General features: G+C 51.1%; 57 protein-coding genes (1 of these 57 running past the window's edge). 41 read left to right on the top strand and 16 right to left on the bottom strand.

The window, feature by feature from the left end; translation table 11 throughout:
- The 5 genes from gyrB to dnaA form a co-directional block, all read right to left on the bottom strand.
- A protein-coding gene (gyrB, locus tag KNP92_RS12455; protein WP_214840946.1) for a DNA topoisomerase (ATP-hydrolyzing) subunit B crosses the window boundary here: on the bottom strand, positions 1-1708 show its 5' portion. 221 nt of this gene lie to the left of the window's left edge; only the first 1708 of its 1929 coding nucleotides appear in the window; the start codon lies at positions 1706-1708; its stop codon lies beyond the left edge, outside the window.
- A 50-nt stretch (positions 1709-1758) separates the two neighbouring features.
- Entirely contained in the window at positions 1759-2877 is a 1119-nt protein-coding gene (recF, locus tag KNP92_RS12450) for a DNA replication/repair protein RecF (protein ID WP_211780235.1), read from the bottom strand.
- Between the two features lies 1 nt (position 2878).
- On the bottom strand, positions 2879-3094 hold the full coding sequence (yaaA, locus tag KNP92_RS12445; RefSeq protein ID WP_024371095.1) for a S4 domain-containing protein YaaA: 216 nt from the start codon (positions 3092-3094) through the stop codon (positions 2879-2881).
- 135 nt (positions 3095-3229) lie between these two features.
- The gene (gene dnaN / locus KNP92_RS12440; RefSeq protein ID WP_034806188.1) at positions 3230-4369 is read right to left on the bottom strand and encodes a DNA polymerase III subunit beta; all 1140 of its coding nucleotides are present in this window, start codon (positions 4367-4369) and stop codon (positions 3230-3232) included.
- Between the two features lie 207 nt (positions 4370-4576).
- A complete protein-coding gene (dnaA, locus tag KNP92_RS12435; RefSeq protein ID WP_214840945.1) occupies positions 4577-5953 on the bottom strand; it encodes a chromosomal replication initiator protein DnaA in 1377 nt (458 codons plus the stop codon).
- 793 nt (positions 5954-6746) lie between these two features.
- On the opposite strand from dnaA, the gene rpmH reads away from it, so the two are divergent.
- The 4 genes from rpmH to KNP92_RS12415 all read left to right on the top strand — a co-directional run bounded on the left by rpmH (position 6747) and on the right by KNP92_RS12415 (position 9005).
- A complete protein-coding gene (gene rpmH, locus KNP92_RS12430; protein WP_015880216.1) occupies positions 6747-6881 on the top strand; it encodes a 50S ribosomal protein L34 in 135 nt (44 codons plus the stop codon).
- 152 nt (positions 6882-7033) lie between these two features.
- Positions 7034-7372, top strand: a complete 339-nt coding sequence (gene rnpA, locus KNP92_RS12425; RefSeq protein WP_214840944.1) for a ribonuclease P protein component — start codon at positions 7034-7036, stop codon at positions 7370-7372.
- 119 nt (positions 7373-7491) lie between these two features.
- The gene (gene yidC / locus KNP92_RS12420; RefSeq protein WP_214840943.1) at positions 7492-8352 is read left to right on the top strand and encodes a membrane protein insertase YidC; all 861 of its coding nucleotides are present in this window, start codon (positions 7492-7494) and stop codon (positions 8350-8352) included.
- A gap of 110 nt (positions 8353-8462) precedes the next feature.
- On the top strand, positions 8463-9005 hold the full coding sequence (locus KNP92_RS12415; RefSeq protein WP_214840942.1) for an HdeD family acid-resistance protein: 543 nt from the start codon (positions 8463-8465) through the stop codon (positions 9003-9005).
- A gap of 9 nt (positions 9006-9014) precedes the next feature.
- Here the strand turns inward: KNP92_RS12415 and KNP92_RS12410 are convergent, their stop codons facing one another.
- Positions 9015-9770, bottom strand: a complete 756-nt coding sequence (locus KNP92_RS12410; protein WP_214840941.1) for a nucleotidyltransferase domain-containing protein — start codon at positions 9768-9770, stop codon at positions 9015-9017.
- 170 nt (positions 9771-9940) lie between these two features.
- Here KNP92_RS12410 and mnmE point away from each other — a divergent pair, with 170 nt between their 5' ends.
- From mnmE to KNP92_RS12385, 5 genes are all read left to right on the top strand, one after another.
- Positions 9941-11320: a tRNA uridine-5-carboxymethylaminomethyl(34) synthesis GTPase MnmE gene (mnmE, locus tag KNP92_RS12405; protein ID WP_214840940.1), complete on the top strand. Its 1380-nt coding sequence runs from the start codon at positions 9941-9943 to the stop codon at positions 11318-11320.
- A gap of 15 nt (positions 11321-11335) precedes the next feature.
- Positions 11336-13222, top strand: a complete 1887-nt coding sequence (gene mnmG / locus KNP92_RS12400) for a tRNA uridine-5-carboxymethylaminomethyl(34) synthesis enzyme MnmG (protein ID WP_214840939.1) — start codon at positions 11336-11338, stop codon at positions 13220-13222.
- 4 nt (positions 13223-13226) lie between these two features.
- Positions 13227-13943: a 16S rRNA (guanine(527)-N(7))-methyltransferase RsmG gene (rsmG, locus tag KNP92_RS12395; protein WP_034806205.1), complete on the top strand. Its 717-nt coding sequence runs from the start codon at positions 13227-13229 to the stop codon at positions 13941-13943.
- A gap of 77 nt (positions 13944-14020) precedes the next feature.
- Positions 14021-14899, top strand: a complete 879-nt coding sequence (gene noc, locus KNP92_RS12390) for a nucleoid occlusion protein (RefSeq protein WP_214840938.1) — start codon at positions 14021-14023, stop codon at positions 14897-14899.
- 43 nt (positions 14900-14942) lie between these two features.
- Entirely contained in the window at positions 14943-15725 is a 783-nt protein-coding gene (locus KNP92_RS12385; RefSeq protein WP_214840936.1) for a ParB/RepB/Spo0J family partition protein, read from the top strand.
- On the opposite strand, the gene yyaC is transcribed toward KNP92_RS12385, so the two are convergent.
- Complete coding sequence (gene yyaC / locus KNP92_RS12380) at positions 15698-16324, bottom strand: spore protease YyaC (RefSeq protein WP_214840934.1); 627 nt, start codon at positions 16322-16324, stop codon at positions 15698-15700. The two genes, KNP92_RS12385 and yyaC, sit on opposite strands and share 28 nt — an antisense overlap.
- Before the next feature lie 171 nt (positions 16325-16495).
- Between yyaC and KNP92_RS12375 the strand changes: the two genes are divergently transcribed.
- From KNP92_RS12375 to KNP92_RS12265, 23 genes are all read left to right on the top strand, one after another.
- Positions 16496-17437 (top strand): mechanosensitive ion channel family protein, encoded by a 942-nt coding sequence (locus KNP92_RS12375; RefSeq protein ID WP_214840932.1) that lies wholly within the window; start codon positions 16496-16498, stop codon positions 17435-17437.
- The gene (locus tag KNP92_RS12370) at positions 17427-17630 is read left to right on the top strand and encodes a DUF951 domain-containing protein (RefSeq protein ID WP_214840930.1); all 204 of its coding nucleotides are present in this window, start codon (positions 17427-17429) and stop codon (positions 17628-17630) included. Before KNP92_RS12375 ends, KNP92_RS12370 begins: the two co-directional genes overlap by 11 nt.
- Positions 17631-17782: 152 nt before the next feature.
- Positions 17783-18883, top strand: a complete 1101-nt coding sequence (gene ychF, locus KNP92_RS12365; protein WP_211780229.1) for a redox-regulated ATPase YchF — start codon at positions 17783-17785, stop codon at positions 18881-18883.
- 130 nt (positions 18884-19013) lie between these two features.
- Entirely contained in the window at positions 19014-19301 is a 288-nt protein-coding gene (gene rpsF / locus KNP92_RS12360; protein ID WP_034806218.1) for a 30S ribosomal protein S6, read from the top strand.
- 37 nt (positions 19302-19338) lie between these two features.
- The gene (gene ssb / locus KNP92_RS12355; RefSeq protein ID WP_034806221.1) at positions 19339-19848 is read left to right on the top strand and encodes a single-stranded DNA-binding protein; all 510 of its coding nucleotides are present in this window, start codon (positions 19339-19341) and stop codon (positions 19846-19848) included.
- 41 nt (positions 19849-19889) lie between these two features.
- Positions 19890-20120, top strand: a complete 231-nt coding sequence (gene rpsR / locus KNP92_RS12350) for a 30S ribosomal protein S18 (RefSeq protein WP_015880232.1) — start codon at positions 19890-19892, stop codon at positions 20118-20120.
- A gap of 140 nt (positions 20121-20260) precedes the next feature.
- A complete protein-coding gene (locus tag KNP92_RS12345) occupies positions 20261-22249 on the top strand; it encodes a DHH family phosphoesterase (RefSeq protein WP_214840928.1) in 1989 nt (662 codons plus the stop codon).
- Positions 22246-22689, top strand: a complete 444-nt coding sequence (gene rplI / locus KNP92_RS12340; RefSeq protein WP_214840926.1) for a 50S ribosomal protein L9 — start codon at positions 22246-22248, stop codon at positions 22687-22689. The genes KNP92_RS12345 and rplI overlap by 4 nt, the downstream gene beginning before the upstream one ends.
- A 17-nt stretch (positions 22690-22706) precedes the next feature.
- Positions 22707-24059, top strand: coding sequence for a replicative DNA helicase (dnaB, locus tag KNP92_RS12335; protein ID WP_214840924.1), 1353 nt, complete (start codon positions 22707-22709; stop codon positions 24057-24059).
- Positions 24060-24286: 227 nt separating this feature from the next.
- Positions 24287-25576 (top strand): adenylosuccinate synthase, encoded by a 1290-nt coding sequence (locus KNP92_RS12330; protein ID WP_034817032.1) that lies wholly within the window; start codon positions 24287-24289, stop codon positions 25574-25576.
- 120 nt (positions 25577-25696) lie between these two features.
- Positions 25697-26407, top strand: a complete 711-nt coding sequence (gene yycF / locus KNP92_RS12325) for a response regulator YycF (RefSeq protein WP_034806238.1) — start codon at positions 25697-25699, stop codon at positions 26405-26407.
- Positions 26408-26410: 3 nt separating this feature from the next.
- Positions 26411-28252 (top strand): cell wall metabolism sensor histidine kinase WalK, encoded by a 1842-nt coding sequence (gene walK, locus KNP92_RS12320; protein WP_214840922.1) that lies wholly within the window; start codon positions 26411-26413, stop codon positions 28250-28252.
- The gene (yycH, locus tag KNP92_RS12315; RefSeq protein WP_214840920.1) at positions 28252-29637 is read left to right on the top strand and encodes a two-component system activity regulator YycH; all 1386 of its coding nucleotides are present in this window, start codon (positions 28252-28254) and stop codon (positions 29635-29637) included. The genes walK and yycH overlap by 1 nt, the downstream gene beginning before the upstream one ends.
- On the top strand, positions 29624-30448 hold the full coding sequence (locus tag KNP92_RS12310) for a two-component system regulatory protein YycI (protein WP_214840918.1): 825 nt from the start codon (positions 29624-29626) through the stop codon (positions 30446-30448). The genes yycH and KNP92_RS12310 overlap by 14 nt, the downstream gene beginning before the upstream one ends.
- A 17-nt stretch (positions 30449-30465) precedes the next feature.
- The gene (locus KNP92_RS12305) at positions 30466-31257 is read left to right on the top strand and encodes an MBL fold metallo-hydrolase (protein ID WP_214840916.1); all 792 of its coding nucleotides are present in this window, start codon (positions 30466-30468) and stop codon (positions 31255-31257) included.
- 51 nt (positions 31258-31308) lie between these two features.
- Positions 31309-32574, top strand: a complete 1266-nt coding sequence (locus KNP92_RS12300; RefSeq protein WP_214840914.1) for a S1C family serine protease — start codon at positions 31309-31311, stop codon at positions 32572-32574.
- Positions 32575-32611: 37 nt separating this feature from the next.
- On the top strand, positions 32612-32773 hold the full coding sequence (locus tag KNP92_RS12295) for a CxxH/CxxC protein (RefSeq protein ID WP_214840912.1): 162 nt from the start codon (positions 32612-32614) through the stop codon (positions 32771-32773).
- An 83-nt stretch (positions 32774-32856) separates the two neighbouring features.
- A complete protein-coding gene (rlmH, locus tag KNP92_RS12290; RefSeq protein ID WP_034806255.1) occupies positions 32857-33336 on the top strand; it encodes a 23S rRNA (pseudouridine(1915)-N(3))-methyltransferase RlmH in 480 nt (159 codons plus the stop codon).
- Between the two features lie 178 nt (positions 33337-33514).
- Positions 33515-34300, top strand: a complete 786-nt coding sequence (locus tag KNP92_RS12285) for a nucleotidyltransferase domain-containing protein (RefSeq protein WP_214840911.1) — start codon at positions 33515-33517, stop codon at positions 34298-34300.
- 219 nt (positions 34301-34519) lie between these two features.
- Positions 34520-34765, top strand: coding sequence for an acyl carrier protein (locus KNP92_RS12280; RefSeq protein ID WP_214840910.1), 246 nt, complete (start codon positions 34520-34522; stop codon positions 34763-34765).
- On the top strand, positions 34762-36168 hold the full coding sequence (locus KNP92_RS12275) for an AMP-binding protein (protein ID WP_214840909.1): 1407 nt from the start codon (positions 34762-34764) through the stop codon (positions 36166-36168). Before KNP92_RS12280 ends, KNP92_RS12275 begins: the two co-directional genes overlap by 4 nt.
- A 68-nt stretch (positions 36169-36236) precedes the next feature.
- The gene (locus tag KNP92_RS12270) at positions 36237-37688 is read left to right on the top strand and encodes an MBOAT family O-acyltransferase (protein WP_214840908.1); all 1452 of its coding nucleotides are present in this window, start codon (positions 36237-36239) and stop codon (positions 37686-37688) included.
- 42 nt (positions 37689-37730) lie between these two features.
- Positions 37731-38609 (top strand): hypothetical protein, encoded by an 879-nt coding sequence (locus tag KNP92_RS12265; RefSeq protein WP_353047946.1) that lies wholly within the window; start codon positions 37731-37733, stop codon positions 38607-38609.
- 46 nt (positions 38610-38655) lie between these two features.
- Here KNP92_RS12265 and KNP92_RS12260 read toward each other — a convergent pair whose 3' ends face one another.
- From KNP92_RS12260 to KNP92_RS12250, 3 genes are read right to left on the bottom strand one after another with little or no spacing between them, the layout of a single operon-like run.
- Positions 38656-39051: a VOC family protein gene (locus KNP92_RS12260; RefSeq protein WP_214840905.1), complete on the bottom strand. Its 396-nt coding sequence runs from the start codon at positions 39049-39051 to the stop codon at positions 38656-38658.
- A 42-nt stretch (positions 39052-39093) separates the two neighbouring features.
- The gene (locus KNP92_RS12255; protein WP_214840903.1) at positions 39094-39357 is read right to left on the bottom strand and encodes a hypothetical protein; all 264 of its coding nucleotides are present in this window, start codon (positions 39355-39357) and stop codon (positions 39094-39096) included.
- Between the two features lie 13 nt (positions 39358-39370).
- Positions 39371-39877 (bottom strand): hypothetical protein, encoded by a 507-nt coding sequence (locus tag KNP92_RS12250; RefSeq protein ID WP_251136563.1) that lies wholly within the window; start codon positions 39875-39877, stop codon positions 39371-39373.
- Positions 39878-39973: 96 nt separating this feature from the next.
- On the opposite strand from KNP92_RS12250, the gene KNP92_RS12245 reads away from it, so the two are divergent.
- The gene (locus KNP92_RS12245) at positions 39974-40447 is read left to right on the top strand and encodes a peptide-methionine (S)-S-oxide reductase (RefSeq protein WP_214840901.1); all 474 of its coding nucleotides are present in this window, start codon (positions 39974-39976) and stop codon (positions 40445-40447) included.
- A gap of 254 nt (positions 40448-40701) precedes the next feature.
- On the opposite strand, the gene KNP92_RS12240 is transcribed toward KNP92_RS12245, so the two are convergent.
- Together KNP92_RS12240 and KNP92_RS12235 are read right to left on the bottom strand one after the other, a co-directional pair.
- Positions 40702-40944, bottom strand: a complete 243-nt coding sequence (locus tag KNP92_RS12240) for a hypothetical protein (protein WP_214840899.1) — start codon at positions 40942-40944, stop codon at positions 40702-40704.
- Between the two features lie 18 nt (positions 40945-40962).
- Complete coding sequence (locus KNP92_RS12235) at positions 40963-41595, bottom strand: HNH endonuclease family protein (RefSeq protein WP_034806270.1); 633 nt, start codon at positions 41593-41595, stop codon at positions 40963-40965.
- A gap of 251 nt (positions 41596-41846) precedes the next feature.
- Here KNP92_RS12235 and KNP92_RS12230 point away from each other — a divergent pair, with 251 nt between their 5' ends.
- Positions 41847-43040 carry a DUF4317 domain-containing protein gene (locus KNP92_RS12230; protein WP_214840897.1) on the top strand — a complete coding sequence of 398 codons (1194 nt, stop codon included), beginning with the start codon at positions 41847-41849 and terminating at the stop codon, positions 43038-43040.
- A 237-nt stretch (positions 43041-43277) separates the two neighbouring features.
- On the opposite strand, the gene KNP92_RS12225 is transcribed toward KNP92_RS12230, so the two are convergent.
- Together KNP92_RS12225 and KNP92_RS12220 are read right to left on the bottom strand one after the other, a co-directional pair.
- On the bottom strand, positions 43278-44723 hold the full coding sequence (locus KNP92_RS12225; RefSeq protein ID WP_214840895.1) for a DEAD/DEAH box helicase: 1446 nt from the start codon (positions 44721-44723) through the stop codon (positions 43278-43280).
- 159 nt (positions 44724-44882) lie between these two features.
- Positions 44883-45665: a nucleotidyltransferase domain-containing protein gene (locus KNP92_RS12220; RefSeq protein WP_214840893.1), complete on the bottom strand. Its 783-nt coding sequence runs from the start codon at positions 45663-45665 to the stop codon at positions 44883-44885.
- An 81-nt stretch (positions 45666-45746) separates the two neighbouring features.
- Here KNP92_RS12220 and KNP92_RS12215 point away from each other — a divergent pair, with 81 nt between their 5' ends.
- Positions 45747-46817 (top strand): alpha/beta hydrolase, encoded by a 1071-nt coding sequence (locus tag KNP92_RS12215; protein WP_214840891.1) that lies wholly within the window; start codon positions 45747-45749, stop codon positions 46815-46817.
- A complete protein-coding gene (locus KNP92_RS12210; RefSeq protein ID WP_214840889.1) occupies positions 46814-49588 on the top strand; it encodes a glycoside hydrolase family 3 C-terminal domain-containing protein in 2775 nt (924 codons plus the stop codon). The genes KNP92_RS12215 and KNP92_RS12210 overlap by 4 nt, the downstream gene beginning before the upstream one ends.
- Positions 49589-49625: 37 nt before the next feature.
- On the opposite strand, the gene KNP92_RS12205 is transcribed toward KNP92_RS12210, so the two are convergent.
- Positions 49626-50057, bottom strand: a complete 432-nt coding sequence (locus KNP92_RS12205) for a hypothetical protein (RefSeq protein ID WP_260564183.1) — start codon at positions 50055-50057, stop codon at positions 49626-49628.
- Positions 50058-50173: 116 nt separating this feature from the next.
- On the opposite strand from KNP92_RS12205, the gene KNP92_RS12200 reads away from it, so the two are divergent.
- The 5 genes from KNP92_RS12200 to KNP92_RS12180 all read left to right on the top strand — a co-directional run bounded on the left by KNP92_RS12200 (position 50174) and on the right by KNP92_RS12180 (position 55076).
- On the top strand, positions 50174-50839 hold the full coding sequence (locus tag KNP92_RS12200) for an HAD family hydrolase (protein ID WP_214840885.1): 666 nt from the start codon (positions 50174-50176) through the stop codon (positions 50837-50839).
- 65 nt (positions 50840-50904) lie between these two features.
- A complete protein-coding gene (locus tag KNP92_RS12195; RefSeq protein WP_034806290.1) occupies positions 50905-51399 on the top strand; it encodes an LURP-one-related/scramblase family protein in 495 nt (164 codons plus the stop codon).
- 13 nt (positions 51400-51412) lie between these two features.
- Complete coding sequence (locus tag KNP92_RS12190; protein WP_214840883.1) at positions 51413-51955, top strand: NUDIX hydrolase; 543 nt, start codon at positions 51413-51415, stop codon at positions 51953-51955.
- Positions 51927-52493: a DUF1349 domain-containing protein gene (locus KNP92_RS12185; RefSeq protein ID WP_214840881.1), complete on the top strand. Its 567-nt coding sequence runs from the start codon at positions 51927-51929 to the stop codon at positions 52491-52493. The genes KNP92_RS12190 and KNP92_RS12185 overlap by 29 nt, the downstream gene beginning before the upstream one ends.
- A gap of 192 nt (positions 52494-52685) precedes the next feature.
- Positions 52686-55076: a carbohydrate binding domain-containing protein gene (locus tag KNP92_RS12180; protein ID WP_214840878.1), complete on the top strand. Its 2391-nt coding sequence runs from the start codon at positions 52686-52688 to the stop codon at positions 55074-55076.
- A gap of 42 nt (positions 55077-55118) precedes the next feature.
- On the opposite strand, the gene mprF is transcribed toward KNP92_RS12180, so the two are convergent.
- Entirely contained in the window at positions 55119-57611 is a 2493-nt protein-coding gene (gene mprF / locus KNP92_RS12175; RefSeq protein WP_214840876.1) for a bifunctional lysylphosphatidylglycerol flippase/synthetase MprF, read from the bottom strand.
- Positions 57612-57671 lie beyond the last annotated feature (60 nt).

Here is a 57671-nt window from a genome sequence, read left to right as displayed (position 1 = left end):
CATTCTCAGGAAGGCGTTTAATCGCTTCCTGTAATTCACGGTCGTTTTGGACGTAGACGATCTCTTTCCCATGCTTCACACCATAGAGCGGTGGTTGGGCAATATAGACATAGCCGCTTTCAATAAGCGGACGCATGTACCGGTAGAAGAACGTTAAGAGCAGTGTCCGAATGTGGGCACCATCGACGTCAGCATCGGTCATGATGATGAGTTTGTGGTAACGTGCTTTGCCTAAGTCGAATTCTTCCGCGATTCCAGTACCGAGCGCCGTAATGATTGTCCGGACTTCTTGGTTCGCCAAGATTTTATCGAGTCGTGCTTTCTCAACGTTGATGATTTTACCGCGAATCGGCAAAATTGCTTGGAAGTGACGATCGCGACCAGACTTCGCCGATCCACCGGCCGAATCCCCCTCAACGATGTACAGTTCAGACTTCGACGCATCTTTTGATGAACAGTCGGCCAATTTCCCTGGTAATGAACTGACTTCGAGGATACCTTTACGGCGCGTCATTTCACGGGCGCGTTTCGCAGCGAGACGGGCACGTGCTGCCATCAAACCTTTGTCGACAATCAATCGACCGACCGACGGGTTTTCAAGCAAGAACTGCTCGAACGTATCTGTGAAAAGTGAGTCTGTCGCAGTACGCGCGTCGGCGTTGCCGAGCTTCGTCTTCGTCTGTCCTTCGAACTGCGGCGATGGGTGTTTAACCGACACGATTGCCGTCAACCCTTCACGTACGTCATCCCCTGACAAACTGCCGTCGGCCTCTTTCATCAAGCCAAAGCGTTTCGCATAATCGTTAATCGAACGTGTGAGCGCCGTCTTGAAGCCAGTTTCGTGCGTCCCACCTTCATGTGTCGGGATGTTGTTCGTGAACGAGTAGATGTTGCTGGCGAATCCTTCGTTGTACTGGAGTGCGATTTCGACTTCGATGCCGTCTTTCGTTCCGTGAACGTAGACCGGCTCATCGTGAATCGACGCTTTCGAGCGGTTCAAATGCTCGACGTACGACTTGATTCCACCCTCATAGTGATAGTTCCGCTCAATCGTCTCGTCACCACGGTCATCCTTGGCGATGATGCGCAACCCTTTATTCAAGAAGGCAAGCTCGCGGAGGCGCGTAGCGAGTAAGTCAAAGTCATACTCGAGCGTCTCTTGGAAGATGTCACCGTCTGGGAAGAAGCGGACGGTCGTTCCCGTCGTATCTGTCGTGCCGACGATTTCAAGTTCGCCTTGCGGCACACCGCGTTTGAACGATTGATAGTAGACGTTGCCGTTACGACGGACGAATACTTCGAGTTTCGTTGACAAGGCGTTGACGACAGACGCACCCACACCGTGCAGACCACCGGATACTTTATAGCCTCCACCGCCAAACTTTCCTCCGGCGTGAAGTACCGTGAAGATGACTTCGACGGCCGGACGTCCTGTTTTCTTTTGAATATCGACCGGGATGCCTCGTCCATTGTCTTCGACGACGATCGAGTTTCCTGGTTCGACTGTCACGGTAATCGTGTCACAATGGCCAGCGAGTGCTTCGTCAATCGAGTTATCGACGATTTCCCACACTAAGTGGTGAAGACCGCGCGAACTTGTCGAACCGATATACATCCCTGGGCGTTTACGGACAGCCTCTAAACCTTCAAGTACTTGAATCTGATCGGCACCGTAGTCTTGCATTTGTTTTTCGTTTTCGTTACTCATCGGTTTTGTTCACCTACTATACATGAATTGGTGTTCGTCTTAATTGTGCTTCATACAGAATCCGATTCGACTTCGCCTTGTTTCACGTGAAACACTTTAGCTTGTTGAATCGTCTCATGGGCAATGCCATCGATATTGGTCGTCGTCAGGATGGTTTGAACTTTTTTGCCCATCGTGTCGAGCAGATGGGTTTGGCGATGATCATCGAGTTCTGACAAGACGTCGTCTAACAATAAGAGCGGGTATTCCCCGACCTCTTCGTGAATCAATTCAATCTCCGCTAACTTGAGTGACAAGGCCGCAGTGCGTTGCTGACCTTGTGAACCGAACGTTTGGACGTTTCGATCGTTCACGAACAGTTCGAAATCATCACGATGTGGACCGAATAGCGTCACACCGCGTCTTCGTTCGTTCTCTCTTATTTTATCAAACTTTTGACGATACGTTTCAAACATCTGTTCTTTCGGGTAACGTTCTTTTTGGAACGTGTCGGAGACGTATTGAATCGTCAACGTTTCCATATCTCGCGTGATGCCCGCATGAATTGGGCCAGCCCATTTTTCGAGCTGGTCGATGAAATGATGTCGTCTTGAAACGATTTTCACAGCGACTTCAATCAACTGATCGGTCAGGACTTCAAGTAGCGTCTCGTCCCCGCCTTTTATCGACAGTTGTTTCAACAGGGCGTTCCGTTGCTTCAGCGTCTTTAAGTATTGATTTAAGTCGTGCAAATAAATCGGGCTCACTTGCCCAATCTCCATATCTAAAAATCGTCTCCGCCCTTGAGGGCTCCCTTTGACAATCGCAAGGTCTTCCGGGGCGAATAAGACGACGTTGAACGCACCGACGTAATCACTTAAGCGTCGTTGCTCGAGATGGTTCAGTTTCGCTTTCTTCCCTTTTGAGGAGAACGTGAGCGATTGAACCGTTTCACCCGTCCGCTTATGAATCCGTCCTTCAATGAGCGCAGCGTCGGACTCCCAGCCGATCAACTCGCGATCTTGTGTCGTCCGATGGGATTTAGCCAGCGCAAGTACGTAAATCGATTCGAGCAGATTTGTTTTCCCTTGGGCGTTCTCCCCGATTAGAACGTTCGTCTGTTCTGAAAAGTCGAGCTCAAGGGCTTCGTAGTTGCGGTAGTTTTGCAATCGGATCGACATTAAACGCACGTTAGTTGCCCTCGATTTGGAAATCTCCGAAGCCTTCGACTTCAATCTTGTCCCCATCGCGTAGTTTACGGCCACGACGCTGGTCTACTTCCCCGTTCACTTTGATTTGAACGTCTTCCAAGAAAAACTTCGCTTGGCCACCGCTCGAGATGATATCTGCTAATTTTAAAAATTGTCCGAGTGTCACATACTCGGTTGTAATCGACACTTTATTCATGTCGTCACTCCCTTTCCTTCATACTAATTACAAAAAATCGCCATACTTATTAGTTTATCGAAAAACGTCGAATAAGGCAAAAAACGGGGATGATAAGGCACACGACCTTATCATCCCCTTACCGGTTCGTCACAATTACGATGTACGAACTGGCAAAATCAACTGAAGCACACTATCTTGTTCGACCGGACGTAAAATGAACGGACGCATCGAACCGGTAAATTGAATCTCGATTTCTGAAGCGTCGAGGGCGCGAAGGGCGTCCATAACAAATTTCGAGTTAAACGAAATCTTCAGCTCTTCCCCTTCAAGTGACAAGATGCTGACGCGCTCCGATACTTTTCCGACTTCTGGCGAATGCGAACTTACTTCAACCGTCGTCGCTTCTTCGGCGACGAACTTGATGACGTTATTCCGATCGGCACGGGCCAACAGTGAAGCACGGTCAATCGCTTGAAGGAAGTCTTTTGCATTCATCCGGACCGCTGTCCGGTATTCTTCCGGAATCAAGCGTGACGTGTCCGGATAGGCCCCATCGAGGAGACGTGAGAAGAAGGAGATGTTCTTCATGCGGAACAAGATTTGCTGATCCGTCAAAACGATTTCGATTGGCAACTCTTCACGATCGAGCAGTTTCGCGAGTTCGTTGAGCGAGCGGCCCGGGACGACAACATTTTGGAACGTCAAATCATTGTCTGTCTCGAAGCGAGCGCGGCGAAGCGCCAAACGGTGGCTGTCCGTCGCAACACATGTGAGGAATCCTTTCTCAGCCGAGAAGTTCACACCTGTTAGGACAGGGCGTGTCTCTTGTGACGATACGGCAAAACTCGTCTGCCGAATGATCGTCTTTAAGAGATCCGCTGGGAGATAGAAGCGACGGTCGCTCGCGAGTTCCGGAAGACGTGGATACTCATCTGGGTCAAGACCATTCAAATGGAATTCGGCTTGACCTGATTCGATGCGCGTCATGAAGTTCGGTGACACTTCGAGCGTCACTTCATTCGTTGGCAATTTCTTGACGATCTCACCGAGGAATCGTGCGTTCAAGACGACGCTACCTGCCCGTTTGATTTGAATGAGTTCAATCCCACCCTCTTCTACAGGAATCAATCGCTCAATCGAAATCTCCGTGTCACTTCCAGTCAACGTTAATCCATCTGCATGTGCTTCAAGCTTCAATCCTGTAAGAATCGGAATCGTCGTTCGAGAAGCGACTGCTTTTGATACATCTTGTACGGCTTGCATAAATACATCGCGTTGAATCGTTAAATGCATGTGGATAATTCCTCCTAAGTGAAATGAGTCAAAGTCGTAATTCATAGTAAGTATAATAGTATTAATTAAGTCATAATAGTAATAAGGGCTGTGGATACTGGGGATAAGTGCCTTCAACCACTCGTGTTAAGCCATTTCGCCTGTGAATAACTTGTGGATAACTATCGGTGTTTATCCACAGGATATCCACAAGAAAGAATGGCTCGTTTACGTTAAGGCTTTCTTTAACGCTTGAATCGTCTCTTGCATCTCAGAATCGTTCTTTAACAGCGTGCTAATTTTCTCATGGGCGTGGATGACGGTCGTATGGTCCCGTCCCCCAAACTCTTCCCCAATCTTCGGAAGTGAACTCTCTGTCATCTCCCGTGATAAATACATCGCGATTTGTCTTGGGAAGGCGAGCGTCTTCGTCCGTTTCTTCGCTTTTAACTCGTCGACTTCTATATTAAAGTGACGTCCGACGATTTCTTGAATGTCTCGGATGACGATTTTCTTTGCTTCTTGTACCGGCATAATGTTGTGAAGCGCCTCAGCGGCCACATCCGGATCGATGGGACGGCCGACGAGTTTCGCGTAGGCGACGACTCGAGTCAATGCCCCTTCGAGCTCACGAATGTTCGTGTCAATTTGATTCGCAATGTACAACATGACGTCGTTTGAGATATCGAGCTCTTCTGCCGTTGCTTTTTTACGCAAAATGGCAATTCGCGTCTCTAAGTCAGGTGGCGTAATGTCTGTGATTAACCCCCACTCGAAACGTGAGCGTAAACGATCCTCAAGCGTCGGGATTTCTTTCGGTGGACGGTCACTTGAGATGACGATTTGTTTTTGATCGTTGTGGAGCGCATTGAACGTATGGAAGAACTCTTCCTGTGTTTGTTCTTTGCCGGCCAAGAACTGAATGTCATCGATTAAGAGCACATCGATGTTCCGATAACGGTTGCGGAACTCTTCCGTCTTGTTATCTCGGATAGAGTTGATGAACTCGTTCGTGAACTTCTCAGATGAAACGTAAGCGATTCGGGCCCCAGGCTTTTGCCCTTTCACATAATGACCAATCGCATGCATGAGGTGTGTCTTCCCTAACCCGACACCTCCATAAATGAAGAGCGGATTGTATGCTCGTGCCGGTGCCTCAGCTACGGCGAGCGACGCTGCATGGGCAAAACGATTACCTGAACCGATGACGAACGTTTCAAAGATATACTTGTCGTTCAGTTGACCGAGGCTCGCTTCCTCTTTTGATAGAACTGGAAGCGGTTGTTCCTTTGTTTCGGTGACCGCGATCGTCTCTTTTACTCGTCCGTCCGCAGGGGCATACTTGTGTGCCTGTGACTCTTCAATAAAATGAATCTCAAGCTGACTGTTCGTCACTTCTTCGATCGTATCTTGCAAGAGCGATAAGTATTGACGCTCGAGCCATGTCACGATAAAGCTGGCTGGCGCCGAGACGACGAGCGTCGTCCCCATTAACGAAACACCTTCGGTTGATTTCAACCACATATCGAAACTTGCTTTCGGTGTTCGTTCCTCTTCTTCAATCAACGACAACACGTTTCTCCAAATCTCCTGAGCATTGTTCAATGAAAGACCTCCTTTACCGGTTATGTAGGCGAAACTTATTCACACGATATACACAATCACTATTCTATAGTAGATACTAGGATTATCCACAGAGAACAAAAACTGTGGATAAAGTTATCCACACGATGTTGATTATGGGGATAACAGTTATCCACAGCCTGTGTATATCTTGTTTTGCCTAAAAGTTCATCCACAAGTTTGTGCACATTCAGTTTATCAAAATAAAATAGACGTGGCAACGCTTTTCGGTATTTATCCACAGATAGGGAAAACAATCCACAGGTAGTTATCCACATGCTGTGTATAGTGTGGATAAACTGTGGATATGTTGTGGATAAAGTAGAAGGTAAGACAGGAAAATAAAAAAAGTTATGCACAAAAGAGGAAGCGTGAAAAAGGACGAACGTTTTTGTAAGAGAGGAAAACGAAAAAATGAAATTTTGAAGGTTTCGTTTGTTGAAAAAAGAGGAGTTATTCACATATAAGTGTGGATAACTTACGGATGATGTGGATAAAACGGCTTCGTTGGGCTATTTGTAAAGATGACACCCTCTTTCATGTTAATTGTTCATCAATCTTCTTTTTCCCTGCGGACAGGACGAGTGAAAAAACGTACCTAACTAACTCAATCTTTCGGATCCAGTCGCCCTGCCCCGCTCATTGATGACGGTTCAAGGAAAACCTCGGGAAAATGGATTGACATTCGGGGTGACAGTTTATATAATCTTAAAGACTGCCTTAAATGAAACTATAACTTGCTAATAGAGCGTTAACCTTGAGGAGGTGCTTAACCATGAAACCAACGTTTAACCCGAACAACCGTAAGCGTAAAAAAGTTCACGGATTCCGTGCGCGTATGGCGACGAAAAACGGCCGCAACATTCTTGCAGCTCGCCGTCGTAAAGGCCGCAAAGCCTTGACTGTCTAATTAAACTCACAAGATTGCCTGAGGATCACTCCTCGGGCAATCTTTTTTTTGTCACATTCAAATTGAAAAGTTTGATTCGCCCTCGTTGAATCGAAAGGGATATGGTATGATGTTAGTTGACGATTTTTGAACCGAAGGATGGAGTGAGAATTTTGAAAAAAGAATACCGTTTGCAAAAGAATGAAGAGTTCCAAGCGGTGTTTCGCGAAGGACACTCCGTGGCCAATCGTCAGTTTGTCGTCTACACGCTCAAAGCGGATCAAGCTCATTTTCGGGTTGGACTTTCCGTCAGCAAAAAGTTAGGAAATGCTGTGGAACGGAACCGGATGAAACGGCTCATGCGTGAATCGCTTCGCTTACTTGAACCGAACGTCGCCCCTCATCAATACGTCATCATCGCACGAAAACCGGCAACGGCGCTCACACAAGATGAAGTGACAGAGAGTTTAAAGCACGTCTTTAAACGGGCGAAAGTTTGGAAGTCAAAATAAGCCGACCGCTCATGACAATTCGGACTTGTTCTTTCATATATAACGCGAACGAATCAGGATTGACCGATAGACGTGAGATGAAGCAAAAAAGAATCGATACAGAAAGTGTAGGAGGAACTATGAGCAAACAGCTAAAATTAGGATTGTTAGCCGTTATGACCGGTGTCATTATGTTGATGGCCGGTTGTGTCGACCCTTCGACGATCCAAGGAGAGCCGATTACGGCTGAGACAGAAGGCTTCTGGGCGAAATACTTTGTTTGGCCACTTGCCTGGTTATTGAAAGAAGCAGCTTACTTGATTGGTGGCACATGGCAATACGGTTACTCGATTATCGTTGCGACGATTATCGTCCGTCTGTTGATTTTACCGCTCATGATCAAGCAAACGAAGAGTATGGGTGCGATGCAAGTATTGCAACCGGAAATGTTGAAGCTTCGTGAGAAATACAGCTCGAAAGACCAAGAGACACAACGCAAATTGCAAGAAGAAATGATGAAAATGTATCAAGAGTATCAAATCAACCCGCTTGCTGGTTGTTTGCCAATCTTGATTCAAATGCCGATTCTCTTCGCTTTCTATGATGCGATTCGTCGGACGCCTGAAATCTTTGAAGCACGTTTCCTCTGGTTCGACCTCGGGGCACCAGACCCGACGTTCATCTTGCCAATTCTTGCAGCGATTTTGACGTACGCGCAGCAAAAGATTTCAATGGCTGGTCAAGAACAGAACCCACAATTGAAAATGATGCTCTACATCTTCCCGGTCATGATCTTCGTCATGTCGATCACCCTTCCGGCCGCGCTTTCGATGTACTGGGTTGTCGGTTACATCATCTCGATTATCGTGACGATGGCGATCATGCTCCCAATGCGTGAGAAGATGAAAGTTCAAGCGGAAGCGAAGATTGCGGCGAAAGAAGCAGAACGTGCCGCTCTCGCGGAAGAAGAGAAAAAGAACAAAAAGAAAAAACGTAAATAATGCCAAACAGCTGTGACTTCTTGAGTCGCAGCTGTTTTTGTTTAGGTAGAAGTGGAAGGAAGACGGGAATAGAAGAGTAATACTACTTTAAGAAGAAAGGAGTCTTTCCGATGGAGACGTTAATCAAGCGATTGGAGCGTTCCACGCTCGTCCAAGCAGCGGTATATGTGCTCGTCGGCGTATTGATCTTATGGAATCCGCGTTTCTTCTTTGACGTCATTGTCTATGTTGTAGCTGGCTATTTTGCAATTCTCGGACTTTGGGCCATCGTACAAGGGGTTCGCTACCGTCGTAACGGATTACCACCGTCGTTTTTTATGGGCATCATTTATTTGGTGATTGCACTCATCGTCTTCTTTTTTGCTGAAGTGCTCGCGAGCCTACTTCCAATTTTTATCGGCCTTTTGTTTTTGTTCGGTGGTATCATCCGTCTCGTTCAGGCTTTTGGCTACCGCCGTGTGATGGCGAACCGATGGATGTACTTTCTTGTGACGAGTTTACTTTGGCTCGGCATTGGGCTTCTCCTCGTGACGAACCCGTTCAGTAGCCTGCTCGTCTTGTTTCAATTGTTCGGAGGCTTCTTGATTGCTGTCGGGGTGATGGAACTCATTTTATATATCACGCTGCGCCGATCGAGACGCCAAGTCATATGAAGAGCCGCCTCACACGAGGCGGCTTTTTTCACGATGTAGCAACTGTCGATAAAACGTCTCGATTCGTTCGAAGCCTACGATGGACGTTAAAAACGCCTCCTCTGCCTCAAGGCGACGGACATATTCCGTAGCGGCGGAAGCATGCTGTGACGGGGTGAGTCGCTCGTACCACTCGCTGAGCGGAAGCACCCCCCGTGCCGCCACGTCCTTCAAGCCGAGCGTTGAACGGGCTGAATCATAATGTGCCGCGAGCACATAAGCGAAATGGCTCATCCCTTGGCGAAGCATCTCGGTCGCCCAGATGTCGTTTCCTCGATCGCGCGCCTTCGTGTATTGAAAGAAGAACCAAATCGCGTCGAAGGCATGATTGAAGAGCGCATCATCCGACAATGTCAGCGTCGAACGGTGTGATTTGAGTCGCGCTTTAGGATCATAGAGAACGGTCACCTCGTCCTGATTAGTTAACGTCTCAATCGTGACGGTGAACAAATCGACGTGTAAGAAATCGTCATACACGACGATGAGCTGCGGAGCGATAATATGAATCTCGTCCGTTAATAGAATCGGACGATACGTGGCGAGATGGTCATGTCGTCGCGTCAAAAACGAATCCACATCCCCTTCAGCGACGAGGACGTATAAATCGACATCGGAATGCTCGTCCCCTTCACCGCGTCCGAACGATCCCTTCAAAAAAATCGCTTCGACGGCGTCATCCTCACGCAACGCCTCCGTCAATACTTGGATGGCTACTTGTTGTCGCATCAAACTACACTCCCTCTTTGGAAATATATTACTTTATTGTACGAAAATGAGTCGAGAGAACGCAATAAAATCCTGAGAAGTCCGACCCTTTCGTTCAAGTCAAATATCGTGTATAGTAGGTTCGTTATGCATATGATAGAAGAAGCTTGGGAGTTTGGAGGGAGAGAACGATGCTAGAGTTTGACACGATTACAGCCATCTCGACACCGATGGGTGAAGGGGCAATCGGAATCGTCCGCTTGTCCGGCGACCGGTCCGTCGAGACGGTGGCACGCGTATTTTCTGGAAAAAACTTGACGGAAGTCGAGTCACACACGATTCATTACGGCAAATTGAAGCGTCCAGCGACAGAAGAAGTCGTGGACGAAGTGATGGTCAGCATCATGCGGGCGCCAAAGACGTTCACACGAGAAGACGTCGTCGAAATCAATTGCCACGGTGGGATTGTCGCGGTCAATCGTGTCCTCGAGTTGATCCTTGAACAACCGAACGTCCGCTTAGCAGAACCAGGCGAGTTCACAAAACGCGCCTTTTTGAACGGCCGCATCGACTTGTCACAAGCCGAGGCCGTCATGGATTTGATTCGCGCGAAGACGGACCGGGCCATGAACGTGGCGATGTCTCAGATGGAAGGACGCTTGTCTCGCCTCGTTCGCGAGTTGCGCCAACAGTTGCTCGAGACGATCGCGGCTGTCGAAGTGAATATCGACTACCCGGAGTACGACGCCGAAGAGATGACGCAAGCAATCGTCGAAGAGAAGGCCGGAGAGGTGAAGCGGATTCTCGAGCAACTCCTCGAGACAGCTCGTCAAGGCAAGATTTTACGAGAAGGCCTCGCGACGGCCATTATCGGCCGTCCGAACGTCGGGAAGTCGTCGCTCATGAACACGCTCGTTCAAGAAACGAAAGCGATCGTGACGGACATCGCCGGTACGACGCGCGATACGATTGAAGAATACGTCAACGTCAAAGGGGTACCGCTCAAACTGATTGACACGGCCGGGATTCGGGAAACCGAAGACATCGTCGAACGGATTGGGGTCGAGAAGTCGCGGCAAGCACTTGCCGGCGCAGACTTGATCCTACTCGTCTTGAACGGACACGAAGGACTGACACCGGAAGATGAGGCGTTATTCGAAGCGATTTCAGGCATGAATGCGATCATTATCATCAATAAGACGGACTTGCCACAAAACATGGATTCTTCTAAGCTAGAGAAACTAGCGGCTGGGCGTCCGATTGTCGCCACTTCGCTGTTATTAGAAGAAGGAATTGATGCGCTTGAGAAGGCGATTTCGAACTTGTTCTTCGCTAAAGGAGTCGAGTCACAGGATATGACATATATCTCGAACGCTCGACACATTCAACTCATTAAACAGACGATTGAGCAAATCGATGAGGCGCTCGGTAGCGCCCTCATGAACATGCCAATCGATATGGTGCAAATCGATTTACGACGGGCGTGGGATACACTCGGCGAAATCAATGGCGATACGGTCCAAGAAAGCTTGATTGACCAACTCTTTTCACAGTTTTGTCTTGGTAAATAAGAAGGAGGAAATACTATGGCTTATACGGCAGGCGAGTTTGACGTCATTGTCATCGGGGCCGGGCACGCAGGCATCGAGGCGGCACTTGCGTCGGCGCGCATGGGCGCGAAAACGGCAATGCTGACGATGAACCCAGACATGGTCGGGTTCATGTATTGCAACCCGTCAATCGGCGGACCGGCAAAAGGGATTGTCGTTCGCGAAATCGATGCGCTCGGCGGCGAGATGGCGAAAGCGATTGACGCGACATATATTCAAATGAAGATGCTCAACACATCGAAAGGTCCAGCGGTACGCGCGCTTCGTGCCCAGGCGGACAAATTCCAATATCAAAATCACATGAAAAAAGTGCTAGAAGACGAACCGAACTTGCTTCTTCGTCAAGCGCTCGTCGAGCGTCTCCTCATCGAGGACGGAAAAATCGCGGGTGTCGTGACGAACACGGGATCGGAATATCGCGCCAAAGCAGTCATCGTCACGACGGGGACGTTCATGCGCGGTCAAATTATCATTGGCGAACTGTCGTATGAGAGCGGTCCGAACAACCAGATGCCATCGGTCGAACTGTCGAAGCATCTCGAAGAACTCGGAATCGAGCTCGTCCGTTTCAAAACCGGCACACCACCTCGCATCGACGGGAAGACGATTGACTATTCGAAGACAGAGATTCAGCCAGGTGACGACAATCCGTCCCTGTTCTCGTACACGTCGAAAGACCTCGACCCGATTGAACAAATTCCGTGTTGGCTCACGTACACGAGCGAACGGACCCATCAATTGATTGACGAGAACTTGCATCGTTCACCGATGTATTCAGGCGCAATCAAAGGGACCGGTCCACGCTACTGTCCGTCGATTGAAGACAAAGTCGTTCGTTTCAACGACAAGCCGCGTCACCAAATCTTCCTCGAGCCAGAAGGACGCGACACGGAAGAAATTTACGTGCAAGGTTTCTCGACGAGTATGCCAGAAGATGTGCAACATCAAATGCTCCGGACGATTCCGGGACTTGAGAACTCGGAGATGATGCGTCCAGGCTACGCAATCGAATACGATGCGGTCGTGCCAACTCAGCTTTGGCCGACACTCGAGACGAAAGCGATGGAGGGACTGTTCACGGCCGGACAAATCAACGGGACGAGCGGATACGAGGAAGCGGCTGGACAAGGGGTCATGGCCGGGATTAACGCAGCGTGCAAAGTGCTCGGGAAAGACCCGGTCATTTTGGATCGCTCGCAAGCGTATATCGGCGTCTTGATTGACGACCTCGTCACGAAAGGCACGAACGAACCGTACCGTCTCTTGACGTCACGGGCTGAGTATCGATTGTTGTTGCGTCACGACAATGCCGACCTTCGCTTGAGCGATATCGGTTATGACATCGGCTTGCTTTCAGAAGAACGTCATTCACAATTGAACGAGAAGCGCGAAGCGATCGCGAAAGAAGTGAAACGACTAGAGTCGCTCGTCGTCAAGCCGACAGAAGACATGAACGCAATGCTCGAGTCAGTTGGGGCGAACCCGCTGAAAGAAGCGACACATGCGAACATTTTGTTGAAGCGACCAGAAGTAACGTATGCGGCACTCACGACCGTCGTGTCGGCACCGGTTGAATTGCCGGCTGACGTCGCCGAACAAGTCGAGATTCAAGTGAAGTATGAGGGGTATATCTCAAAACAACTTGAACAAGTCGAGAAGATGCGACGGATGGAAGAGAAGCGAATCCCTGAAAACCTCGACTATGACGCGATTGGCGGCTTAGCGACAGAGGCGAAACAAAAGTTGAAACAAGTGCGTCCGCTCTCGATTGGGCAAGCGTCACGTATTTCCGGGGTAAACCCGGCTGACGTGTCGATCTTACTCGTCTATATCGAGCAAGGACAATACGCGACGGTGGAGTGAGACGATGAACGAATCCCAATTTATTGAGGCGTTACAAGCAGAAGGGTTTGAATTGAGTGAGAAACAACTCGCTCAGTTCAAACGCTATTTCGAGATGCTCGTCGAATGGAACGAGAAGATGAACTTGACGGCCATTACGGATCAAGAAGAAGTTTATTTGAAGCATTTTTATGACTCGCTCAGCGCAGCGTTTCATTTTGACTTCACGACCGTCGAGACGGTATGTGACGTCGGAGCCGGCGCCGGATTCCCGAGCTTGCCGCTCAAAATTTTATACCCGCACCTCCATGTGACGATTATCGATTCCTTGAACAAGCGCATCACATTTTTAAATGAGCTCGCGCTTGCGCTTGAGCTCGAAGGGGTCGCGTTCCATCACGGACGGGCCGAGGAATTTGGAAAAAATAAAAAATTTCGTGAGCAATTTGATGTCGTGACGGCCCGCGCCGTCGCCCGAATGACGGTACTTGCTGAGTACTGTTTACCGCTTGCAAAAGTCGGTGGAACGTTCGTAGCGCTCAAAGCAGCGAAAGTTTCCGATGAACTTGTGGACGCGAAAAACGCCTTGGCGGTACTCGGTGGGAAGGTAAAAGCGACACACCAGTTCCTATTGCCAGGAGAGATGAGTGAGCGTAATATCGTAATTGTAGATAAATTACGAAAAACGCCTGGGAAATATCCGCGTAAAGCGGGGACACCGGCGAAAGAGCCACTAATCTGAGTAATCGTGTTTCACGTGAAACTAAAAGCAGATTCCGGTGGGAGTCTGCTTATTTTTTTACATAAGGGGTGCCGACGTTGAAGAAAACATTTGCCAAGTGGTTTGGAAATCGAGAAGAAGTGGCCGTAACGGAAATGGCGCAAGTCAAACCGCACGACCAAGTAGAAGAGATTCAATTGTCGCTTTTGCTTCCGAACCGCTATCAACCGCGTAAAGTGTTCGAGCCGGCTAAAATTGAAGAACTGGCCGTAACGATTCAAGAGCACGGTCTGCTTCAACCAATCGTTGTCAGACGAGTCGAACTTGACCGCTATGAAATCATCGCCGGGGAGCGACGTTTTCGTGCGGCCAAATCGCTCGGTTGGTCGTCGATTCCAGCCATCGTGCGTGATATGGATGACGATACGACCGCCGCACTCGCATTGATCGAGAACTTGCAACGCGAACAGCTCAGCCCAATCGAGGAAGCGGAGGCGTACGAGCGTCTGTTAGCGATGAACGGCTTGACGCAAGCCGCGCTTGCGAAAAGTCTCGGAAAGAGCCAGTCGACCATCGCCAACAAGTTGCGTCTGTTGAAATTGCCGGAAGACGTCAAACATTGCCTACGCGATCGTCAAATCAACGAGCGGCATGCCCGTGCCTTGTTGCCGTTAAAAGAAGAACGGTTGCAACTAGAAGTGCTACTCGAGATTATCGAGCAAGAGTACAACGTCAAAGAGACGGAGCAACGTGTCGAATTTTTACTCACACCGATTGAGGAAGAGAAGCGCAAACCGAAAAAACGGCCACGTCGAACGAAGAGCTTTGCCCGGGACACACGAATCGCCATCAATACGATTCGCGACTCGGTCGAACTGATCGGAAAGACCGGCATCGAAGTAGAAACAGAAGAAGTCGAAGAAGACGGGTTCGTCGAGATTCGAATTCGAATCCCAAAAGCACGGCCACAACAGTGAGCCCGTGCTTTTTTCAATCATCGGAATGAAAAGGAGGAACAACATGGAACGGTTACCAATTAAATTCATTCGCCCGAACCCGAATCAACCGAGGAAGCAATTCGAACCGCAACAGCTCGACGAGTTGCGTCAGTCGATTGAGCGGTATGGGGTGTTACAACCAATCGTCGTCCGCAAGGCGAACGGATTTTATGAGATTATCGCCGGGGAGCGACGCTATCAAGCAGCGAAGCTTGCCGGCAAGTCAGAAATCCCGGCTTTGATCGTGACGGCGGATTCGGATCGCGTCATGGAACTCGCCCTCATCGAAAACATTCAACGGGCCGACTTGAACGCGATTGAAGAAGCGCTCGCTTACGAACAGCTCATGCAGACGCTCGGATTGACGCAACAGCAACTCGCAGAACGTGTCGGCAAGAGTCGAAGTCACGTGACGAACAGTTTGCGTCTGCTCCGCCTGCCGAGCGCCGTACAGCATGCCGTCATGGTCGGAGAATTGACGATGGGGCATGCGCGTGCCATCACCGGGATGAAGTCCGTACAAGCGATGGAACAAATCGCGCGCCGGGTCATCGCCGAACAATGGACGGTCCGTCGCCTCGAACGGTTCTTACAAAAAGAACGGACAGCAAAAAAGACGCTCAAACGCTCGAGCGCCGACGTCGAAGCTGTCGAAGCGGTTCTAGCGGAACGTCTGCAGATGGATGTATCGATTCGCCCCCGTCGGAAAGGTGGCGTCCTCGAACTGAAATATTTCTCACAAGACGACCTGGAGCATCTGTTGACGCTCTTGTCGCCTCAAGACTTTGATTCGTCACGAGATTGACGGAGACGCGTGATCGCCGCCTCTTCGTGATGGAGCCGACCGATGCGCGCATCGAACTCGGCGAACCCTTCGGTGATGAAACGGGCGAGTTCATAGACGAGGTGAAGGCGTGTGTTTTGTAAAATCATCATTTCCATAAAGCCGCTCACGTTGACGACGGCTTTAATGTTGTATTCACCGACAGCCGGTAACTCTTTTTGGACGCCGGCGCCTGGAGCGAGTGGGCCTTCTGAGAAGAAGATGTAGCCGACGCTCGACAGTCGGCCGAGACAGGCATCGATGGCGATGATGAGCGGCCGATGAAAGCGGGTTTGAATCTCGTGAAGCGTCTCGACGAGATTTAACGCATGGACGGGTTTCGTGAGCGTCCCGTAGACGTATAGGTTGCGGACAATCTTCTCTTCGAGAAACGTACCGACGAGAGGACCGAGGGAGTCACCGGTCGACCGATCGGAGCCGATGCAGACAAGGACGATGGGACGATGCGCCTCGCTCGCCAACTGTTCATGCAACTGGTCAGCGAATAGGCTCGATCCGCTTCGTTCGGTATGTTCGATGAAGAACGAGTAGGGTTTGTGTGGTTTTAAGCGAAACGGCATGAATCTCATCCTCTCTTCTGAGCTGCAAAACGTCTAGTTGCTTTGTCGGAAAGATACCGTACTATCCCTTTCCCAAAACGTTGAAACTTATAACGTCTGGATGTAGTGTTTGAGAAAAGTCGTGAAGTATGTTTTGATGGGTTAGAATATACGATTTTACGAGGTGAAAACATGGCTTCACAAAATACAGATCCAACTGATTTGTCTTCAGTGGCGGATCAAACGATGGAAAACGTCAACCGATTCGTCGCTTATTTCCAAGACACTGAGATGTGGATCGGCTTCGGCTTCAAACTTGCCGGTGTCGCACTCATCATCTTGGCACTCTATATCGCATCACGCATTTTAACGTCGATGGTGCAACGCGTCTTCACATTACGCAAAATCCATGAAGATAACATCGTCGCCCAGCGGCAAAACGAAACGCTCTTGAAACTGGCGCAAAATACGATTCGCTACGTGCTCGGCCTCGTCATGATTTTGACGGTACTCGGCCAGTTCGGTGTCAACATCGCTGGTTTAATTGCGTCGGCCGGTGTCGCCGGTCTTGCGATTTCGTTCGGTGCGCAGAACTTGGTGAAAGATGTCATCACGGGTGCGTTCATCATCTTTGAGAACCAATATAAGAACGGAGACTACGTCAACTTGAACCAACAAGTCGACGGGACGGTCATTGAGGTCGGCATTCGCACGACAAAGCTGAAAGGCTTGAACGGGCAAGTGACGATTATCCCGAACGGACAGATTATGCAGGTGACGAACTATTCGCTTGAGAATAGTGTCGCCGTCGTCGATATCGGTGTCGCGTACGAAGAAGACATGGCTAACGTCGAGAAAGCGTTGAAAGAGATCGCCCAGACAGTCGAGGCGAAATATCACGACTTGTTCATCAAACCGATTACGCTCGCCGGTGTGCAATCGCTAGGAGCGTCTGAAGTCGTTTATCGACTTATGGCGGAAGTGCCACCGACGCAACACTTCGCGGCTGGTCGCATTTTGCATAAAGAACTGAAGGCGGGACTAGACGAACGTGGCATCGAGATTCCATATCCACGTACCGTCATGATGTCGCCGACTACTTCAACTAAAGGAGCACCTGGAGATGCAAGCTAAATCGTACGAGTTAAACGATTTTGTGGAAATGAAGAAGCCGCATGCCTGCAAGACGAACCGTTGGCAAGTGACGCGGGTCGGCATGGACATCCGCATCAAATGCCAAGGATGTGGCGCGAGCGTGCTCATGCCGCGTCGCGATTTCGACAAACGGTTAAAGAAAGTGCTTAAAGAAGAAAACGCCGCTGAATAAGAGGCGTTTTTCTTTACGTTCGCGTGTTGAGTTGCGGTTTAATCGTGGACTAACTATAATTGTGAAGGATGTGACGGTGTGGTGTACTAAACGTACCCACTCCACAGACGGTTTAACATTTCCCGGGAAACCCGGATGAGGAGGACATACAAGTGGGATTAACAGCAGGAATCGTCGGATTGCCGAACGTCGGGAAATCGACATTATTTAACGCGATTACGCAAGCAGGTGTTGAGGCGGCTAACTATCCGTTCGCAACAATCGACCCAAACGTCGGTGTCGTGGAAGTGCCGGATTCGCGGCTTGATCGGTTGACGGAACTCGTCCAACCGAAAAAGACGGTACCGACCGCGTTCGAATTCACGGACATCGCCGGAATCGTTAAAGGAGCGTCAAAAGGAGAAGGGCTTGGAAACAAGTTCCTTGCCAACATTCGCGAAGTTGATGCGATTTGCCAAGTCGTTCGTTGTTTTGAAGACGACAACATCACGCACGTTGCAGGAAAAGTGTCACCAATCGATGACATCACGACCATCAATCTCGAATTGATTTTGGCGGACCTTGAACTCGTCGAGAAACGCATCACACGCGTTCAAAAGATGGTGAAGTCAAAAGATAAAGGCGCCGCACAAGAACTCGAGGCACTTGAAATCGTACAAGCGGTGCTCGAGTCAGAGCGTCCAGCCCGCGTCGCGGAATTGACAGATGAACAACTCGCCATCGTCAAGCATTTCCAATTGCTCACGATGAAGCCGATGCTTTACGTCGCAAACGTAAGCGAAGACGAAGTGGCAGACTCGGATAACAATCCGTATGTACAAGCAGTTCGCGAGCACGCAGCGACAGAAGGCGCAAAAGTCATTGTCATCTGCGCCCGCATCGAAGAAGAGATTTCTGAGCTCGAGCCAGAAGAGCGTCTTGAATTCTTGCAAGACCTCGGCATCGAGGAGTCGGGTCTCGACCAATTAATTCGTGCTGCCTACTCTACGCTCGGACTCGCGACTTATTTCACGGCGGGTGAAAAAGAAGTGCGCGCGTGGACGTTTAAACAAGGTATGAAAGCACCGCAATGTGCGGGTGTCATCCACTCGGACTTCGAACGCGGATTCATCCGTGCCGAAGTCGTGTCATTTGACGATCTTTCAGCCGCTGGCAACATGACGACGGTAAAAGAGCAAGGGAAGCTTCGCTCAGAAGGAAAAGAGTATGTCTTCGCCGACGGTGATGTCGTTACGTTCCGTTTCAACGTCTAAGTCAATTTACGAAAACGTGTTGTAAAACGAAGAGAAGTTTGATAGTATATTATGACGTGAGTAAAACAATTGTTTGCTCCTTGCTCCTACAACCGGTAGGAGCCGTTAGTCCAAGAGGAGGTGAAAGATAATGCGTAAATACGAACTTCTTTACATTATCCGTCCATCAGTTGATGAGGAAGCGAAGAAAGCTTTGATCGAGCGCTTCAACAACGTCATCACTGACAACGGTGGTACTGTTGATAAAACAACAGACATGGGTAAACGTCGTTTCGCTTACGAAATCAACAAGATGCGCGAAGGACACTACGTTCTTCTTAACATCACTGCTGAGCCGAAAGCGATTCAAGAAACAGAGCGTCTCATGAAGATCTCTGATGACGTTGTCCGTCAAATGACAACTAAAGACGAGCGTTGATTCTTGACGCTTCATATTGCGAAAGGGGAGCTTTGAGATGATTAACCGAGTTGTGTTAGTTGGTCGATTGACACGCGATCCAGAAATGCGTTACACGCAGAGCGGCATCGCCGTAACTCGCTTTACTCTCGCTTGCGATCGTCCATTCACTGGACAAGATGGGAAGCGCGAGGCGGACTTCATTGATTGTGTCGTATGGCGCAAACAGGCAGAGAACGTGGCACAATATTTGAAAAAAGGCAGCATGGCCGGCGTAGACGGTCGCCTTCAAATCAGTAGTTACGAAGGTCAAGATGGCCAACGTCGTTACCGGGCAGAAGTCGTAGCCGATAGCGTACGCTTCCTTGAACCACGCGGAGCCTCAGGGCAACGTGATACAGCACCGGCTGGAGATGTCTTCGGTGGTGGTGAGTCAAGTGGGTCAGGATGGGGCGCAGCCGCTTCTTCGACTTCATCTCAGTCCTCGAACTCAAACAAAGGTTTTGACGCCGACCCGTTCTCGGGCGGAGGCAAAATCGACTTATCGGATGACGATCTACCATTTTGATCGAGCCGATTCGAAACTAAACTTATAAAGGAGGTCTTCACATGGCACGTCGTCCAGGAGGTCGTCGTCGTCGTAAAGTATGTTTCTTTACGTCGAACAACATCACTCATATCGATTATAAAGACGTAGAATTGCTCAAACGCTTCGTTTCGGAGCGTGGTAAAATTCTTCCACGTCGTGTGACTGGTACTTCAGCGAAATACCAACGTCCACTTACTGTCGCTATCAAGCGCTCACGTCAAATGGCTTTGCTTCCATACGTTGCAGAGTAATCTTGGCGCACGACTTATCCTTCGGGATAAGTCGTTTTTTGTTTATCGTCGGAGTGTAAGTCGAACGGACGGATATGGTATGATAAAGCAGAAACCATTTCGACATCATGGGTGTTTGACACTCATTTTAGGAGGCATACATGCACAGTGGTGAAGCAATAACATCCGTGAAGAACCAATCAAAGCACGCGCTCCCTTACGTGTTCGGGATCCTTGCTGCGTTCGGATTGGCGTTCTACAACATCGTGGCAGCGGTCACCCTGTTCGTTTTCACGCTGATTTTCTTCATCTATCAACAAGTGACGATTCGCCGGCAACGTAGAGCGTGGGAACAGTACGTTCACTCGCTGTCCCACCGGATTGAAGACGTCGGGAAAGAAGCGTTGACCGGGATGCCGATCGGGATTCTCGTCTTTGATGAGGCGCGTCGCATCAGTTGGTTCAACGAGCAATCCCGTCTCATCTTCGAGCTCGAGATGGAACTTGGTATCCCGCTTGATGCGATTCATTCCGCGTTCACCGAGTTGATTGAAGAAGAAGAGGACGAAGCGACGATCGAAGTCGGAGACCGGGTGTATCGTGTGTTATACAATCAAGAATTTCAGACGCTGTACTTGTTCGACATGACGGAGGAGGCTGAGATTGAACAGAAGTACTCAGAAGCCCAGACTGTCATCGGTGTCTTGTATTTAGACAACTATGATGAGATGTCGACGGGGGTCGACGAGCAGATTCGTAGCGAAATCAATCGCCGCGTGACCGTCCTTCTCAATCAATGGGCGCAAAAGTATCACATTTATATGCGCCGGACGGCAGCTGACCGCTTCTTCCTCGTCATGAACGAACGGACGCTCTCAGAACTCGAGAACAATCGGTTCGCGATTTTAGATGAGGTCCGGGAAGCGACGAAAGAACATAAGATTCCGCTCACGCTCTCGATTGGGATTGGTTGCGGGGAGACGTCATTGACTGAACTCGGTAACTTATCACAATCGAGCCTCGATTTGGCACTCGGCCGTGGCGGCGACCAAGTCGTCGTCAAACGGCATAACGGGAAAGTCCGCTTCTTCGGCGGCAAGACGAACCCGACCGAGAAACGGACGCGCGTCCGAGCCCGTGTCATCTCGAACTCGATGCGAGACTTGATTAAAGAATCGAGCCGTGTGCTCATTATGGGCCATAAAAACCCGGATATGGACTCACTTGGCGCCTCGATCGGAATCATGAAGCTCGCTGAGTTCGTCGGACGTGAGGCGTATGTTGTCATTCCGGCCGGCGAGACGAGTGTCGGCATCCAGCGTCTCGTTCATGAGGTCGAGAACGATGAGGAGCTGTATAGCCGCTTCTTGACCGAGTTCGAGGCCCAACCGCTCATCGATGAGCAGACGTTACTCGTCATCGTCGATACGCACCGGCCTTCGCTCGTCATCTCGCCTGATATTCTCGATCGGGCCGAGCGCGTCGTCGTCATCGACCATCATCGCCGTGGCGAAGAGTTCATCGAAGACCCGGTGCTCGTCTATATGGAGCCGTACGCGTCATCGACGTGCGAGCTCGTGACGGAACTGATCGAGTATCAGGCCGGGACGCGTAAACTATCGATTTTAGAAGCGACGTCGCTCCTTGCGGGCATCATGGTCGACACGAAAGGCTTCACGCTCCGGACTGGATCGCGGACGTTTGACGCCGCATCGTTCTTGCGGATTCAAGGGGCCGATACGGTACTCGTTCAACATTTCATGCGACAAGACCTCGATTCATATATCGAACAGTCGCATATTCTTGAAAATACCGAGATTTATTCGGACGGCATGGCGATTGCCGTCGCCCCGGACGATGAACCGCACCACCAAGTGCTCATCGCCCAGTCGGCCGACCAGTTACTCAATATGGAAGGCGTCAAAGCCTCGTTCGTCATCGCCGTCTTACCGGACGGACGAACCGGGATCAGCGCTCGTTCGCTCGGAGACGTCAACGTTCAAGTCGTCATGGAGATGCTTGACGGGGGCGGTCATTTGACGAACGCGGCGACACAGCTCGACGTCAATCGCGACCAAGCGAAGAAGCTGTTGAAAGAAGCGATTGATCATTATTTGACAGATGAAACCGAAGGAGAGGAAACGGAATGAAAGTCATTTTGAAAGTAGATGTTAAAGGGCAAGGAAAAGCTGGAGACGTGAAAGACGTCGCTGACGCATATGCAAAGAACGTCCTCTTCAAAAAGAACTTGGCCGTCGAAGCGACGCCGGGCAACTTGAAGGCGTTCGCGGCGAAAGAACGCCGGGCCGAGCAAGCAGCGGAAGAAGAGTTGAAGGCAGCCCAGGCGCTCAAAGATAAAATTGAGAAAGAGACGATCGTCGTCAAGACGAAGTCAGGTGAAGGCGGTCGCGTCTTCGGTTCGGTCACGAGCAAACAAATCGCTGACGCCTTAAAAGGGATGGGCTATAAGCTCGATAAGCGTAAAATCGAGCTCGAGCACCCGATTAAGGCGCTCGGTTTTACAAAAGTGCCAGTGAAGTTGCACCAGGACGTCACGGCCACGTTAAACGTCCATGTCCAAGAAGCGTGAAGGTGAGGGAATGACGGATGAGTGATGCGATTCAAGTAAATACCCCGCCGCATAGCGTTGAGGCGGAGCAAGCCGTCCTCGGAGCCGTCATCCTCGACTCGGACCGTCTGATCACTGCCTCGGAACGAGTCGACCCGGACGATTTTTATCGCGTCAGCCATCAACGAATCTTTGAGGCGATGTTGAAAATCAATGACCGCGGCGAACTCGTCGATTTGGTCACGCTCAGTTCGGAGCTTCAAGCCCAAGGGATCCTCGATGAGATCGGTGGCTTGAACTACTTGGCGGAAATCGCTGAAGCGGTTCCGGCCATCGGAAACATCGGTTACTACTTGAACGTCGTCGATCAAAAGGCGGCGCTCCGCCGACTTATCCGTACGGCAACGAATATCGTCTCGGACGGGTATGAGCGCCAAGACGAAGTCGATGCGGTTTTATCGGATGCGGAGCGAAACATTTTAAAAGTGTCGCAGCGAAAAGGGCAGTCCAGTTTCCACCCGATCGGGTCGGTCTTATCGGACGCCTATTCGACGATTGAAAAATTACACCAATCAAGCGGTGAGATTACCGGAATTGCGACCGGGTTCACCGATTTGGATAAGATGACGGCCGGTTTCCAACGAAACGACCTCATCATCGTCGCGGCCCGTCCATCCGTCGGGAAGACGGCGTTCGCGCTCAACATCTCGCAAAACGTCGCCGTCCGTACCGGCGAGAACGTCGCCATCTTCAGTTTGGAGATGGGTGCCGAGCAACTCGTTATGCGGATGCTCTGTGCGGAAGGCAACATCGATGCCCAGCGTCTTCGGACGGGACGTCTCGAGGCCGAGGATTGGGGACGGCTCTCGCTCGCGATGTCCTCGTTGTCTCAAGCGGGGATCTACATTGATGATACGCCGGGCCTCCGGGTCAACGAGATTCGAGCGAAATGTCGTCGTCTGAAACAAGAGCACGGACTCGGCATGATCATGATTGACTACTTGCAACTTATCGTTGGGAACGGGAAACCGGGCGAGAACCGGCAACAAGAAGTGTCGGAAATCTCGCGTACGCTCAAAGCGATCGCGCGTGAGCTTCAAGTGCCCGTCATCGCCTTGTCTCAGCTCTCCCGTGGTGTAGAGAGCCGTCAAGACAAGCGGCCGATGATGTCGGATATCCGGGAATCCGGAGCCATCGAGCAGGATGCCGATATCGTCGCCTTCTTGTATCGTGACGATTATTACGACAAAGAGAGTGAAGATGCGAACACGATTGAGATTATCATCGCGAAGCAACGTAACGGTCCGACCGGTACGGTCAAACTCTCGTTCCGAAAAGAATACAACAAGTTCGTCAACATGGAGACGCAAGCCTTTGCGCCCCCGATGTAAGACGAATCCGGCGACGTCGACGAGACGTCGCCTTTTTTGTCCGCCTTTCTACCCAAACGTCTTCAGAAATTCAAGATTTCAGGAAGTAAAAGAAAAATGTTAACTTAATAACGAACGAAAGATTACAGTATAAAATTATCGTTCGGTATTAGGTTGACTTTCTGAAGTGTCAGGTGTACACTTACGGATGGTTTGAACAGAACGTTTATTTACAAGGAGGATTCATTATGTCATCAGTAGTCGTAGTGGGAACGCAGTGGGGCGATGAAGGAAAAGGGAAGATTACCGATTTCTTGTCGAAACAAGCCGACGTCGTCGCGCGTTATCAAGGGGGAGACAACGCTGGTCATACAATCGTCTTCAATGATACGAAATACAAACTTCATTTGATTCCATCGGGGATTTTTTACTCGGACAAGACGTGTGTCATCGGGAACGGGATGGTCGTCAACCCGAAGTCGCTCGTCAAAGAACTCGCTTACTTGCATGAGCGCGGTGTGAGCACGGACAACCTTCGCATCTCGAACCGGGCACACGTCATCTTGCCGTATCACCAGCTTCAAGACAAGCTTGAAGAAGATGCAAAAGGCGACGCCAAAGTCGGAACGACGTTAAAAGGGATCGGTCCTTGTTACATGGACAAAGCGGCGCGCATCGGGATTCGGATCGCTGACCTGCTCGATAAAGAAGTGTTCGCCGAGAAGCTCAAGACCGTTCTTGAAATCAAAAACCGCATGTTCGTGAAGATGTACGAAGTCGACGCGGTCGCGTTCGATGACGTGTTCGAAGAGTATTACGCGTACGGCCAGCAGTTCGCCAAGTATGTCTGTGATACGTCGGTCGTCTTGAACGATGCGCTCGATGAAGACGAGAAGGTGCTCTTCGAAGGCGCGCAAGGTGTCCTCCTCGACATCGACCACGGCACGTACCCGTTCGTCACCTCATCGAACGCGGCGTCTGGCGGCGTGTCGAGCGGTGCCGGAATCGGTCCGTCGAAGATTCATCACGTCGTCGGTGTATGTAAAGCGTACACGTCGCGCGTCGGTGACGGTCCGTTCCCGACCGAGCTTGACGATGAGATTGGCCACATGATCCGGGAAGTCGGAAAAGAGTACGGCACAACGACGGGACGTCCGCGCCGTGTCGGTTGGTTCGACTCGGTCGTCGTTCGCCACTCGCGCCGCGTCAGCGGGATCACGGACCTTTGCCTCAACTCGATTGACGTGTTGACGGGGCTTGAGACGTTGAAGATTTGTACGGCATACGAGTATGAAGGCAAACTCCTCGATGAGTACCCGCCAAACTTCCGTGTCCTTGAGAAGTGTGTCCCGGTCTATGAAGAGCTCCCGGGCTGGACAGAAGACATTACAGGCGTTCGCGCGTTCGAGGACTTACCGGTGAACGCACAGAACTACGTGAAGCGCATCGAAGCGTTGACGGGAATCGAATTGTTGACGTTCTCGGTCGGACCGGCCCGTGAACAGACGGTCATTTTGCGTGACATTTACGAAGCATAAGACAGAGAGCCCGTGTGGCTCTCTTTTTCATTTCCACGGAAATGACCCATGCTTTCTAACCTATAGAAAAAGAGTTACAATGTAGACATGTACGTTTAATGATAGAGGAGGACTCACTGAATGGATCGTACGATTTTAGTGGTAGATGACGAACAACCAATCGCTGATATATTGAAATTCAAACTTGAAAAGGAAGGGTACCAAGTCCACGTTGCATACGACGGGGAAGAGGCGCTCGTGAAAGTCGAAGAGGTCAAGCCAGACTTGATCTTACTCGACATCATGCTTCCGCTCAAAGACGGGATGGAAGTCTGCCGGGAAGTCCGGAAGAAATACGACATGCCGATCATCATGTTGACGGCGAAAGATTCAGAGATCGATAAAGTGCTCGGTCTCGAGCTCGGTGCTGACGATTACGTCACGAAACCGTTCAGCTCACGTGAACTGTTGGCACGCGTTAAGGCGAACATGCGCCGCCATGCGACGGCACCGGCGCCAGAGACGAAAGGGGCCAATGAAAATGATATCGTCATCGGAGATTTGACGATTCACCCTGACTCTTACATGGTGACGAAGCGGGAAGAGAAGATCGAACTGACGCACCGTGAGTTCGAACTCATCCATTACCTTGCCCAAAATATCGGGCAAGTGATGACGCGTGAGCATTTGCTCCAGACCGTATGGGGCTATGATTACTTCGGTGATGTGCGTACCGTGGACGTGACCGTGCGTCGTCTTCGTGAGAAAGTGGAAGACAACCCGTCGACGCCGACGTATATCATTACACGTCGTGGTGTCGGCTACTATTTAAAAGCAGGAGAAGAAGACTAAACGATGAAACCGACGAACTTCTTTAAATCAATCCAGTGGAAGCTCGTCGTCATCTATGCGCTGCTCATCCTTGTTGCGATGCAAGTCATTGGGGTGTACTTCGTGCGTTCCCTTGAACGGCAATACATCAACAACTTCTCGCAGTCGCTCGTCGACCGAGCCAACCTTCTGAGCTACAACGTCAGCCAAGGGGTGGCATCGAACGGTGGCGACTCGACCTCCGACCAGCAGTTGAACCAGGTACTGGATCAACTGCTGTCTGAATTTACGGAGAGCACGACGCTAGCTGACGACATTCGCGAAGTCCAAATCATCGACACGAACAGTGTCGTCCGGGCGACGTCGAACCCGAATAATCAAAGTCTCGTCGGACAACGGACGGCGAGCACGTTCATTCAAAAATCGTTCGCGACGAGTGGTGCCCAAGAGACGGTCGTCTATGAGGACTCGAACGAACGGATGCGCGTTGTCGCCGTGCCGGTTAAATCGGAAGTCGATGGCACGACGACCGGCATGATTTACATCGAAGCATCGATGCAGTCCATTTATAACCAGATGGAGCAGGTGACCCGAATCCTTGCGACCGGGACACTCATCGCGCTCATCATCACCTCGATTCTCGGCATCTTGCTGTCACGGACGATCACGCGACCGATTGCGGACATGCGTCGTCAAGCCGTCGAGATGCGAAAAGGGAACTTCTCCCGAAAAGTTAAAGTGTATTCTGACGACGAAGTCGGCCAGCTCGCTTACGCGTTCAACGAATTGACGGATGAATTGATGGAAGCGAACGCAACGACCGAGGCCGAGCGCCGTCGCTTGACGAGCGTACTCGAGAACATGTCGGATGGGGTCGTCGCGACCGATCGCTCGCTCCGCGTCATTCTCATGAACGACCAGGCACGCGATATGATTGGGGTCGACGAGGAAGAAGCGATGGGGGCGAACCTTCAGAGCTTGCTCGAATTTGACGACGAGATCATCATCCCGGAAGACGGGACGATGCCACCGAAACTCATCGACCTCAGCACGGACGATGAACTGTTCCTCGTGCGTGCGTACTTCTCACCGATTCAAAAGCATAGCGGTCCTATCACCGGTCTGATCGTCGTCTTGCATGATGTGACCGAACAAGAGCAAGTCGAGCAGGACCGTCGTGAGTTCGTCGCGAACGTGAGCCACGAGCTTCGGACGCCGTTGACGACGATGCGCAGCTATCTCGAAGTACTCGCCGAAGGCGCGTATAAAGACGATGAGCTCGCCCCACGGTTCCTTGAGACGACGCAAAACGAGACGGAGCGAATGATTCGCCTCGTCAATGACTTGTTGCAGCTCTCGAAAATGGACAGCAAAGAATACAAGATGCAAAAAGTGAAGTTTGATTTCATCCAGTTCTTCAACGATATTATCGACCGTCACGAGATGACAAAAGGTGAGACGATTGAGTTTCGTCGGAAGCTCATGAAGCGCCGTGTCTACGTGCACGCCGATCAAGACAAGATGACGCAAGTGATTGACAACATCATCACGAACGCGATCAAGTTCTCTCCAGAAGGCGGAACGATCACGTTCCGTACGATGCTTCGGGCGAAACGACTCGTCGTTGGGATTAAAGACGAAGGCGTCGGCATCCCGAAATCGAACTTGAAGAAAATCTTTGAACGGTTCTACCGGGTCGATAAGGCGCGGGCGCGGAACATCGGGGGGACCGGACTCGGTCTGTCAATCGCCAAAGAAGTCGTCTCCGCACACGGCGGGGACATTTGGGCAGAAAGTGAGTTCGGGCGCGGGACGACGATTTACTTCACGATTCCGTTCGATACAATCGTGGAGGTGAATGACTGATGGAACGCAAACGTTTCTGGGGACGGCCAGAACTAGTGAAATCGCTCGTCTTGCTCACCTTGATCGTTACGTCCATCGTCCAAACGATCATCCTGTGGGATTATCATCCGAAATACCAGTCTGTCCAGTCAGAGACGCAAGTCGCGACGGTCGACACGTCACTTCAGCGTCGGGCGAGCCAGTTGATCATCCCGGCTCAGACGGTCGTGCACGAAAACAATGCCGTCTTCGCGACGAAGAATACGCCGAAACAAATCACGCGGGTCATCCGCGATGCGTTCGAAGCGAACGAGTTCAAGCCGCTTGCCGCGAAAAACGTGCCGAGCCTGTATACGGATATCAATGAGGCGCTCGAACTCGTGTTGCCAGAGCCATACTATGCCGATACGCTCAGCTACATCGTGCCCGGATCGTACAGTTTATCCGGTAAAGTTCCACAACGCGCGCTTTTGTTCGTAGACGGTGACGTGTGGAAGATTCGGGCCATCATGAGCGATCAGTCGATTTGGGAAGGGCGTTTGACCAAAGTCGGCAACAGCGACGTCAACAGCTTGTTTTTGAAAGACTCGAGCCGCGCGATGCAACGCGTCACGTATACGGATGACCGGGTGAACTATATCCCGGTCGTCGGGCCTGAGATGAACGAACTGTTTGCGTATGACGTCTCACAAATTCAAATCTCGGCCCGCCTCGATTGGATGCGGGACACGTTCTTCCCGGGAGATCCGAACGTACAAGAAGTCGACCCGGCCAGTTCAGTCGGGGCGCTCACGAACGGGATTAGCGTCGCCGAGTACGACGCGAAACTGAACGCGAGCCGCTACCGGAACTTGTCGCGCAACAGCACCGAGCGTGAATCCGCTATCGGGCTCGACACGATCGTCGAATTCGTCAACTTCCATGGGGGTTGGGTCGACGAGACGTCTGAAGGTCAAGGGTTGTCCCTTCGGTTCGATGCGATTACACCGGCGAATAAAGGCTTCGAGACGACCGTCTTCCGGTTTCACGTGAACGGGTACCCTGTGTTTAGTCAACGGGAAGCGTTCATCAATAACGACGCGGTCGACTTATCGACGCTTCGCGTCGAGAATGACGGGGCACAAGTCCGTTCCATCACCCGGCATCACCTCGAAATCGACCGCATGATCTCGGTCGGGACGACGAAACTCGCAGGTGGCCAGGATGTGGTGGACATGCTCGTCAACACGGGACGGTTCGAGAACATCACCGAGATTCGCCTCGGCTACGAGATTGAATACAATGAAGACACGAGCCGCTACGTCACGTTCTCGCCGAACTGGTTCGTTCGTGAAGCGGGACGATGGATCCCATATGATAAGCCGGGAGACTGGACAGAAAGGATGATGTACCGTGGATTGGAGTAAAGCGAAAACGATTCTCTTGTTCGCCTTTCTCGCGCTGAACATCTATCTTTTGTTCCAGCTTTTGACCGAGACGTGGGCGACCGAAGTCGTCTCGAACGACAATACGTCGATTGCCCAAATTTTAGACCAACGTGACGTCGATGCGTCTAAACTGCCGCGCATGGGTCGAGATATCGGCTATTTGACCGGTTCTTCTGAGCAGATGTCGGCTTCGATGATTACGAAAAATCGAGAAGCCCAATTGGCGACGACACTCGACAACATGCAGCTCGAAGTCGAATTGAAGGAGCCGGTTCCGCTCGATGCGACGGACTTACGGACGACATCGGCAACGTTCGTCGCCGAATACGTGCCGTTTGGTTCCGAGTACGCGTATTGGCGTTTCGATGAAGCGACACGTCAAATCGCGTTCGTGCAGACGTATGAGAACAACAAGATTTTCTCAAACCCAGAGATCGAGGCCGACACGGAGACATATATCGGTCCATCGCTCTTATTGCTTCAGCTGAATGAAGACTACGAAGTGACGGACTATAAGCAACGTCATTTGACGAACCTGTCATCGAAGTCGCAAGACGATCTCGTCTTGACGGCGAGCGAGGCGATCTCGCAATTGGCAGGACGGAAGTATTTCCAGCCGAACCAAGAGATGCGCGCGATTAACACGGGCTTTTATAGCCTCCCGCTCGATAGCTCGGGTAGTTTGATTATTATGCCGCCGCTTTGGTCGATCACGATTGATGATAACGTCTACTTCGTCAATGCCATCGACGGCACGGTCGAGCGGGTTGAGTTTTTAACGGAAGAATGAAAGAAAGGAGTGATGGCGTGACTTTACGCTATAGTGTACTTGCGAGCGGTTCGACCGGTAACGCGCTCTATATTGAGACGGAACGGGCGAAATTGCTCCTGGACGCCGGATTGACCGGAAAAGCGATGCAAGAGCGCATCCAGCAGATTGGCCGGTCGTTCGAAGGCATCGACGCACTGCTCGTCACCCATGAGCACTCCGACCATATAAAAGGGGTCGGAATTTTGGCCCGTAAGTTCAACTTACCGATTTATGCGAACGCCAAGACGTGGGAAGCGATGGAGGCGAGTATCGGGAAAATTGACCCGGCGCTCAAGTTCCATTTCGAGGTCGGGGACATCAAACAGATTGGCGATATCGAGATTGAGTCGTTTAACGTCAGCCACGATGCCGCCGACCCGATGTTCTATCAGTTCGCCCACGAAGGCAAACGGCTCGCGCACATTACGGATACCGGCTATGTGTCGGATCGGATGAAAGGCGTTATCCGCGGGGCGGACGACTTCATCTTCGAATCGAACCACGACGTGTCGATGCTTCAGATGGGACGTTATCCATGGAGCGTTAAACGCCGCATCCTTGGGGATTACGGTCACGTCTCGAACGAAGACGCGGCGATTGCCATGAGCGAAGTCATTAGCGAACGGACAAAACGCATCTATTTGGCTCACCTCAGTAAAGACAACAACATGAAAGAACTTGCCCAGATGAGCGTCTCCCAGACACTCGGCATGCGCGATGTCGACCTCGGTCGCATCAAATTGTGTGATACCGACCCAACCGTTCCGACTTCGCTCGTTTCTTTATAAGCGAAGTTGGGAAAAGACAGGTAACACACTGTCTTAAAGGGGGGACGCGTCGTGAATGAAGAGAGACACCATGAGTATGAACCTCAAGACGTCGAACCTTTACCGCACGAAGCAGACACGATGAACAATCAATCGACTTACCCATCTCGCAGCGACTGGCGTCCGAAAAGTGAGGAACGCGTGCGTCACAAGCCACGGATGAATATAAAACCGTTGTTACTCGGAGGGGTTGGCGGATTCTTAGGAGCGGCTTTGTTCTTTTTGGCGATGATGCTCTGGGATTCGCCGACCTCTCGTTTTGTGACGAACGAGCTGATTCGGACGGAACAAGCCGTCACGTTCACCGAGTCCGACATCACGACGGCTGTGACCGGGGCAAAGACGTCCGTCGTCAGCATCACGAACATTCAGCGTGCCTTTACGTCAAACTCACAGTGGGAGGCGGGGGCAGGCTCCGGTGTCATTTATAAAGTCGAGGGCGACATGGCGTACATCGTCACGAACTTCCACGTCATCGAGCAGGCTGATGAGATTAGTATCGCCTTCTCGGACGGGCAAGTGGCCACAGCGACGGTCTTAGGGGAAGATCCACTCAACGACTTGGCCGTCGCGGCTGTATCGTTACCAGACAACATCGAGGCGACCCCGATTGTCCTCGGCGACTCGACGACGCTCCAAGCCGGCGAGACGGTCATGGCGATTGGAAATCCGCTCGGCGTCTTTTCAAACTCGGTCACCCGTGGTATCGTCAGTGGTGTCGAACGCACCGTGCCAGTCGACACGAACAGTGACGGGCTCATGGATTATAACGCCGAAGTCATCCAAACCGATGCGGCAATCAACCCGGGTAACTCGGGAGGGGCGCTCATCAACATACGAGGCGAACTCGTCGGCATCAACTCGATGAAAATCGCGGAAGCGAGTGTCGAAGGGGTCGGCTTCTCGATTCCTGTGAACGTGGCGCTCCCGGTCATCGATATGTTAGAGCGAGATGGTCGCGTGACCCGGGCCCAGCTCGGCGTCACGATTCAAGAAGTCATCGCCGTCCCAGGCAACGTCCGGGAAGAGTATGGCATCAGTTTTGACAACGAAGACGGCGTCTTCGTCGAAGAGATCACACCCGGGAGTCCGGCCGAACAGGCGGGGCTTCAAGTCGGGGATGTCATCGTAAAGATTGGTGACCGTGACATCAAACGATACGTCGATTTACGGGACGCTTTATACCGCGACGCGACGGTCGGAGACACGGTAACGATCGAATATACCCGGCGCGGCGAGCGGAACGAGACCGAGGCAACGTTAACCGAAGCGAGATAAAGAAGCGGCAACGCTTCTTTTTTAAGGAGGAAAACCTGTGGAAAAAAAAGTATGCAACGAACATGTTGAAATCGCTTTAGACATCATTGTGGATGAAACGGGCGAATACCCCGTACTTGAAGAACTATCCACAAGTGGACAAGTGACATGTGCGTTCTGTGACGCCGATGCAACATATGTTGTGTCAAGCAAAAAATGATCATCAACATGTGGATTTGTGGATAACTCTGTGGATAACCCTATGGATAACTCCGAAAAAACTGTGGAAAAAGGAAGAATTGGATGAATATTTCAATTATCACGGTCGGCAAACTAAAGGAGAAGTATTTGAAACTAGGAATTGCCGAGTATACGAAACGGCTCTCGGCGTACGCAAAAGTGCAGGAAATCGAGGTCGCAGACGAGAAAGCGCCCGAGCATTTAAGTGACGCGGATATGATACTAGTAAAACAAAAAGAAGGTGAGCGAATTTTGGCGAAAATCAGTCCAGATACGCACGTCATCGCTCTGGCCATAAACGCTAAACAACGGACGAGTGAAGAGTTCGCTCGTGAGCTCGATCAACTTGCTACGTATGGGAAAAGTAAAATCGCATTTGTCATCGGGGGCTCGCTCGGTTTATCCGAGGACGTGATGAAACGCGCGAACGATACCATTTCGTTCTCGAAGATGACGTTCCCGCACCAAGTGATGAAACTCGTCTTATGCGAGCAGATTTACCGTGCGTATCGGATCAATCGGAATGAACCGTACCATAAATAAATGAAAAACAGTTGATGTGCATCGGCGCAGCAACTGTTTTTTGCTTTATAAGGCCAGCTGGACATCGTCAAAATCGGATAAAGATTGATCGGAATCGTTGCATCCTCTCTGTTTCAATTATAATCAGACATAAGTGAAGTAAGAGATAACGTTTTAAATCACAAAGGAGACATCAAACTTGGATACAATCATTCAACAAAAACTATTCGAAATTGAAGAAAAACATCGTATAAAAGTTCTATATGCAGTCGAGTCTGGTAGCCGTGCCTGGGGATTCCCTTCAAAAGATAGCGATTATGACGTTCGATTTATCTACATCCATCTTCCCGAATGGTATTTGGCGATTGACCCTCAAGGGATTGGGCAAAAACGTGACGTGATTGAAGAGCCGATTAACGATTTGTTAGACATTAGTGGCTGGGAAATCACGAAAGCGTTGCGGCTGTTCCGAAAGAACAATCCTCCTCTTTTAGAATGGCTCAGAAGTGAGATCGTTTATTACCAACAATATGCGTTTGTGGATCATGTACGAGTATTAGAATCCGATGTGTTTAATCCGACGTCGATGCTACATCATTACTTAAACATGGCCAAAAATAATTACCGTGAATATTTGCAAGGACCTGAAGTTCGAATCAAAAAGTATTTCTACGTGCTTCGTCCGATTTTGGCTTGCCTGTGGATTGAGAAATATAATACGGCGCCGCCAATCCGTTTTCATGTCCTATTAGAGGATGCGTTACAAGCTGGTGAATTAAAAGATTCGATTCATGAATTGCTAGAACGGAAACTGGCGGGGGATGAGTTTGATTTAGAGCCTCGAATTGCCGTCATTAACGAATTTATAGAGCGAGAAATGGAACGTTTTGAAGTATATGTGAAATCGCTCAACGTTCAACAAAAGGATCCGACCGTCCAACTGGATGCGCTATTTCGACAAACGTTGCAAGAGGTATGGGGATAACTCTAGTCATGCAGAGGTATCCATTTCATCTCATGACACGATTAAACCAATCATCTGCACCGGCTATCTAATCGAGATAGCCGTTTTTTAATGCTTCGCGTCAATTATCGAAGGTCATATTGCCGTTAAAAAGACAATGTGATAAAATCACATAGCAAATGATTATCATTATCAATTAAACAGTTATTCACTACATAAGAACAAGGAAGGATCAATCCAATGAACAAAATCGAATTATATAAAACGGCTTTTATCAACGGACTCGACGTCGTGGCCGACGCTACATTTGAAGAGATGCAACTCGGCGTCACGAAAGAATGGGATTCCATCGGTCACATGACGTTGATCGCGGAACTCGAGGACGCGTTTGACGTCTATATCGATTCAGAGTGGATCACCGAGTTCAACACATACCAGTCAGGCATCGACTTATTGAAACGCTTGGGTGTGGACTTCGGACAATGAAGCGCTTCGATACAATCGAACAGTATGGAGCGCGTACCGCCATCTACACAGATCGCGCGTATTCCTACGACGAGATGATCGAGGCGGCCGACGCGATTGTGCGTGAGGTCGGCGATCGAACGCTTGTCTTTTGTCTATGTGCCAACAATAAAGAGTCAATCTTCGGCTACGTCGGGTTCCTCCGTGGACGCATCGTACCGCTCCTGTTGGATGCAACGATTCATTCGGAACAGCTGCAGCATTTGATTGACCGCTACCGACCGACGCACATTTGGGCGAATCGGGAGCATCATCAATTAGAGCAGGAGATGGACACGACTTACGAATATGGGGACTATGCGCTATTCGCCTGTCCTCAGGCAATCGAACATGACCTTCATGACGAGCTCGCGCTCCTGTTGACGACGTCCGGCAGTACGGGGAGCCCGAAGTTGGTCCGACTCAGTTACGACAACCTGTTCCATAACGCGCAATCGATTGTGTCTTATTTAGAGATTGGAGAAAACGATCGTCCGATCACGACGCTCCCGATGAATTACTCCTATGGCCTCTCCATCATCAACAGCCATCTCGTGTCTGGGGCGACGATTGTCGTGACGGAGGCGCCCATCATGCAGAAGGAATTCTGGCAGTTGTGCCGCGACCAGCAGGTGACGACGTTCGGCGGTGTCCCATTCGTCTATGAGATGTTGCATCGGCTCAAGTTCGAGACGATGGAGCTGCCGAGTTTGACAAAGCTCACCCAAGCCGGCGGGAAATTAAATCCCGCTCTAGCAGAGGTGTTTACTGATTTATGCGAACGAAAAGGGATGCAATTCTTCATGATGTACGGGCAAACGGAAGCGACAGCGCGCATGTCGTATTTGCCTCCTCATCAGAACCGGGAGAAGGCGGGGAGCATCGGCATCGCCATTCCCGGTGGTGAATTGACGCTTCGCAGTGAAGCAGGTGAACAGATTTCTTCCCCGAACCTCGTCGGAGAGCTGATTTATCACGGTGCGAACGTATCGCTCGGTTATGCCGAAGCATTACCCGACCTCGCGAGCGGAAATGTAAATCAAGGTATGCTGCAGACAGGAGATTTGGCGTACATGGATGAAGACGGCTATTTCTTTATCGTCGGGCGCATGAAGCGCATGATTAAGATGCATGGAAACCGAATCAGCCTCGATGAAGTAGAGCATCTGTTGCGAGTACGCGGTCATGAGTGTGTCTGTACGGGAACGGACGACGAGCTATACGTTTACACGTTGCAAGACGACCGTGCCGCTATCAAACAAGTCATTAAAGAGATGATGCATACAAGAGGGGTCACGATTCTCCAAATCGATGCGATTCCCCGGAACGAATCCGGAAAGATTCTGTATTCCGCGTTACCAAAACGAGAGCTCGTCACTACCTGAACAAGTACATAGGTGCTAGATAATCCTTTATTGAACGCAACACAAGTTTAGAATAATCAGGTGAAGATATGACGTTTATTTCAATCGAGTTTTTACTCTTTGTCGCTCTATTGGTGGCGATGTATTATGTAGTCCCGCACCGCTTCCGATGGGTGCTGCTACTAGCAGCGAGCTATCTGTTTTATGCCACGCTCAGTATTCAATTCATTCCGCTCTTGCTCGTGAGCACCGCGTTCACGTACGTCACGGGAATCCTTATCGAACGGCAGGACGAGAAGCGACAGAAGAAACGCCTCATGGTGATGGGCGTCTTCGTTTTGGTGATGTTTCTCGGCTGGTTCAAATACTTTAACTTCGTGAATGACTCGTTACGCGCGATGGCCGGATTGATGGGCTGGAACTACGACATCCCGTATCAAGACATCGTCTTGCCGCTCGCAATTTCGTTTTATACGTTTCAGGCCATCAGTTATCTCGTTGACTTGTATCGCGGGAAATTGAAGGCCGAGCGCCATTATGGCTATTTCTCGATTTATTTCGCTTTCTTCCCCCAACTCGTCGCCGGGCCGATTGAGCGGGCCAAGAAGTTGCTGCCTCAATTCAAGGCGGAGCAACGGTTCGACTATGAGCACGTCAGCTATGGGATGAAACGGATTGCCTGGGGCTTCTTTAAGAAGACGCTCATCGCCGACCGATTGGCGCCGATGGTCGCGACCGTATTCAGTCGGCCAGACCCGACCGGCTCGGAAATCGTGCTCGGGACGATGCTGTTTTCGATTCAATTGTACGCCGACTTTTCCGCCTGCAGCGACATCGCCATTGGGACAGCGAGACTATTCGGCATCAAGTTGACGGAGAACTTCCGACAGCCTCATTTCGCTGTATCCATCGCCGACTTTTGGAACCGATGGCACATCTCGCTGTCGACGTGGCTCCGCGATTATATCTTCATCCCGCTCTGCAAAGGGAAAAAGAAACGACATCAAATCTATGTCGCCATCATCATCACATTCTTGATAAGCGGTATCTGGCACGGGGCCGCCTGGAGTTTCGTTTTATGGGGTCTGATTCACGGTATTTATCGCGTGTTCGGAGATGCGACGAAACATCATCGGGAGCAGTTGGCGTCCTTCGTTCGATTGGACCGGACGCCCGAGCTTCATAAATGGATCAACATCGCGACGACGTTCCAGTTGGTCAGTTTCTCCCGCGTCTTTTTCGTATCCGACTCGGTCGCACAAGCGTTTCATCATGCTCGACTGTACGTGACCCCTTCGTCGTGGGCGCCAACGGGAATGCTGCATGCGCTGGAGTTGTTCTCGTTACTCGATTTCGTCGTGTTTCTCTTCTTCTTTACGGCCGTTCACGTGTTTCAGTATATCGAACGGACGAAAGGGTCGGCTTGGGATTGGTTGGCCGGGCGTTCCACGCTCGCCAATGTGGCGATTCAACTGTTCGTAATCGTCTCGGTCTTAGTGTTCGGTGTGTCGAGTGAAGGTTTTATTTACGGTGGGTTCTAAGTGAAAGGAATGGCTATGAGAAGTTTATGGATAAAAGGTGCGGTGGTGATTGGCATCGTGATCCTCTTATTGATTCCGCTCAACGAATTCGTCAAAAAATCATGGGCGTACAATAACAATCAAGGCGTGTTGGTGTTTCAAAACGACCCGTCCTCGTTGGATATCATCAATCTCGGAACGTCGCACGCGATGTTCGGCTATGCGTTCAAACCGCTCGGTCTGTCGCATCTCGATTTGGCGTTGCCTAGCCAAACGATTGAATATGACTTGAAGATGTTGAAGCAATATGACGAACATCTTCGTCCGGGAGGCATCGTCATCGTCTCGCTCTCACAAATTACGTTCAGCAACGCGGAGATCGGTCGAAAAGAAAACTATTATCAAGTGCTAGACCGAGAGGACATCGAGCCGGTCAGTGCGTTCGACTATTATACGTACGCCTCCTTTCCCGCGCTACATAGCGGGAGTGTATATACCGCGCTGTCACGAGAAGTTCGAGACTTCAGATGGGCGTCGCATGAACCGTGGGTGAACAAGGGCGAGAACTATTCGAAACGGAAATATGAGATGGTGGAAGCACAGTATAAACGGGCTGTAACGAATCGTGACATCGAGCAGAACAAAGCACGGTTGCAAGAGATCGTTGCATATTGTCAGTCGAAAGGCTATCGCGTCGTCTTGGCGATGGAACCGGTCCACGCCTCCTACAATGCGTATTTTAATGAAGCAGTCATGGACCGACTCGTCCATCAACATTTGGCCACGCTTGATCTAGACGTCCCGTTCCTGAACTATATGGCGGACGAACGATTCGTGGACGAACAAGAGTACTTTCATAACCCAGACCATTTAAACGGGAAAGGGAGGGCGCTCCTGTCTTCTCTCGTCTATGAGGATTTGAAACGACTCGGCTATCTATGAGAAAAGGAAATCTACAATAGCGTAGATTTCCTTTTCTTTAGTGTCTTTATGACACAACCTCGCTCATCAACGCATGCGTGTTGTCCTCAGAGTCTTTGAAGAAGGCCATCCACGTCTCCACGTTCTCCATTTTCGCGACGAGATGCGGCTCATCGATAAATGAGACGCCTTTCGCCAAAAGCTGTTTATACGCCTCGTTCAAGTCACGTACTTGTAAGTACAGCACAGAGCTCGCTTTCGCGAAATCTTCATTTTCAGGAATCGACAGCATAAGTCGCACGCCGTTACATTCCAAAAATGCGAGACTCCCTGCCTGGAACAAGAGCGGGATTTGAAGGGTATCGCGATAGAACCGAACGGCACGGTCTAAGTCGTGTACGGGCACATAGATTTGTCTAATCTGTTGAATGAGATTCAAGTGACATTCCTCCTCAGTTGGCATCTATCCCGAGTATAGCGAATGGATTTCGAATTCCCTTATTGTTTAACGCGTTTTGCTGATACGTTGGAACATCAGTAGTCCAAGTGCCAACATGACAGTGAGGCCCATCCATGTGAAGACGTAGAGGAATGGGGTACCGGTCGTCCCAATAACCATCTCATCTTGCAAGACGACGACGTTGTCCGCTTCGGCGATGATGTCGGGCTCATACGTGAACGTCCGGAGAAAGCCGATTCCGAACTTGGCGATAAAATAAACAAGATGAAGTGCCGCCGAAATGAGAGCGGCGTGGGTCAGTCGTTTCATAAAAATTTTCCTTTCATTCTTTCACGAGTAGGCTTCGTGAAAGCTTTTGTTCCATTTGATCATGCAGTTTTTGGCCGAGCGAGATTGGATTCGGGAGGACAGAGAGTTCGGCGTAAAGCGGGAACATACGGCGCACATCATCCGGATAGTAATCCCCAGGACGTGGCGATTCATGCCCTGTAATCGTGAACGACTCTGCCTCGCTGTCGACGTAGAGGACGAGCGGACCGGCCATGCCCGTCCCTGGCTCGAAGTGGTCCCCTTCTCGCACATATTCTTTAATGAGAGCCCAGACGTAAATCTCATTTTTCATCGTACTCGTGTCGAGAATTTTATACGTCGTATAGACCTTACCACCAAAGCTCGGCGCCATCACTTCGGTCGCCAAGTAGCGCTCCACCTCGGCTTGATCGAGTTGGACGGACTGACTTATCGTGACGAACGATTCGCCTGTCGCCATATAATAGATGCTTGAACAAAGCGTTATCGTATAAAATGTGGTCAAGATGAGTTTTTTCATATGAGTTCCTCCCAAGTGAGCACAACTTTTCTTTTAGTGTAGCGTATGCATGCATAATAGTGGGATTTTTTACTAATTTTTAAAGGGGATGATATGATGCAGACTGTATATCTTGCCGGTGGCTGTCTCTGGGGTGTGCAGGCGTTCGTTAAAACATTACCCGGCGTCGTCGAGACGGAAGCCGGACGGGCGAATGGGAAGACGATAACGCTTGACGGGGATTACGACGGATACGCTGAATGCGTCAAAACAACGTTCGATCCGACAATCGTCACGATTGAAGCGTTGATGGGGTACTTGTTTGAAATTATTGATCCGTATAGCGTCAACCGACAAGGCGAAGACGTCGGAGAGAAGTACCGGACCGGTTTATATAGTGAGGATGCGAAACATGTAGATGCAGCCCGTGCGTTTATCCAAAGACGAAGCGATGCGGAGCGAATCGCGGTCGAAGTGTTGCCCCTTACGAATTACGTTCCGAGCGCAGCGGAGCATCAGGATCGTCTCGCACGCTGTCCGGACGATTATTGTCATATCCCGCAAGCGTTGCTTGAGAAATATAAACGTTGAACAACGATGCAAAAATTAATCCAGCTTATGTAAAAGTAGGACAAATGATATCGTAGGGGAGTAACGATTATCACATCACTCCGGAGGACCACTATGTTCACATTCGGCATCGTCGGGGGCGCCAGCTTGCTGTTAACAGGGGTTATGCTTGGTATCCTGTTCCTAATCATTCGTTCCATTATGAAAAGAATGAAATGAGTCCGCACAAAAAAGGAGTCTCGTCACACAACTAGGTGTCGAGGCTCCTTTTCACGTTATGCCCGCTCGAGGACGTTCACGAGCAGTTGATGGACGACGGCATGGTCCCGCACGTCATGAAGTTTGTAGTCTTTCCCGGGTAATGTATACCATTCGGCGGCCCCGACGTACGTAATGGCGAGCTCGAGCGTGCCGTCTTCATGGCACGACGTTTTTAGCTCGAGTTCTCCGCTGATGACGCCGACTTCTTCGGTCATGACCCCGTGAGAAGCTTTAAAGATAGACGATTGTTGATCCATAATGGCCTCCTTTTTAAATCAATAGCTGCAGGCGTTGATGGCCGTTTGAAGCGCGGCCTTCTCCGACGATTGGAGCGTGAGTCCCCAACGGCTCTTCGTCTCAACCCACATCTTCGCATACGCACAACGCGCACCGGCACGTGGCGGTTGCCATGTCGACGGGTCTTGGTCCCCTTTTGAACGGTTTGACGTAGCGGATACGGCAATCAACTGGGGTCCGTTTAAATCGTTGGCGAAGCTTTGACGCTTCGTCGATGTCCAGTTGCTCGCACCTGAGCGCCATGCTTCCGCGAGTGGGACGACGTGGTCGATGTCGATGTCAGACGGTGACGTGAAGACGAGACCGTCATAATAACTGTACCATCTTCCGGTCGTCACAGGGCAAGCGTCAACGACTGAATCTGCATCTCGCTTCAACACGACGTGACGGGTGTTACAGCCGTTCCCTTGACTGCTCCAATGAGGGAACAAGTCACGGCTGTAGCCGGTCATCGCACCTTCCGCTTGGACCGTCAATGCGTTCAGTTTCGTGAGCGCGTCGGCCTTCGACGGAATGTTCGGTGGTAAGGCCGAAGCGGTCGGTGTACTAAAGTGAAGCGTAGTCAAAACGAGAACGATAGCGAATAAAGACGTGAGCATTTTCTTCAACATGAGTGAGCCTCCTTATATGTATGACGACGAAATCAAGCGCCCAATCAGTGGACGCACATCGACTATACATGGGCTGGTATGAAGAAAGTGTGAAATTTACAAAAATGAATAGAAAGATTAGAAAAGTTAAGAGATGAGACATAATATATGACATCAGACGTCCCGGCTTTAGCACTACTCATAGACGCGTGGATAGCAACTATTGGTATAATGGAGTCGGTTTGTAGGAAAGAACGAAGGAGTGGGAATGAATGAATCAAAAAGAAGTCGCAGCAATCCGTAAACATTTCAAACTGAATGCAGAGGCGGTCAAAATCGCCGATATTTATAATATTTATATCCGACAGGACAGCAATGAGATTTTCCATGAGGAGTTGCGCTCGTTCCCGTTTCTCGAGCAGGAGCACCAAGAGCTGTTCCTTGCGAACTTCAAGAAAGTGCTCGGTGGGAAGATGGACGAGAAGCTGTTCGAAGTAAAGTTCCAACACCCGGAACCTGGCCAGAGCGACCATACGCAGACGCTTCTTTACGAGGGGTTGAAGACGGACGAGATCGAAGGATGGGCGTCTTTGATGCAAAAAGTCGCCTTGAAGACGGTACAGGACGCCACGTTCGAGAAGGACATGGTCATCACGTTCATCCGCTTCAAATACAATAAACCAACACGCCGCCACTCGGAGGAGACGGAGATCGACATGCGTGACGAGGTGTGGACGTCCCGGTTCATCCTCTGCAGCATCAACCAGACAGAGCTGCCGAAACAGTCGCTCGTCTTCGACTTCATCGAACGTGAGTTCAAGTCGAACATCTTCATCAATCCGGTGATCAAGCTCGACGCGCCGGTCGGTGGGTTCATGTTCCCGAGCTTCACGGACAATGCGGCCGACGTCAACCATATCTTGTATGCGGCGCAAAAACCGCATCAACCGGACTATCGTTTCATTGAGAACGTATTGAATGGGACGGAGATCGTGACGGCCGTCGAGGAGAAGGCGATGTTCGAAGAAGTCGTCAAGACCGTCATCGGCGAAGAGGTCAACTTAGCGACGCTCGCGACCGTGTATGACGAGATTAACCAAATTATCGTCGCCGAGGCCGAACGGGAGGAAGAGGATCAGACGGTACCGGTCATGGATGCCCGAACGGTTGAAATCGTATTGAAAGCGAGCGGGGTCGAGGACGTGACGACGGAGAAGGTCGAAGCGGCGTTTCAACAAGTCGTCGACGACCGTCAATACGAGATGAAAGCGAGTAGCGTCATCCCAAAATATACGTCGAAATCGATTAAAATCAACACGAAAGTCGCCAATATCGCGATCAGTCCGCAAGACTTGAAATACGTGAAACAAGTGAACTATAAGGGCCGACCGTGCTTGTTGATTGAAGTGGAGGACGATACGGAGATTGAAGGGTTCAAGTTGATCTCAGAAGAGTTGCTTGACTGATTTGAGATTCACAGAGAGGCAGATATTGTTTCTATGAAGCGAGCCCAGGCGATTTCCTCCTGGGCTTTTTTATGACAATCTCGTAAGGACGGTTGAATTTAAATATCAATATCGGTATGATGCTCTTGAAAGCGTTCTCTCGATCACTCTTATTTTTTTACACCTTATCGAAAGCGCTTTCGATTATATGGATGACAATAAAAAAGCCCTAGAGGAACATGTCCTCCAAGGCAGGGTTTATTTCCGGGCTTTGCTTACTTTTAACTTCTTCCCTTTAATCGGTGTCGTCTCCATCGCTTCTAGAACGAGCGACCCTTTGCCGTTCAAGATGTCGACGTACGTCATCTGATCGGTGATCGTGATGATGCCGATGTCATCAGCTGTGACGCCTGGGATTTTTGCAATCGTCCCGACGAAGTCGACGGCGCGAAGCTTTTTCTTTTTCCCGCCGCTGAAGTGAAGCTTCATGATGTCTTGGTTGATACGCGCAGTCTTGTTGTTGCGTACGACGCGGCGCCCGCTCAACTTCTCTTCGAATGCGGCTTGGTTGCGTGCGACTTCTGTCTCGGTCGGTGCGTCCATCTCTTCGATCTCGAACTTGATGTACGACTCGATGGCGTGGACGAACTTGCCTTCGTACGGTGTGGCGAGCGTGATCGCTTTTCCTTGCTTCCCGGCGCGTCCCGTTCGTCCCGTCCGGTGCACGTAGCTCTCTTTTTCCATCGGCACGTCATAGTTGATGACGAGCGCGACATTGTCGACGTCGATCCCGCGAGCGGCGACATCGGTCGCGACGAGATAGCGGAAGTTCCCCATTTTGAAGCCATTCATGACGGCGAAGCGGTCTTCTTGCTCGAGTCCGCCGTGGAGTCGCTCACACGAGTATCCGGCTTGGTCGAGTTCGCTGTACACCGTGTCGACATGTTCTTTCGTCCGGCAGAAGATGAGACAGCTGTCTGGGTTCTCGACGACGGTGACGTCTTTTAAGACCGATAATTTCTCTTCACGGCGGACTTCGATTAAACGATGCTCAATCGTTGAGGCGGTGACGCCAGCGGATTCGATCGCGACACGGACAGGCTCCTTCATATGCTTTTGGCAAAGGCGCTCGATATCGTTCGGGAACGTGGCCGAGAAGACCATTGTCACGCGATCTGTCGGCAACTGCTCGAGAATCGCTTCGACGTCGGCGAGGAAGCCGCGGTTCAACATCTCGTCCGCCTCATCGATAATCAAGTATTCAATTTTGTCTAAAGCAAGCGTCTCACGCTCGATATGGTCCATGACGCGTCCCGGTGTTCCGACGACGATGTGCGTTTTTTGCTTCAATTCTTCGCGTTGCTTCGAGAACGGTTCTTTCCCGTAGACGGCTGCCGCTTTGATGCGTTTGAAACGGCCGATGTTCGTCATATCTTCTCGGACTTGGACGGCGAGTTCGCGCGTCGGCGTAAGAATCAAGACTTGCGGCTTGTTCTCGGTCCAGTCGATGAGCTCGGTGACCGGGATGCCGAAGGCGGCTGTCTTCCCGCTTCCGGTCTGCGCTTTGACGACGAGGTCTTGACGCTCGAGTGCGAGCGGGATGACTTTTTGTTGGACCTCGGTCGGGGCGACATACTTCATAATACCGAGTGCGCGTTGGATTTCTTCGCTTAAGCGATAGTCTGCAAATTGTGGTTGATTCATGTGTTTACCTCGTTTTCATGTAAGAAACTTCTGTATTCGAAATTTTCATTAGCGATTTGGATTACGCCTCATTATACACGAAACGAGAAGGTTCGTCGTTCATGCCTGAAAATGGGACAGGCGGAAGCGTGATGCCTGTTCTGGAAAAATAATGAGCGTTTAGAAGTTTTCCTCGTCAATTAGAAGAGCTTCAATCATTTTTTCTAATTGAAATTGTGGATGATGATCTAACGTGTCAAGGAATAAACGATGAAGAGCTTGTTTTGCTTCTTTAATCGAATCGGTATCGACGGATGAGGGAAATGTCCGTAAATAGTGAGCGATAAACTGAGAATTCAACATATGATAAGCCTTAAACTGATGTACTTTTCGCTCTTCTTTCAACGCTTGTGACAGTCTAGTCAGCTCGCGCATCGTCTCAAGTAAAGCTAAAGCGTAAATCAAATTGTCTCGTTTCAATTCTTTGTCTAATGCGAACGAAGCATAGATAAACTCGAAGGGTACATCGCCTACATCATATCGGACCGATTGCTCGAGAAAGCGGGCATGTTCTTGCAGCATCTTTTGTTGAAGCTGACCGTCGCAATCATATACCACTCTCCAAAGTGGAGAACGCACAGGTATTTTTTCGAGTGGAGCAAAGGAAATATTGAATTCAAGCCGATTGTTAAGAAAAACGATAAGAAGATAAATGTCCGGCGCAAACTGTTTTTCTTTTATCAGAATCGGCGACAAATGCATAAAGTATTCTAATAGCGCTTGTTTAATCTCTTTTGGGTCGCTTTCATTTCGTGCCGCAATCATTAAATCGATATCCGAATGTTCATCCTGATAACCGGTTGCGCCTGAACCGATTTGGACTGCTCCTTGAACAGATGGAAGAGTTTGAAGTTCGTGAAGGACTCGTTGAAGCTGGATTTCGCGTTCGGTAGTCGTGTACATAGCAAGACCTCTTTTCATACAATGAATGTATCCTTATTCTACCAATCAAAGAGAAAACCTTTATTGAAGGAGGAAACAACCATGGCAACCCTTTATGATCAGCTAGTCCGTCGCTTAGCCGAATGGCATCAGTCCCAGACGATTGACGGTGTCGAGACGATCACAAAACCGATCCCGGATTCGGACGTCCCGGGTGACCTCGACCCGCGGGTGCTCAACACAGTGCGCACCTTTGTCCCTTCGGACGGACCGAACACATTCGATTTAGTAAATGCGCGGGCGAGCATGGGCTGGCCGAACCGGGACGTGACGACGACTGTCATCACGACAGAGCACGTCACGATTCCGGGTCTGGGCGGTGATGTTTCAGCTCGGATGTATCGCCCGGACACGAACGAGACATTGCCGGCCATCCTCTTTTTCCACGGGGGCGGTTTCTTCGGTGGCACGCTTGATACAGTCGAAAATCCGTGTAAACGACTCGCGGAACAGGCGAACGCCCTCGTCATCTCGGTCGACTACCGACTCGCACCGGAGCATCCGTTTCCGGCTGGACTGAACGACTGCTTTCGAGCGGTTGAATGGGTACACGAGCGTGCCGATGAGCTCGGGGTATCACAGAACGACATCGCGGTCGCCGGCGACAGTGCCGGTGGGAACTTGGCGACCGCGTGTTGCTTACTCGACCGATTGAACGAGACGAACATGATTCGTTTCCAGGCGCTCATTTATCCGGTCGTCAACTTGGGCTCAATCCCGACAGACGATTATAACTGGGATATCGGACAATACGAGATTGGGCACAATCACGAGCTCATTCAAGGCGTCGTCACGGCGCTCGCTGATTCGGATGGATTACTGAATAAGTTGTACCTACAAGGCAAGGCCGACGTGACCGACCCGCTCGTCTCTCCGCTCTTCGCAGAAGACGTTAAAGGCTTACCGCCAGCTTTAATCATCACAGCCGAGTATGACTATCTTCGGCTCGAAGGTGAGGCGTACGCGCGGAAGTTGGCGCGTGACGGGGTGAACGTGAGATTGATTCAATATCGGGGAATGGACCATGCGTTCATGGACAAGATTGGTGATTATCCCCAAGCTGAAGACTGTATGACCGAGATTGCAAAAGCATTGAAGGAGATGACGACATGAAGACCTACACGTTGAACTGGGATACATATCAACAACTCGCGCGAACGGCCGTTTCAGAAGGGGCGGTGCTCTTAAAAAACGAGCAGGCGACACTTCCACTAAAAGCGGGGACGACCGTTTCCGTCTTCGGGCGCAGTCAATTCAACTACTACAAGAGCGGCACCGGCTCTGGCGGGATGGTCAACGTCTCCCGCGTGACAAGCCCGCTCGAGGCGCTTCAAGCGACGGAAGGGATCGACGTCAACCAGTCGCTCTTGGAAACGTACGAGGCGTGGGTCGAGGAGAACCCGTTCGACCAAGGCGTCGGCTGGGCCGGCGAACCGTGGTCACAGCCGGAGATGATAGTGACAGATGAACTCGTTGAGCGAGCGGCTGCCGCATCAGACGTCGCGCTCGTCTTCATCGGGCGCACGGCTGGGGAAGACCGTGACAACACGGCCGACCCGGGCAGCTATTTGTTGACCGACATCGAGCTCGAGTTGATTGAAAAGGTCTCGCGGATGTTCTCGAAGACGGCTGTCGTCTTGAACGTCGGAAACATCATCGATATGCGTTGGGCGAACGAACCGAGCGCGATCCTCTACGCCTGGCAAGGGGGTCTTGAAGGTGGCACCGGACTCGTTGATGTACTGACGGGAACGGTCAGCCCGTCCGGTAAGTTGACCGACACGATCGCGAAATCGATTGACGACTATCCGTCGACGAAAAACTTTGGACATGCCGACAAAGGCATTTATCAAGAAGACATCTACGTGGGCTATCGCTACTTTGAGACGTTCGCGAAAGACGATGTGCTCTATCCGTTCGGATTCGGATTGTCGTATACGACGTTTTCGACGGACGTTGTATCCTCAGATGAGACGAACGAGGTGATCACGGTGACAATCGACGTCGTGAACACGGGAGACGTCGCCGGGAAAGAAGTCGTGCAGCTGTATGTCGAGAAGCCGCAAGGTGTGCTCGGCAATCCGGCTCGTGCGCTCGTCGCCTTCGACAAGACAAATCGCTTGGCACCGGGTGAGCGGGAGACGCTCACGCTGAGCGTTCCCATCACAGATTTCGCGAGCTATGACGACAATGGTGCGACCGGTCACGAATCAAGCTTCGTGTTAGAGGCCGGCATGTATCGCTTATATGTCGGGACGGACGTCCGTTCGGCCGAGGCGTGCTATGACTATGCGGTCGAGGCGCTCGAGGTCGTTGAGACGCTCAGCGAGAACATGGCCCCGGTCACATCGTTCGAGCGCATCAAACCGCGTGCGACCGAGTCTGGCTTGACGGTCGGCTATGAGGCGACACCGCTTCGCAGCGTCGACGTCGAGGCACGTTATCTAGCGGAACGTCCGGTCGTGCGTGAAGAAACGGGTGACACAGGCGTGAGGCTCGCAGACGTCTATCATGGGAAGGCAGACCTCGAGACGTTCCTCGACCAATTGACGGATGAGGACCTCGCCTGCATCGTCCGCGGTCAAGGCATGAACTCGCCACGCGTGACGCCGGGGACGGCCGCCGCGTTCGGCGGGGTGTCGGACCGTCTCGAAACGTTTGGTATCCCGGCCGCCTGTTGTGCGGACGGCCCGTCCGGCATCCGCATGGACATCGGGACGAAGGCGTTCGCGCTTCCGAACGGGACGCTGCTCGCCTCGACGTTCAACACGCGATTGGTGGAAGACTTGTTTGAGATGACAGGGCTTGAGATGCGGAAGAACCGGGTCGATACGCTCCTTGGACCAGGGATGAACATTCACCGCAACCCGCTCAACGGCCGGAACTTCGAGTACTTCTCGGAAGACCCGCATGTGACCGGTAAGATGGCGATCGCCCAATTGAACGGGATGCACCGTGTCGGCGTGACGGGGACGCTCAAACACTTCAGCGCCAACAACCAAGAAGCCCATCGCCACGATATCGACTCGGTCGTCTCGGAGCGGGCGCTTCGTGAGATTTATTTGAAAGGGTTCGAGATGGCGGTGAAGGAAGGCAAGGCGACATCGATCATGACGACGTACGGCGCCGTCAACGGCATCTGGACGGCCGGTCTCTATGACCAGAACACGCGCATCCTTCGCGACGAATGGGGCTTTGACGGTATCGTCATGACCGACTGGTGGGCGAAAGTGAACCATCATGAAGACGAGCCGGCGAACCGCCAGAACACGGCGGCGATGGTGCGCTCACAAAACGACTTGTACATGGTCGTCGACCGTCCGGACTCGAACTCGTTCGACGATAACACAGCGGCGGCACTCGCCGACGGCTCGCTCACGCGCGGAGAACTGCTCCGGAGTGCGGCGAACATTTGCCGATTCGTCTTGAAGTCTCCGGCGATGGAGCGTGCGCTCGGCATCCATGACGGCTCGGTCGAGGTGATCGGATTCGACGAGGAAGCCGACCAAGCCATCGACTTCGACGTGACGTATCGCCACCTCGCGAGCGGAGAACCTGTCAGTTTGAATGAGGCCGACACCTCGACAGGGAGCATGCACGTCTTCGCCGTCTCGGTCGATGAGACGGGGACGTATGACGTGACGATCACGGCCAAGTCGGACGCAGGCGAACTTGCCCAGATGCCGGTGACGTTGTTCGCGAACAATATCCCGGGTCCGACGTTCACGTTCAACGGGACGGACGGGGAATGGGTGACGCAGACGAAGCAAGTGTTCTTCTTGAACCAACATAACTACCTGCAGCTCTATTTCGCGCTCGGTGGACTCGACGTGAACGACATCACGTTCACGCTCGCCGACTCGTTCAGCATGAAAAACGGATAAGGAACGAAGCGCCGTCTCGAAAAGAGGCGGCGCTTTTTTATATGCGTTCAATGGATTTTACGGTGTGACGTAACGTCTCGATCTCCTCGTGCTCCCAGCCGTTTCGGTCGATTGCGTTTAAAAGCTGGTATGTCACTTTGATGAGGGCCAGTCTTAGCTCTTCAATCGATACCGTCCCTATGAGCACGTGACGTGCATCGCGATCCACGTAGAAAAGTTTGGCTTCTGTCTCGCTCACTTTTCTCGCAACTATCTCGTCTCGTCCGTCCATAAAGGAGAAGGAATACGTTTCATGTAACGGCGCAAATACAAGGGCGCGACAACTGTCAATCCACCAGTTCAAGACGATAGCGACAAAATCGGACCAGCCTTGTCCCGGGAAATAATCATAATAATCGATGACGAAGGCGATGTTGCCTACGACTTGTTCATGATACGTCAACGACTCGAGGTCGCATTCAATCGACACATGATTCAAACGTGATCCCCCCTGATTCTTTGATATCGTCTAGTTCTAGTATATAACGAAGTATCAGTGTATGATGAATAAGCCAATTAATTCCATCTGGGTAAAGGAGAAACACGATGAGGGACGCCATCATTTTTGATATGGACGGTACATTATTTCAAACAGATACAATTTTAGAAAAAGCGTTAGAAGACACATTTCAGTTACTTCGAGATAGCGGGGAATGGGAGGAGGAAACGCCGATTCATGTTTATCGGAGAATCATGGGCGTTCCCTTACCGGTTGTCTGGGAAACGCTCCTCCCGAATCATGCGCCGATTATTCGACAGAAAGTTGATGATTATTTCCTCGAACGGCTGATTGAACATATCAACCTTGGAAATGGTGCGCTTTACCCAGGAGTTGAAGCGTTGTTCGAACGATTGAATGCGATGCAGCATCCGTTGTACATCGCCAGTAACGGATTGACCCCATACTTGTCGGCGATTGTATCGCACTATCGTTTGAACCGGTGGGTCAGCGAGACGTTCAGTATTCAACAGATTCCTACATTGGACAAACGCGATTTGGTCGCATCGATTATCAAAAAATATGAGATCACACGTGGCTATGTCGTCGGAGATCGCCTTTCTGACATCGAAGCAGCTAAAGCGAACGGGTTAGAAGCCATAGGATGTCGTTTTGATTTTTCCCGTGAGGAGGAGCTACGACAAGCGGATTATATCGTCAATCATCTATGTGAAGTAGAAGAGATTGTTTCAAAACGCAACATACGACTCTAAAATATTGTGAATCGATTCCGGGTAAATCACGTATAAGAGGTATACAACGAATCGGAGGGATGAACATGAACACACTCTACATGAAACAGAAAGTGTTTAGTCTGCGTGGACGCTTTACCATCAAAGATGCGGACGAGCACGACGTTTATTTTGTCGAAGGGAGCTTCATGAAGCTACCGAAATCGTTCACCATCTCGGATACGAGCGGACGCGAAATCACGACGATCACGAAGAAGACGTTCAGTTTCTTGCCGACGTTTTACGTCGACGTCGAGGGAGAAGAGACGTTGACGATTTCAAAAGAGTTCACGTTCTTTAAACCGCGCTATACGATTGACGCAGCCGGGATTGAAGTCGACGGCAACTGGTGGGACATGGACTTCGAAGTGAGGCAGGACGGTCATGTCATCGGCAGCGTCCAAAAGAAATGGCTTACGTGGGGCGATACGTACGAGATTCGAGTGATGGATGACGCGATGGAACATTTGCTCATCTCGATCGTCGTCGCCATTGACTGCGTCAAAGCCGACCAAGCGGCATCATCGAGCGCTGCGACGTAAAGGGGAAGATAGGATGGAGCTATGGGACGTATATACGGTCAATCGTGAAAAGACAGGGCGGACGTGGGAGCGGGGGACGCGTCTTCCTCAAGACGATTATCATCTCGTGATCCACGTCTGTATCTTCAACAAGGACGGTCAGATGTTGATTCAGCAGCGCCAACCATTCAAAGACGGATGGGCGAACATGTGGGATATTACCGTCGGCGGCAGCGCCACGGTCGGTGATACGAGCCAGCAGGCGGCGATGCGCGAGCTCGAGGAAGAGATTGGGTTAAAACTCGATTTATCCAACACACGCCCGCATTTGACGGTCAACTTCGACGAAGGGTTCGATGACATCTATCTCGTCGAAGCGGAGGTCGACCTTGACGAGCTGACATTACAGGAGTCAGAAGTGCAAGCTGTACAGTGGGCGGATGAGGCGACCATTCTTGCGCGCATTCAAGATGGAACGTTCATTCCGTATCATGAACCGATGATTCCACTGCTGTTCGCAATGCGAGGACAATGGGGAGGGATAAACCATGTGGCAGCAATATCAATGGATGAATGAACCAAGTGACGTGGAGGCGGCTGAACGACTGACGTTTCGCACGTTGCCCGATACTGATTTTTGGCGCAATACGCACTACGGGTTCAACCGGATGACGGCCCACGCACTATTGACGGGCGTCACGGCGAAGCGCTTCACATGCCGGGCAACACTTGAAATGAAACCGAACGCGATGTACGATCAGGCCGGCATCTTGTTATACGTCAACGACGATCATTGGCTGAAGACGTCCGTCGAGTACATCCCGGACGGCCCGTCGCATCTCGGCGCCGTCGTCACCTCACACGGCTACTCGGATTGGTCGACGCGCGATTTTTCAAACGAAGAGATGGGAGGACCGCTCACGTTCGAGCTCGTCTATACGGACGGCGACGTCGAAGTCTTTTTCGAATATGGGAACGGAACGCGCGAGCAACTACGTATCGCGCACTTGCATGACGTGTCATCGCTTCAGGTCGGACCGTACGCCTGTAGCCCGGACGTCGACGCGCCGGGATTCACGGTCACCTTTACAGACTGGCAACTAAGCATCACCTGAAACGGGTGATGCTTTTTCATATGTCATTTACATGTCACTTCAAAAAAAGATTGAAGTGAGCTCGAAGAAATCCATATAATAGATTTAACGAAAGCGCTTTCGGTAGCGGTTTCAATTTATGAGTATTACGAAAGCGAAGGCACGGACGAGTGAATCGACCTTGCCTTCAGACAACTCGAAGGAGGAATTGGAATGAAGAAATGGGTCGCCCTCGCGCTTGGTACCGGTCTAGCTCTCTCGTTCGCTCAAGGCACGCACGCCGAAAAGCCAGCGAACAAAGACAATACGAAATGGAAGCTCGTCTGGTCCGATGAGTTTGACGAACCTGAGATCGATCGAACAAAATGGACCTTCGATACGGGCAACTGGCTGAAGGATAAGGACGGAAATCCGGTCGCGCCGGGATGGGGAAACAACGAGAAGCAATTTTATACGGACAAAAACGAAAACGCTTTCGTAAAAGATGGCAAGCTTATCATCCGGGCAAAAAAGGAGCAGACGACCGATGCGCTCGGCTCGTATGACTACACGTCGGCGAAGTTGACGACGAAAGGGACGTTCAGCAAAACATACGGCCGCTACGAGATGCGCGCGAAACTTCCGCTCGGCAAAGGATTATGGCCGGCGTTTTGGATGATGCCGGAACAGGATCGTTACGGCGGCTGGGCCGCTTCTGGTGAGATTGACATCATGGAAGCCTGGGGCAGTCGCCCGGATCAAGTGGCCGGGACGATCCACTACGGTGAGACATGGCCAAACAACAAATATACAGGCAAAGACTATCACTTCGCTGAAGGCGACGGCATCGACAAGTGGCATACATATGCGGTCGAATGGGAGCCAGGCGAGTTGCGTTGGTACGTCGACGGGAAGCTCTATCAAACACAGAACGATTGGTATACAAAAGGGTTGAACCAGGCGACGAAGTTCAGCTATCCGGCGCCGTTCGACCAGAACTTCTACTTGATTATGAACTTGGCCGTCGGCGGTTGGTTCGATGGTGATCCTGACGAGACGACACCGTTCCCGGCCGATATGGAAGTCGACTACGTTCGCGTCTACGATTTGAAAAACCGCGACGTTCGCCAAGCGGTCGAGCCAGTCTATACAGATGAAGAAATCGTACTTCCGGACGGAGCGAAACAACCGTCTGAAGACGGCAACCTCGTCTACGACCAAGCTTACGAAAAACCGATTACGACGGTGACGAACGGGGCACAAGCACTGGATCCGACGTATTGGAACTATGTGGCACTCCCGGACTTTGGCGGCGTCGGAACGGTTGACGTCATCGAGAAGGCAGGCGCCCGCTTCGCGGACATCTCGATCAGTCAAGCCGGTAGCCAGCCATATTCGCATCAATTGATTCAAAACGTGTCACTCGGAAAGGGTGGTCATTACAAAGTGACGTTCGACGCGAGTGCCGATTCGGCCCGCTCGATGGCAGTGAAAGTCGGCGGCGGACCCGACCGTGGCTACGCGAAATATTCGGATGAAGGCTCGTTCGATTTGACGACGGGCGTCCAGACGTATTCGATGACGTTCGATATGACGGAAGACACGGACCTCGCGGCACGCCTTGAGTTCAACGTCGGCCTCAGCCCGGCCGGTGTCCAAATCGGGAACGTCCGAGTCGAACAAGCCGAACGTCAGGCGCTTGACCCGAACGCGACGAAGCCGGCGCTCGGTGACGGCAACCACGTCTACAACGGCACGTTCGACCAAGGTGCGATGGACCGGATGACGTTCTGGCAGTTCGATGCCGGTGCAACGAAAGGGACAGGGACGGTCGATGCGGAACTCCGCCACTTCTTGTTCAAGGCGAACCCGAAAAAAGGTGAGCCGGCAACACTCGTTCAAAACGGGATTCAATTGCAAGAAGGACACGAGTATGTACTCAGCTTCAAAGCGAAATCGGAACGGATTCCATCACTTCAAGTCGGATTGAATGGCTTGGAAGGTGACGCGCACCTCCCACTTCAAGACGTCGCGTTGACGCGCGAGTTCAAAACGATTGAAATCCCGTTCACGATGAACGCAGAAACGGACTTGTTGAGCCAGTTACGCTTCATTCTCGGTTCGGCGAAAGGCGAGATATCAATCGATGACGTCAAGTTGCTCGACGTGACGCCAATCGAGTTCGACCCGTCACCGCTCAAGAACGGCACGTTTACAGAAGGATTGACGCATTGGAGCTCATACGTCCACTATGACGCGCAAGCTTCGGTCGAGGCTGTGAATGAAACAGCCCGCCTTGCGATTGTGAACGAAGGCCAAGAACCGTGGAGCGTATTGATGGAGCAGGGCGGCCTCGAGTTACATCCTGGCCAGACGTACGTTGTCCGTTTCGACGCTTCGTCGACGACCGCACGCAACATGGAAGTGACGGTCGAGAACGCGGCATACACGCGTTACTTGAGCGAGATCATCGCACTCGGACCGGATACGAAGACGTTCGAGTTCACGCTCGTCATGCCACAACAAGACATGACGGCGCTCAAGTTCCTCCTCGGTCGCACGGACGGTTCACCGCTCGGTGCGCATGAGGTGACGATTGATAACGTTGAAGTGGCAGTAAAATAAGACAAGGGTGACGCTGAACATGAGCGTCACCCTTTTAACGTCTTATCTTTTTCGACTAATCAATCGGGCCGTCCGAAGCAAGGATGGAAGGAGCTTCCGTCGTTTACGGATGGCCAAATACCGTGCGTCCCACGTCGGACTGAACTTATGCTTGAACTGGCGGAGACCACTGAACGGATAGATGTAGCTGATGTTTTCAAACACGTCGGCCGCGACCCGCTCCGGCCAATACGAGAACGGCTGCTCCCCGACCGAGGCGAGCGGGGCCATCCCGAGGCCGACGCGCTCGAACGCTTCAGTCCGAGCCCACTCGATGACGTAAAGGATGAGCACTTCCATCGTACCGGCGGGCGCGTCTTGCTTCACGCGCATCAAGTCGATGCTCACTTGTCCCGTTCCTTGTAACAGCGTGATGAAGGCGACGATCTCGCCCGCCTCATTCCGTAGCAGTGCGGTCCGATAATGCGGCAGTGCGACCTCATTGAAGAAGCCGAGCGAGAACCCTTTCTCTTTCCGGTTCCCGAGCCAGTCGTCTGAAATCGGTCGTAACGCTTCGATGAGAGTTTGATCCGGGTTCGAGACGACTTCGAACGTGAATCCGTTTCGTGAGAATTGATTGTTCAAAGCACGCATGTTCGAGCGCTTCTTACCGGCGAGCGAGAACGAGCCGACATCGACCGTTGCTTCCTCACCGAGCTTGAAGAACGTGAACCCGGCGTCGTGGAGGCGCGGCATCCAGTCCGGTGTGACTTGATAAAAGAGCGGCACGTAACCGAAACGGTCCGTCTCTTCCAAAAATGTAGCGAGTAGCTCTGACGCCGCCTGACGGTCACCTTGAACGTCACCGAAGACGATGGCGTGGTTGCCTGCTGAGGCGAACAAGAGACACGCGGCATCTTCCTCACCGTAATAGACGCGTTTATCGCCCATATGCGCCAAATCATAGGTAGCTGCTGTCGTATGAGCCGCCTGAAACGCCTCGAACCGGCTCGCTTCAAACGTTTCCCCGAGCTGGGGGCGTTTGAGTCGCGAGAAAGTGAAAAACACCGCTAGCATGGCTATACCGGCCAATAGCGTCGCGCTCAGACTGAGGAATGCGGCCGCGTCTTGGTCGAGGAAGATGGCGTCCGTTTGACTGAACGATTGGAGCAGTAAGGCGTGCGTCCCGACGTAGAGCGAGACGTACACGGCACTGCGGAAAAAGCGACCGGGCGTCATGATGGATCTGTACCGGTCATGTTGATGACGGGTCAACCAAACGAATAATGCAAAACCTGTGACGGCGAACACTTCGAATAAATTCGCGCCGCGACCAAATATACCGATGAACGCGAAGAGGAACGACACGAAGACGACCCATTGCACGCGTTTCGTGCGCCGGTACATGCCATATCCGCTTAAGAGCATTAAGATACCAGCAGCAAGGAATAGGACGGTGGCGCCCCATTGCATCCAAAGAGGTGTCGCATAAAGCGGGGTCACACTCGGAAGCAACGTCTGGAACCAAATGAGGAGACTCGTCATCAAGGCGATGAGACCGCCGGCAAGGCGACCTGCCTTCACGAGAAGGCGTGAGACGATGCGCCAGACGACCGTACCGATTTCATAGGACGAGCCGATAATCGGTTTATATTCGATTTGTTTGACGACTTGATTGCCGAACACGATGGCGGATAAAAAGAGACCGATCATGAACGGGACGATGAAGTAAACGAACCGATAGACGATTAAAGACGACAAGACGATTTCTTGATTGATGCCGAGTTGTGTCATCCCGACTAAGTAAAGTAAATCGAAAGAGCCGATTCCGCCTGGGACGAGGGAGAGGACGCCAATCGTCGTGGCGACGATGAACACGCCGAATAGGCTCGTGAGCGGTGCCTCACCACCGAGGAGAAACAGGGCGTACAAGGCGACCGCACCGGCGGAGAGCCATTCAAAGAACGAAGTGGCGACATATCCGGCGAGTGTCGTCCACGACAAGTTCGAGCGTCTCCTTGTGACCGTGAGATAGAACGGGAGTAGTGCACTCGTGACGAGGAGCGCCGGCCAAATCCATTGCTTCGTCGACGTCAACGTCGCAGCCGGGAACAACCCGAGCACGACGCCGAACGACAAGAGGGACAGACCGCTGATGAGTGTTGGTGTCATCCAGCCGATGGCGCGGAGCAATTTCAACGTGTCGAGATAAGGGCGGTAAAGCGATGTCCGAAGGGCGATGCCGATGACGCCGCCGAATCCGAGCATCCCGTTCATCGAGTTCGTGATCCACGCGGCTTGTATGAGTTTGCTCGGTTTGATTTTCACTTGTAGCGATTTCAATAAGAAGTAGTCATATCCTGTCATCGTCAAGACCGCGACGAGCCCGAGCAGGATGAGAGTGAACTGTTCGAATCCTGTCAGTGATTTAAGTGTTTGAAAGGCAGCGGCGAGGGAGAATTGACGTAACTCTTGACCGCTTTGATAAAGGATGAGTCCAATCAACAAAAATGGAATCAACCATTTCAGCTGTTTCCATGACATTCGTTTGTGCATCTGATGTTCTCCTTCTTTGTCATGCTTGCATTGTATCGGATGAGACGTGGTACTCCTATT

This window comes from Exiguobacterium sp. s122, from assembly GCF_018618475.1.
Taxonomy (GTDB): Bacteria; Bacillota; Bacilli; order Exiguobacteriales; family Exiguobacteriaceae; genus Exiguobacterium; species Exiguobacterium himgiriensis.
The sequence above is the reverse complement of the archived record's forward strand: the minus strand, read 5'-3'. Positions and strand labels throughout refer to the sequence as shown.

Excerpts from the sequence above, each read along its gene's own strand:
- yaaA (WP_024371095.1), bottom strand. The coding sequence starts at position 3,094 with ATGAATAAAGTGTCGATTACAACCGAGTATGTGACACTCGGACAATTT.
- dnaN (WP_034806188.1), bottom strand. The coding sequence starts at position 4,369 with ATGCATTTAACGATTCAACGCGATGTATTTATGCAAGCCGTACAAGAT.
- rpmH (WP_015880216.1), top strand. The coding sequence starts at position 6,747 with ATGAAACCAACGTTTAACCCGAACAACCGTAAGCGTAAAAAAGTTCAC.
- yidC (WP_214840943.1), top strand. The coding sequence starts at position 7,492 with ATGAGCAAACAGCTAAAATTAGGATTGTTAGCCGTTATGACCGGTGTC.
- KNP92_RS12415 (WP_214840942.1), top strand. The coding sequence starts at position 8,463 with ATGGAGACGTTAATCAAGCGATTGGAGCGTTCCACGCTCGTCCAAGCA.
- KNP92_RS12410 (WP_214840941.1), bottom strand. The coding sequence starts at position 9,770 with ATGCGACAACAAGTAGCCATCCAAGTATTGACGGAGGCGTTGCGTGAG.
- mnmE (WP_214840940.1), top strand. The coding sequence starts at position 9,941 with ATGCTAGAGTTTGACACGATTACAGCCATCTCGACACCGATGGGTGAA.
- mnmG (WP_214840939.1), top strand. The coding sequence starts at position 11,336 with ATGGCTTATACGGCAGGCGAGTTTGACGTCATTGTCATCGGGGCCGGG.
- rsmG (WP_034806205.1), top strand. The coding sequence starts at position 13,227 with ATGAACGAATCCCAATTTATTGAGGCGTTACAAGCAGAAGGGTTTGAA.
- KNP92_RS12385 (WP_214840936.1), top strand. The coding sequence starts at position 14,943 with ATGGAACGGTTACCAATTAAATTCATTCGCCCGAACCCGAATCAACCG.
- yyaC (WP_214840934.1), bottom strand. The coding sequence starts at position 16,324 with ATGCCGTTTCGCTTAAAACCACACAAACCCTACTCGTTCTTCATCGAA.
- KNP92_RS12375 (WP_214840932.1), top strand. The coding sequence starts at position 16,496 with ATGGCTTCACAAAATACAGATCCAACTGATTTGTCTTCAGTGGCGGAT.
- KNP92_RS12370 (WP_214840930.1), top strand. The coding sequence starts at position 17,427 with ATGCAAGCTAAATCGTACGAGTTAAACGATTTTGTGGAAATGAAGAAG.
- rpsF (WP_034806218.1), top strand. The coding sequence starts at position 19,014 with ATGCGTAAATACGAACTTCTTTACATTATCCGTCCATCAGTTGATGAG.
- ssb (WP_034806221.1), top strand. The coding sequence starts at position 19,339 with ATGATTAACCGAGTTGTGTTAGTTGGTCGATTGACACGCGATCCAGAA.
- rpsR (WP_015880232.1), top strand. The coding sequence starts at position 19,890 with ATGGCACGTCGTCCAGGAGGTCGTCGTCGTCGTAAAGTATGTTTCTTT.
- KNP92_RS12345 (WP_214840928.1), top strand. The coding sequence starts at position 20,261 with ATGCACAGTGGTGAAGCAATAACATCCGTGAAGAACCAATCAAAGCAC.
- rplI (WP_214840926.1), top strand. The coding sequence starts at position 22,246 with ATGAAAGTCATTTTGAAAGTAGATGTTAAAGGGCAAGGAAAAGCTGGA.
- dnaB (WP_214840924.1), top strand. The coding sequence starts at position 22,707 with ATGAGTGATGCGATTCAAGTAAATACCCCGCCGCATAGCGTTGAGGCG.
- KNP92_RS12330 (WP_034817032.1), top strand. The coding sequence starts at position 24,287 with ATGTCATCAGTAGTCGTAGTGGGAACGCAGTGGGGCGATGAAGGAAAA.
- yycF (WP_034806238.1), top strand. The coding sequence starts at position 25,697 with ATGGATCGTACGATTTTAGTGGTAGATGACGAACAACCAATCGCTGAT.
- walK (WP_214840922.1), top strand. The coding sequence starts at position 26,411 with ATGAAACCGACGAACTTCTTTAAATCAATCCAGTGGAAGCTCGTCGTC.
- yycH (WP_214840920.1), top strand. The coding sequence starts at position 28,252 with ATGGAACGCAAACGTTTCTGGGGACGGCCAGAACTAGTGAAATCGCTC.
- rlmH (WP_034806255.1), top strand. The coding sequence starts at position 32,857 with ATGAATATTTCAATTATCACGGTCGGCAAACTAAAGGAGAAGTATTTG.
- KNP92_RS12280 (WP_214840910.1), top strand. The coding sequence starts at position 34,520 with ATGAACAAAATCGAATTATATAAAACGGCTTTTATCAACGGACTCGAC.
- KNP92_RS12275 (WP_214840909.1), top strand. The coding sequence starts at position 34,762 with ATGAAGCGCTTCGATACAATCGAACAGTATGGAGCGCGTACCGCCATC.
- KNP92_RS12270 (WP_214840908.1), top strand. The coding sequence starts at position 36,237 with ATGACGTTTATTTCAATCGAGTTTTTACTCTTTGTCGCTCTATTGGTG.
- KNP92_RS12260 (WP_214840905.1), bottom strand. The coding sequence starts at position 39,051 with ATGCCAACTGAGGAGGAATGTCACTTGAATCTCATTCAACAGATTAGA.
- KNP92_RS12255 (WP_214840903.1), bottom strand. The coding sequence starts at position 39,357 with ATGAAACGACTGACCCACGCCGCTCTCATTTCGGCGGCACTTCATCTT.
- KNP92_RS12250 (WP_251136563.1), bottom strand. The coding sequence starts at position 39,877 with ATGAAAAAACTCATCTTGACCACATTTTATACGATAACGCTTTGTTCA.
- KNP92_RS12245 (WP_214840901.1), top strand. The coding sequence starts at position 39,974 with ATGCAGACTGTATATCTTGCCGGTGGCTGTCTCTGGGGTGTGCAGGCG.
- KNP92_RS12240 (WP_214840899.1), bottom strand. The coding sequence starts at position 40,944 with ATGGATCAACAATCGTCTATCTTTAAAGCTTCTCACGGGGTCATGACC.
- KNP92_RS12235 (WP_034806270.1), bottom strand. The coding sequence starts at position 41,595 with ATGTTGAAGAAAATGCTCACGTCTTTATTCGCTATCGTTCTCGTTTTG.
- KNP92_RS12230 (WP_214840897.1), top strand. The coding sequence starts at position 41,847 with ATGAATCAAAAAGAAGTCGCAGCAATCCGTAAACATTTCAAACTGAAT.
- KNP92_RS12225 (WP_214840895.1), bottom strand. The coding sequence starts at position 44,723 with ATGAATCAACCACAATTTGCAGACTATCGCTTAAGCGAAGAAATCCAA.
- KNP92_RS12220 (WP_214840893.1), bottom strand. The coding sequence starts at position 45,665 with ATGTACACGACTACCGAACGCGAAATCCAGCTTCAACGAGTCCTTCAC.
- KNP92_RS12215 (WP_214840891.1), top strand. The coding sequence starts at position 45,747 with ATGGCAACCCTTTATGATCAGCTAGTCCGTCGCTTAGCCGAATGGCAT.
- KNP92_RS12210 (WP_214840889.1), top strand. The coding sequence starts at position 46,814 with ATGAAGACCTACACGTTGAACTGGGATACATATCAACAACTCGCGCGA.
- KNP92_RS12200 (WP_214840885.1), top strand. The coding sequence starts at position 50,174 with ATGAGGGACGCCATCATTTTTGATATGGACGGTACATTATTTCAAACA.
- KNP92_RS12195 (WP_034806290.1), top strand. The coding sequence starts at position 50,905 with ATGAACACACTCTACATGAAACAGAAAGTGTTTAGTCTGCGTGGACGC.
- KNP92_RS12190 (WP_214840883.1), top strand. The coding sequence starts at position 51,413 with ATGGAGCTATGGGACGTATATACGGTCAATCGTGAAAAGACAGGGCGG.
- KNP92_RS12185 (WP_214840881.1), top strand. The coding sequence starts at position 51,927 with ATGTGGCAGCAATATCAATGGATGAATGAACCAAGTGACGTGGAGGCG.
- KNP92_RS12180 (WP_214840878.1), top strand. The coding sequence starts at position 52,686 with ATGAAGAAATGGGTCGCCCTCGCGCTTGGTACCGGTCTAGCTCTCTCG.
- mprF (WP_214840876.1), bottom strand. The coding sequence starts at position 57,611 with ATGCACAAACGAATGTCATGGAAACAGCTGAAATGGTTGATTCCATTT.